Here is a 57,671-nt window from a genome sequence, read left to right as displayed (position 1 = left end):
AGCTCACCATCACCGAATACGACGAACGCACCGCGGCGGCGTACCGCGCGAAGACCTACGGCGAGCTCGATGTACTGACCGCGGATCTTGCATTGACTCCGCCCGAAACGTCCCAGTACACGGCCAGCGGACCCGGTACGGACCGAGCCATCGCGATCATGAGCGGTTTCGAGCGCAAGGGCGAGTGGACCGTCGCACCGAGGATCGACGCGTTCGCATTCTGGGGCGGCGGCGAACTCGATCTACGCCGAGCACGCTTCTCGGCCCGCGAGGTTACGATCAACTGCGTCGCCATCATGGGCGGAATCGACATCATCGTCCCACCGAACATCGGCGTCGAAGTCCGCGGCATGGGAATCATGGGCGGATTCGACCACCTCAGCCAGACGGGCGCCCCGCACGCTCCACACGTCATCATCACCGGCTTCGCATTCTGGGGCGGGGTCGGAATCAAAGCCAAACCCTAGCTTTTACGGCGCTTCAAGTAGTCGCTCACCACGGCGGCCCCGAGCCCGTCGAGATCCGGCGCAATGACACGTCCCCCGACACGCTCGGCCATTCGGTCGACCACACGGGCGAGACCCGGATCGTCGCCCAGCCTGAAAATGGTCACCTGCGCGCCGAGCTTGGCGATGGTGTCCAACTCACGGACCGTCAGTCCGAGCGTGCGCGGCGACGGCGGATAGTCGAAGTAGGCTTGCCCATTCGGTTCCAGATGTGCCGTCGGCTCCCCGTCGGTGACGATCAGCACCACCGGCTGCGAATTCGGATGCCGCCGCAGATGCCGCGCAGCCAACAGCAATGCGTGATGCAGATTGGTGCCCTGGTCGTACGCGCCATCGAGACCCGCCAGCTCCGAAGCCGTCAGCTTCCGGGCGTGACGGCCGAAGCCGATCAGCTGCAGGTCGTCGCCCCGAAACCTGGTGCTCACCAAATGGTTCAGCGCAAGCGCCGTCCGCTTCATCGGCACCCAGCGCCCGTCCATCACCATCGAGAACGACGTGTCGACCAGCAACGCCACCGCCGCCTGAGTGCGAGTTTCGGTCTCACTGATCTCGACATCGGTCACCTGCAACTGGACGGGAAACGTCTCACCCGCGGCGGCCGTACGAAGTACCGCATTGTTGACGGTACGAGTGACATCCCACGGTTCGGTATCGCCGAACTCCCAGGCACGCGAGGCCCCCGTCGGCTCCCCCATCGCACCGGCCTTGCGCGTATCACGCTCGCCGCCGCGTCGGGAAAGCTTGCCTGCAACGTCCTGCAACGCGGACTGGCCGAGTTGTCGCATCGCCTTCGGTGACAACCGCCACTGCCCGTCGGCGCCGCGGTCCATGAAACCTTGCTCCTGCAGCGCTTTTTCGAGTTCCGCGAGCATCCGCGCATCTGCCGCGGCTTCCGGGCCGAGCTGCTTCAGTAATGCGTCGGCGTCGATATCGTCGAGCGCAGCCCCGTTGTACTGCTGCGAAAGCTGATTGCCCAGGTTCTCCAAGTCGGCGATGTCCTGCAGCGCACCGGTTCCGTCGCCGAGCCCCATGCCGTTCTCACCGCGGAAGTTCTGCGAACCGTCCCAATCCTCACCGGGCCTGGCCTGCTGCAGGTTCTGGTCGAGTTGATCGAGCTGCTGCAGAAGGTTCGAGTCGCCGAAAGCCTGTTGCGCCAACGCGTCGAGCTCGGCGCGTTGCTCCGGGCTCAGACTGTTGCGGAGCCGTTGCGCCGCCGCCGCACGCTCGGCCAGGGAGTCGAGCAGCTCGTCCACATTCTGAGGATTCTCCGGGAAATGTTGCCCGTGCTTGCGCATGAACTCCGCGAAGTCATCCTCGGAGTCCTCGCCCCGATTGTGCTTGGCAAGAAGCTCGTTGAGGTCTTTCAGCATCTCGCTGATGGCCTGACGATCCTCATCCGTCGCCCCTTCGAGCGCCTTCTTCATCCCCGCGAACCGCTGATCGAGCATCTCGCGTCCGAGCAGATCCTTGATCTTCTCGTAGTTCTCGCGCCCTTCCGAGGACCGCCAGTCGTAGTCCGCCAGCTCCTGGACGGCCTGAGCAGTCGACGGCGACAGGTCACCGATCTGCATCTCCTGGAACCGCGCGTCGTCGTCGAGGGCTCTGGCGAGCGCCTTGCGTTCGGAGAGCACTGCCTTGTCGAGGAGCTCACGCACTTCCTGCAGCGTGCCGTCGAGGTTGTTCTTCTTCAACAGCTCTCGGCGACGCCTGGCAGCCTGGGCCGCCAGATCGTCGAGCCCCCTCATGTTTCGGGTGCCGCGCCGAAGCATCTCCTGCATCGCACGACGCGGCGACGCCCCCTCGAGCACGTCGTTGCCGATGGATTCGAGCGCTTCCCGCAAATCGATCGGTGGAGCCAGCGGATCAGGCCCACCGTGATAACGCCCGTATCTGCTGGCCGACATCAGCTGTACACCGTCTGACCGTCGTCATCGGGGTCCTTGGCTATCCGACGGGCCAGGTACAGCCCCTCCAACGCAAGTTCGATCGCCGACGCCCGCTCACCGTCGGAGGACGCATCCAGACGTGAGGCGATCTCACCGAGGACCTCCAGGTCGGGGAGCTCGTCGAGCAACGCCTTCGCAGTGATGCGGTCACCCGTCACCACGGGCTTGCCCTCCTCGACCGCCGTCACCAGCGGGGCCAGATCGATGCCTCCGAGTCGCTCGCGCACGGTGTCGGCGGTCGCGCGGCGCAGCAGGTGTTCGAGAACCTCCACCTCGCGGTCTTCCTCGCCGGACTCGAACTCCACCTTGCCGCGCAGGACCTCGATGATGGTGCCCAGATCCACGGGCCGAGCTACCGCATCCCCCTCACCGAGAACCGCGGCGCGATGGGTCGCCGCAGCGGCGATCGTCTCGGCAGCGGCGATCGCGAAGCGAGCGGACACACCCGAACGCTGATCCACCGACGGCGAATCCCGAAGCAACCGTGTGAACCGCGCCAGAACCTCGAGCAGGTACGACGGCACGTTTGCCTGCAAGTTCGCTTCCTGCTCGATGACCGAGATCTCGTCGTCGAGCACATGCGGGTAGTGCGTGCGGATCTCAGCACCGAAGCGGTCCTTGAGCGGCGTGATGATGCGACCACGGTTGGTGTAGTCCTCGGGATTCGCGCTGGCGACGAGGACGACATCGAGCGGCAGGCGCAGCGTGTAGCCGCGAACCTGAATGTCCCGCTCCTCCATGACGTTGAGCAGCGACACCTGGATGCGCTCGGCCAGGTCGGGCAGCTCGTTGATCGCGACGATACCGCGGTGACTGCGGGGCACGAGCCCGAAGTGAATGGTCTCCGGGTCGCCCAGACTGCGTCCCTCGGCGACCTTGACGGGATCGACATCGCCGACGAGGTCCGCCACCGACGTATCCGGTGTCGCCAACTTCTCCGCGTACCGCTCGCTGCGGTGACGCCAGGTGATCGGCAGGTCGTCTTTCAGTTCCTCGGCCTTGCGGATGCTCGCCGGGATGATGGGTTCGTATGGGTGCTCGCCGAGCTCGGAACCGGCGATGACCGGAGACCACTCGTCGAGCAGCAGGTTCAGTGTGCGCAGCAATCGCGTCTTGCCCTGGCCGCGTTCGCCGAGCAGAACAACGTCGTGACCAGCGAGAATCGCGCGTTCGAATTGTGGGAGAACAGTCTTGTCGAAGCCGAGGATCCCCGGCCACGCACTCCTGCCCTCGCGTAGAGCGTCGAGCAGATTTTCCCGGAGTTCGTCCTTGACGGAACGCTGCACGTGTCCGGACGCGCGCAACTCGCCGACTGTGGTGATGCCAGGTTGAGTAGAGGTCACCTACCCAAGCTACGAGCGTTCGCACATTTGTGCACCCCTGGCGACTCCCCCTTCGCCGAGATCGAAGTTGTGTCGCAGATCCGGCTCATTTCGCGACACAACTTCGATCTCAGCGTCAGCTAGCACACGAATTCGAGTGTCAACCCGATTTGACCGATCTGTGGACAACTTTTCGTTCATCCACAGATCGCATTTCAGTCGGGCGACGGCGCATCAATCCTGTGAAGGTTCCGGCATGGACAACGCCCCGTTCCTCGCGTCGGATGCACTTGCCGACGGCCGTGTCACCCGCGCTGAACTTCGACGAGAGCACCGCCGGATCTACCGTGATGTGTACATTCGTCGCGACTGCGAAGTCGACGCCCTGATCAGGGCCCGAGCCGCGTGGCTGTTCGCGCGGGGCAAGGCAGTCGTCGCCGGACCCAGCGCTGCCGTTCTACACGGCTCCAAGTGGATCCCTGCCGACCACACAGCAGAGCTCGTCTGGCAGGAACACCGTCAGCCGTACAGCGCGATTCGCATCCGAGCGGACGTCCTGGACGACAACGAGGTCGAGGTTCTCGACGGCATTCAGGTCACCACTGCTGCTCGGACGGCCTTCGATATCGGACGTCAGGGGCCGTTCACGCGGGCGTTGGAGCGGATCGATGCACTGTGCAACGCGACATCCCTGTCCCCCTCCACCGTGTCACTACTGGCCGAGACGCATCGAGGCTTTCGCGGGATCGTGCAACTTCGGCAGGTACTCGAGGTCGCCGACGGGGGTGCCGAATCGCCCCAGGAGTCGCGGACGAGACTCATGCTTGTCGACGCAGGCCTTCCCCGGCCAACGACCCAAATTCAGGTCCGCGACGTCACCGGCCAGGTGTTCGCCCGAATCGACATCGGCTGGGAGCAATGGAAAGTCGGGGTCGAATACGACGGGGAGCAACACTGGTCCGACGAGGCCCAGCGGGCGTGGGACATCGAACGAACGTACAGGCTGGAGCACCTCGGCTGGACCATTATCCGCGTCAGCGCCCGGCTGTTGCGCTCAAACAGCATTCGATTGGTCTCATGGGTCACAGATGCGCTGCGGGCCGCTGGCGCCCCGGTCTAGCCTCCCCGCCGAGATCGAAGTTGTGTCGCTATTTCGGAAGAAAAACGTACACAACCTCGATCTCGGCAGGAGGGGTCAGTGTGCGAAGTGCCGCGAACCGGTCAGGTAGAGCGTGACACCGGCGTCCTGAGCTGCCGCGATGACCTCGTTGTCGCGGACGGATCCGCCCGGTTGCACGACGGCTTTGACGCCGGCACTGATCAGTACCTGCAGCCCGTCCGGGAAGGGGAAGAAGGCGTCCGAGGATGCGACGGATCCCTCGACGCGATCGCCCGCGCGCTGCACAGCCAAGTGAGCGGCATCGACGCGGTTGACCTGGCCCATGCCGACACCGACCGACGCACCGTCCTTCGCCAACAGAATGGCGTTGGATTTGACGGCTCGTCCTGCCCGCCATGCGAATTCGAGATCCTTCAAGGTCTGCTCGTCGGCGGCGTCACCGGCAGCGAGAGTCCAGTTCGCAGGGTTGTCGCCTTCGGCGTCGATGGCGTCTCGTTGCTGCAGCAGTGCGCCACCCGAGACCGGCTTGAGCTCGACGCCACCGAGCGCGGGCGGCGTCGCGAGCAACACTCGAACGTTCTTCTTGCGCTGCAGGACTCCGAGAGCTCCGTCTCCGTACGACGGGGCGATGATCACCTCGGTGAAGATCTCGGCAACCTGCTCCGCCATTTCGACGGTCACCTCACGATTGGCTGCGATGACGCCGCCGTACGCGCTGACCGGGTCGCAGGCGTGAGCCTTGCGGTGCGCCTCCGCGATATCGTCTCCCACGGCGATGCCACATGGGTTGGCGTGCTTGATGATCGCGACGGTCGGCGCCTCGTGATCGAACGCGGCCCGCCAGGCAGCGTCGGCGTCGGTGAAGTTGTTGTACGACATCTCTTTGCCGTGGAGCTGCTCAGCCTGCGCGATACCACCGCCGGTGGGACTGACATACAGCGCTGCGGCCTGATGCGGGTTCTCGCCGTACCGAAGCACCGCGGACCGATCCCAGGTTCCGCCGATCCATTCGGGGAACTGCTCATCGGAGTCGACGAGCACGCTGCTCATCCACGATGCGACAGCAACATCGTATGCAGCTGTGTGCTGGAACGCCTGCGCCGCCAGCGATGTGCGCTCGGCCAGCGTGAAACCGCCCCCCGCAACGGCGGTGAGCACGTCCTCGTAGCGCGCCGGATCGACGACGACTGCGACGGATGGGTGATTCTTGGCAGCCGCGCGCACCATCGACGGGCCACCGATGTCGATCTGCTCGACGCATTCGTCCGCGGTGGCGCCGCTGGCGACGGTGTCGGTGAACGGATACAGGTTGACGACCACCAGCTCGAACGCCTCCACGCCCAGTTCTTCGAGCTGCTGGAGATGCTCGGGCCTACGGGTATCGGCGAGGACACCGGCGTGCACCCGCGGATGCAGTGTCTTGACCCGGCCGTCGAGAGTTTCGGGGAATCCGGTGAGATCCTCGACCTTGGTGACGGGAATGCCCGCGTCGGCGATCTTCGAAGCGGTCGATCCGGTGGACACCAGGGCCACGCCTGCGTTGTGCAAGCCGGTCGCCAGCTCGATCAATCCGGTCTTGTCGTAGACACTGACCAGCGCGCGGCGCACTGCTTTACGTTCGGTCATGGTTGAATCTGGGCCTTTCGTCCATCGGAGACAACACCTCGTGCGGCAACTGCAGCGATCACATCGACCAGCAATCTGCGTTCCACAATTTTGATTCGCTCGTGCAACGACTCGCGGTCGTCGTCGTCGAGCACCGGCACAGCTTCCTGCGCCAGGATCGGGCCCGTATCGACGCCTTCGTCGACCAGGTGAACTGTCGATCCCGTCAGTTTGACGCCGTACGCGAGCGCGTCGTGCACCGCATGGGCACCGGGAAACGACGGCAGCAACGCAGGATGGGTGTTGACGATGCGGCCGGCGAACGCGTCGAGGAACCGCGTGCCAAGAATCTTCATGAAGCCGGCCGTGACAACGAAATCGGGGGTGTGCGACGCAACGGCATCGGTGAGCGCGGCATCCCATGCGTCGCGGTCGGCGTAGTCGCGGAGTGCGATTCGAAAGTGTGGGATATCGGCGGTGTGTGCGTGCCGGGCTGCGTCACAGTCACGATCCACACCGACGGCCACGATGCGAGCGGGGTAGGAGTTCTCCGCTGCTGCCGCGATCAGCGACTGCAACAACGAGCCGGTCCCCGATGCGAGGACGACGACTCGTGCTGGGTGCTCACGCGAGGCAGTCAGCGCACTACTCCTGAAAAACGTCGAGGGAAACGCCCGCCGTCGCCGGGCCGTGTAAAGACTAGTCGCTCTCGCTCGGCGGCTTGTCGGGGAGGTCCTCTGTCTTCTCGACGTCCACGATCTCCGCGTCGATCGGCTGATCGTCTCCGTCCGGTTCCGGGGCCACAACCTCAGCCTCTACTGCGGCATCCACCTCCACCGGTGCCGCCTCCACCACTTCCGCCTCGACTGCAGCTTCTTCGGCAGGGCCGCCTTCGAGTTCGGCGGGCTGCGCGATCGCGGCAATCGCAGTTGTTTCGACCGGCACCGACGCACTCTCCGGTTCCGCCTGGTCCTCGCTCCTCGTTCCAGCGCGCCAAGCAGTAACGGCCGCGGCTACGGATCCGACGACCGCCACCCACGCGAACACCAGCAGACCGAACGACCACACGGTGACTTCGATCGTGCCGAACGTGCCGAGGTTTCCGCCTGCCACGAAACCGAGGACAAGTGCGGAGACGCCGATCACGGCCGCCCCGAGCCACACCGACGACAGCGCGTGGTTCACATCGACAGCGCGGCGGGCGCAGTCACGGCCGAGGAACACTCCCGCCGTCAGCGGAACGATCAACATCAGCAGCCACAGGGAGTGCGCGGCGCCTTCCGGCAGTACAGCGAGGACCGGGAGCGGCGGCACCGGCCCTCCCACACTGCGGAACATACTGACCGCGACCTCGCCGACGTGGGCGGAGGATCCGACGCTCACCGCGAGGGCACCCACCATCACATTCGGCAGATACAGAATCGACAGGACGGTCAAGCCAAGCACACCGACGAATCCATCACCGGAGTCGAGGAGCGCGTCCATCGTGGACCACGATGCAACCATCGACGCGGCGACGATGGCTCCGCTGCCCGCGACGAGGACCGAGCCGGCACGAACCGTCGGCGTCACGATTCGGCGCGACCACTGAGGACTTCTCGCAACCATGGCTTCGGAATTCCACGTGCCGACAGCCACGCCGATCGCCGCAGACACTGCGTGCACCCCGCCCACCCAGGCGAAGGCGAGAAGTGCGTGCGGACTGTCCAAACCGATGACAGCCGAGGCGTCTGCCGCGACGGCGAGCGCGAGTGCCGTCACGAAGAGCGGACCGAGTACAGCGGCACCGAAGACGAGCCCGCATTCCCGAGGGGTGGGTGCCTCGGTCACCGTCCGAGCCACGGCGCGGGCGACGACGACGGCCAGAACGAGGGTGGGCAGGAGCGGCAGGACGCCGAGTGATGTACCGGCAATGGAGAGCGGCACGTGGTGTACCGCGAACCACAATCCGGCGATCGCGCCGAACGTTCCGGTCAGATCACTGTTGGCCGATACCAGTGTCACCAGGACGACAGTCGTGCAGATCGCGATGAGCACACCCGGGGTGCGAAATGCGACCCGGATCAATGTCTTCGACTGGGCAGGTGACAACGTCGGCGGACGCTGCGGCGAACGAGGTGTACGTCCGGCGCGCTGCCTCTCTTGGTTCAGTACGGCGCTCATCGGCTACGAGCGTTGCACCAACGTCCGATCGCTTCGATCAGGCGCGCCGAGCGAGCGTCACTTCTTGTTCTCATCGGCCGCCGACGGGTCGAACGCGCGAGTCGGGGCGCTGTCGTTGGGGGATGTCTCCCCGCTTCCTGGTGCACCGTCGGTCTCGCTCGTCGGCGCATTGTCCGAGGACACAGAATCCGTCGGCACGCTTTCCGTCGGTGCGTGCTGGGAGGCACCGTAGGCACCGGATCCGACGGGTGTGTGGTTGTACGGGTACTGGCTGTACGGCGAGTCCTGGCCGGCCGGTGGGGTGAATCCACCCGACGAGTCCGGCTTGGGCGCGCCGACCGGATAGCCCAGGCCGCCGGTGGGGTTCTGACTCTGCGGCGGCTGAGCTCCCGTGTAGGCCGGCGGCACGTAGCCCGATCCCGAACCGCCGTAACCCGGCTGCTGACCGTACCCGCCATAACCCGACTGTCCCGGACTCTGCTGCCCCTGAGGCGAAGGACCCTGGTACTGCTGCTGCGAGGCCTGGCCGTAGCTGCCTGCGGGCGGCTGACCGTAGCCGGGAGCGTTGCTCTGCTGGCCGTAGGACACGGGCTTGGGCTGCGGCGCCTTGATCACACCGGAGTGCAGCAGCGTTGCCGCCACGGCGACGGCGGACTGCACGAATCCGAGCACGAGTGCCGCGACGGCACCGGCGCCGATTCCTACAGTCATTCCGGCAGGTCCTGCATCGCCGGTGTTGAACGATTGGAGGAGCAGTACCAACCATCCGCTGAGAGCCAGAGCTGCCGCGATTCCGATGGTCTTCGGCTGCTTGGGCAGCAATCCGACGCCCGCGGTGAGTCCGGCGGCGAACATCAACGCGATCGACGTGGGGTCGCCGCTGCTGATCAGATAGAAGTTGGATGTCTCACCGAATGCCTCGTACTGGCCGGCAAGACCGACGAGCAGGAGCACGACACCGAGCGCGAGCACCACCGAGGACAGAATGCGCGGCAATGACGACGCTCCATCCGTTTTCAGCGGCGGGTTGTACTGGCTGAACGACGGACTCGGCTGCGAAGGCTGACCGGGCTGCGGTTGTGGCTGCGACTGTGGGCCTTGACCGTACTGAGGAGACTGCCCCTGAGCGTAAGGCGCTTGCGGCCCTTGCGCGTACGGCGACTGCGACCCTTGCGCGGGCGTACCGAACGATTGGCCCGCGGGGCCGTAGCTGCCATAACCGCTGTAGCCGGGCCCAGACGATCGGGGGCCCTCGGGCGGATAGGTCATGACACACTCCTCGGCAAAGATGAGATCGGGTCGGCGGACCACGCCAGTCTACGGACCCGCCAGCACCGTTCGTTCGACCGATCGGCGATGCGGTGCGTGACCTGCTCGGGCGTGCAATTGGACCCGCCGCCCCGGACTCATCCGGAGATCTCGTGACACATCACGAAGAAATGTCAAGGAAAACGTAACGATGTCCAGTCGCCAGCGATTAATGTGATGTACGTAACATTTTCGCGAGCCCCCTCGCACTTTCCTAGGACGTCACATGCGTAGATCAGTTTTCGCCTCCGCCGCAGCTGCCAGCGCACTTGCAGTCGCCGTCATCGCACCCGGTGTATCGAACGCCGCAGACACAACCGTGACCTTCACAGTCACCGGTGGCGCCCTCACCATCACCGCGCCCCTCACCGCCTCGCTGACCGTCTCCGGACTCCAGGCAACAGGCGGAATCAGTGATGTTGTCGTCTCCGACCAGCGTCTGGGCGTCCTCGGTTGGATCGCAACGGCCGCCAGCTCCCCATTCAACAAGCCTGCACCCGACCCTGTATCGATCCTGCCAACCAACGTGACGTACCAGGGCACCGTCGCCGACGTGACCGGTACCGCGCTCGTGACGCGAACTCCGCTCCCAGTGATCATCGCCCTCCCCACGCCTGTCCAGACTGCAACGCTCGTCCTGGGCGCGAACACCGCTACCTGGACCGGCAACCTGGCCGTCACACTCCCTCCGGTTGGTGTCGTGGCCGGCCTGTACACGGGCACCGTCACCCATTCGGTGGCCTGATTCGTACATGCCACTACATCGGGGGTTGGCCGCCGGGGTCCTGACATTGCTGACGATTGCATCGGTGATCGTCGCTCAGGCTCCGGCAGCCGCACAAGAGAACAACGATCCGGAAGCGGTCGGCAGCGTCGGGATTCGGCTGCTCGAAGCACCTGTGTCGCTTCAAGACGATCCGCGCGCGATGGCGTACATCGTCGACAACCTTCCGCCTGGGACCACCATCACCAGACGCATCGAGGTCAGCAACGGGAGCGACCGAGAACAGACCATCACGCTCTATCCCGCGGCCGCGTCGATCGGCGAGGGAGCGGACGGATTCCAGATCGGGGACGGCCGAGCCGTCAACGAACTCACCACCTGGATGTCGGTCGCCCCCACCGACGTCGTATTGCCCCCGAATACGGCCGAGGAGGCCGTTGTCACGATCGCAGTACCCGAGGACGCGCCGGAGGGAGAGCAATACGCCGTCGTCTGGGCCCAAACCGCGGATGCGCCGACCGAGACGGGCATACAGAACGTCAGTCGAGTCGGGATCCGCACCTACCTGTCGGTCGGGCCTGGTAACGGTCCCCCGGCCGATCTCGCCATCGACGGGGTAACGGCGGCGCGCAGCGAGGACGGGACACCGCAGGTCACCACCTCGATCACCAATACCGGCGGGCGTGCACTCGATCCCAGCGGCACACTCACACTGACGGACGGTCCCGGCGGAATCTCGACGGAGCCGGTCCAGGGCTCGGGTGGCTCCATCGCGCCCGGAGGAACGGGAAATGTCACGTTCGCCCTCGATCCGGCCATCCCAGCCGGTCCATGGCAAGCATCCATCTCCATCAGCAGCGGTTTGGTGAACAAGTCGACGACCGTGGAGCTTTCTTTCCCCGAGCAAGGTTCTCGAGCGGCGACCTCGAACGAGACCGATGGCATTCCATCCTGGGTGTGGATCCTCGCGGCGGTTCTCGCCGTTGCGGCGGTTGTCGGTGGCTGGCTCGCTCTTCGACACCGAAAGGCGCCATGACATGCGTCGTATGTGGCTCGTCCCCGCACTCGCGATCGGCCTCGTCGCGGCGGGATTGTCGGTTGCCGCGGGGGAGCCTGTTGCCTACGCACAACCTGCGCCGGATTCGGGCTGCGTCGTCGTAGTTCCCACGACGACGACACCGCCTGTCCCGGCCCCCGTCACGACCACCGAGTCGGCCGTCGCCCCGATGCCGTGTCCGCCCGCGACCGCAACGACGGAGGAGTCCGCGAGCATCGAACCGACGCTCGCGGCGCCACCCGCGCCGCCGGCAAGTACGTCGCCCGTTGTCACCGCGGAGACAACGGAGGTCGCGGAGACGACGGGGACAACGGGGACAACGGGGACAACGGGGACAACGGAACTCGCGGAGGCTGCGGAGACTACGGAGGCCGTGTCGACCACGACCACACCGGCCGAGACGACTTCATCAGTGGAGACGACCACAGCCGTGGAGACGACCACACCGGTCGAGACGATCGCGGTCGACACAGAGGGTCTCGACGCGACCGAGACCACCTCCGCCGTTGCAGAAACCACCGACACCGTGCCCACCACGACCATCGCGAAGGAGGCGCCGACCACGTCGACCACCGATGAACCCCGAGCTGAGGCAGCAATGTCCAACCTGCTCGATATCGTGGTGCCCTCGTCCCTGATCGGACCGTCTACCGTCACGCCGGGCACGACGTGGACCGGGAACATGAGCATGACCGTGCTGGGCGTGGGTGTCGCTGGTTGGACCTCGTCGGTCAGTCTCTCGGACCTCCGTGGGGTCAACACCGGGCAAGTGTTGACTCCGACTTCGGCAAGCTACCTGGCACCGTCCTCTGCCTGTACGGCAGGACTAGCCGGCAGTTCGCCCTCGACCAACGTGGCTCTGACCACGCAAGCCAAACAGGCCAAGCGCGGAGGCGCACTGTGCCTGACGGGTTGGACCGCCACGGTGTCCATCGGAATCCCCGCCACCGACGTGGTCTCCGACACCTACACCGCAACGCTGACGCACTCCATCTTTTAGGACCTGCTGAGCACACGAAAAAGGCCCGCCACAACCGTGACGGGCCCTTTCGCGTATCGAATACTTACTTCACAGAAAGCGATTCGAGAATCTCGCGTGCGAGAGAAGCGGTCTCGGACGGCGTCTTGCCGACCTTGACGCCTGCAGCCTCGAGCGCGTCCTTCTTCGCCTGAGCGGTACCGAGCGAGCCGGAGACGATGGCACCGGCGTGGCCCATGGTCTTGCCCTCAGGAGCGGTGAAGCCTGCGACATAACCGACGACCGGCTTGGTCACGTTGGCCTTGATGTAATCGGCTGCGCGCTCTTCCGCGTCGCCGCCGATTTCACCGATCATGACGATGATCTTGGTGTCGGGGTCGTTCTCGAATGCCTCGATGGCATCGATGTGCGTGGTGCCGATGACGGGGTCGCCGCCGATGCCGATGGCCGTCGAGAAGCCGAAGTCACGAAGCTCGAACATCATCTGGTAGGTCAGCGTGCCACTCTTGGAGACCAGGCCGATGGGGCCGGTGCCGGAGATGTTGGCGGGGGTGATGCCGACGAGAGCTTCACCGGGAGTGATGATTCCGGGGCAGTTCGGGCCGATGATGCGGGTCTTCTTGCCCTTCTCCACGTTGTAGGCCCACGCGTACGCGGAGTCCTGCACGGGGATGCCCTCGGTGATGACGACGAGCAGCGGGATCTCGGCGTCGATGGCCTCGACGATGGCGTCCTTGGAGAATGCCGGCGGGACGAACGCGATGGAGACGTCCGCTCCGGTCTTCTCCATGGCCTCGGCGACGGACGCAAAGACCGGGAGTTCGATGTCGTTGCCGTCGGCGTCGACATGCTTGACCGTGGTGCCGGCCTTGCGTGCGTTGACGCCACCGACGACCTGGGTGCCGGCCTTGAGCATCAGTGCGGTGTGCTTGGTGCCTTCGCCGCCGGTGATGCCCTGGACGATGACCTTGTTGTCCTTGTTCAGAAAGATTGACATGGTTTCCTCTACTTCGCTGCCAGCTCGGCGGCCTTGTCGGCGCCCTCATCCATGGTTCCGGCGAGCGTCACCAGCGGGTGCGCGGCGTCGGCGAGAATCTTGCGTCCTTCTTCGACCTTGTTGCCGTCGAGACGAACCACGAGCGGCTTGTTGGCTTCGTCGCCCAGCTTCTTCAGTGCGCCGACGATGCCGTTCGCAACTGCGTCGCACGAGGTGATGCCGCCGAAGACGTTGACGAACACGCTCTTGACCTGCGAGTCGTTGAGGATGACGTCGAGGCCTGCGGCCATGACCTCGGCAGACGCGCCGCCGCCGATGTCGAGGAAGTTGGCGGGCTTGACGCCACCGTGCGCCTCGCCGGCGTAGGCGACGACGTCGAGCGTCGACATGACCAACCCGGCACCGTTGCCGATGATGCCGACCTGCCCGTCGAGCTTGACGTAGTTGAGGTCGTTCTCCTTGGCCTTGGCCTCGAGGGGATCAGCTGCATCCTTGTCCTCGAACTCGGCGTGCCCGGGCTGACGGAAGTCTGCGTTGGCGTCGAGCGTCACCTTGCCGTCGAGGGCGAGGATCTGATCGTCCGGGGTGCGAACCAGCGGGTTGACCTCGACCAGAAGGGCGTCCTCGTTGATGAAGACCTCCCACAGCTTCTGGATGGTCACCGCAGCGGCGTCGAGCACCTCGGCCGGAAGCTTGCCCTTTTCGGCGATCTCACGGGCAAAAGCAAGGTCGACGCCCTTGACGGCGTCGACCGGGATACGTGCGAGTGCGTCGGGGTTCTCCTCCGCCGTCACCTCGATTTCGACGCCACCCTCGACCGAACACATCGCGAGGTAGGTGCGGTTGGTGCGGTCGAGCAGGAAGGAGATGTAGTACTCCTCGGCGATGTCGGAGGCTTCTGCGACGAGAAGCTTCTTGACGACGTGGCCTTTGATGTCGAGTCCGAGAATTGCTTCTGCGTTCTCGGTGGCTGCTGCGACGTCCTTGGAGTACTTGACTCCGCCGGCCTTGCCGCGTCCGCCAACCTTGACCTGCGCTTTGACCATTACTGGCTTGCCGATTTCTTCGGCAATCTGTGTTGCTCCGGCGACCGTGTCCGTGACACGACCCGCGGAGGTGGGTACGCCATGCTTGGCGAACAATTCCTTCGCCTGGTATTCGAAGAGATCCATCAGCTCACCGTCTCGTCTACGTTGACGCCCGCTCCTTTGGGTGTGGGCGGGTCTGATGGTCGACTTTATCCAGGTGCCTCGCAGCCTTACCGGGCGCATGCGAGCTATGTGGTCTATCTCACCGGTCAGCAGGATGTGTCCCACGCCTCACTTCTGGGCGCGTCGGGCCGAAAGAAGTGCGGCCACAGCAAGAACCACCACCCCGATGACACCGACGACGGCACCCGCGCCGACGACGGGGTCGCTCACGCGCCCCTGAGTGAGCGGCCACCCGAGCAGATACACGATCATCGCGACCACGCACCCCACGAGCAGGGCGGTACTTCTGGCGGGGCGCGACCGAGCTGAAACGGCGGTCGCCGCGACCACCGTCACTGCCAACACTGCCTGGCCCCACGCGTCCCAACCCCACGGAAAGTCGACGAAGGACGCGGCCGATGCATCGACACCGCTGTAGAGCGGTAGACCCAGGCCGATGGCCGACATCGTTCCGCCGAGCAGTGCCACCGATCCGATTTTGCTGTCGGTTCGGATCTCGGAGGTGTCGACGTCCTCGCGTTCGGCGCTACCGGCCAGCAGCACGAGCGCACCGCACACGACGGCTGCGATCACCCCGAGCCCTGTCGCGACTCCGCCGCTTCCGACGGCAATGCCGTCGATCTCGGTTGCCATCAGCACCGCATGCAGGACGCCTGCCCCCGCCATGACCCCGGCGACGGCCACGACTCCGAGCAGCGGGCGGGTCGCTGCGGCGAACAACGAGAAGAACATCGGGACGCACGCGAGGACGAGCACGAAACCGGCGACGAGGGCGACCCGGGCGGCCAGAATGGTGGGATCGGGCAGTCCGGCCGGGACGTCCAGGACGGGGAGCAGGGCGCCGGCGCACAGGAGCACACCGGCAACGGCTCCGTCGATGCCCGCGGCGATATGCAGGTGGATCGATCGCCCTGAGGGCAGGGATGCCCGACGCCTCTCCCGCACGGCAGCGACCCGAAGGTCGCGGCGCATCGCGGAGGGAAGCGCGAGAGCGCCGACCAACACCAGCACGCTCGCCGCGACTGTGCCCAGCCACGAACCGGCGGATACCTCGATCTCGGGCCCGGAGGCCGAGCCTGCGATGACCCGGGTGGCGAAGACGCCGAGTACGGCGAGTCCGGCGCCCGCGATCGCTCCCGACGTCACCGTCGGTGAGATCGATGCCAACGCGGCGGCGACCACCACGAGGACAGCGAGGGCGATCAAGCCGGAACCGATCGAGGTTGTCAGCGCAGACTGCACCACCGCCGGAACCAGCACGATCGAGTCGGTGGAGACGTACGCGGGCGCGAACATCGCCCCGGCGGTGAGCAGCGCGGCGGCCGCTGCGAGCGCAGAAAGGGTGCCGCCAATCCTGATTGCGGCAGCCCGACCGACGAGCTCTGCCTGCGCCGAGTGGCCGTAGTTTTCGCCGAAGGACGCGCGATCGATCGCCCTGAGACCGAACAGTCCACCCACGACCGCGAAGACATGCGAGGCGATGAACAGGTAGGCGCCCGCTGCCGGGTCGAGGACCTCGGCGGTGTTCGGCCGGAACAGTTCGAGTCGGTTGGCATCGATGGGCGAGCGGAGAAGTCCGACATCGAGGACGGTGAGACCGAGAGCCACTGCGCCGTAGCCGGCTGTGAGCGCGCCGGCGAGGGCCGGGCGGGACAGGGCTGCCGCGAGTGCCAGCAGTGCCACAGCGACGAGCGGGGCCAGCGATACGGCGGCCGCGGCGGTGACGCCTGGACCCGGCGACTCTTCAGTAGCCGATCGAACCGTGTTCGAGGCGATGGCTGCGAGTCCGCACAGCGCTGCGGCCGCGGTCAGTCCCGCGGCCCACAGCCCGGCGCGGCGAGCATTGACGTCCTCGCTGGTTACCGGCTCGATTGCACGGGGCGCAGCTCTGTCGGTCCGGAATGTGGGTGCCACGGGGTCGACGTTATCGTCCGATGAGTACTTGTCCGGGCATCCCGCGCCGAGTTTCGATAACAGGGACGTGGGTAGAAACGATGAGCGTCGAGACAGTGAACTTCTCTACAAAACCCCTGCTCACATTGTGAGCCATGTCACAAACGGTCAGTTGTTGGCCGATTAACTTGCGCGCCTTGCAATCGTTTCGTTACCGTCTGCCGAGTCTTAAGTCACGAGCAGATCACGGAATCGGAGGTTGCAGGTCTTGTCGCAACACCGCGCATCGTTCACCTCCAGCCGGTTCGTAGCACCGGCAGCGGTGACCGAGAGTGCACCAACGGTGTTCTCGACGCAGACCGGCTGGGAGCCTGACAACACGGCCCTCAACTCCACTGAAATCGGTTCTGCCGACCCCAGCACGGGTGGTTACGACTACTTCGCGAGCAACTACGGTTCCGCCGAGAGCTACCACCACAGCGAACTACACACACCGGGCCCAGAGGGCGTCACCGAGGTTATCTCCACCGACGCCGTTCCCGTTACCCGACGGGGCGGCGCACACCGCATTCCGACGCCGCCCACCGCACTCAAGGGCCGCGCAGCAGTCCTCGCGGTAGCCGCCGGAGCCGTCGTTGCTGCAGGGCAAGCGGTCATCGATCACAGCCCTTCCACGGCAACCAGCTCCGAGGAAGTCGCTCTCGCTGCCGGCGCCGCACCTGCCGCACCAGGCATCCTCGCCACGACCGTTCCGCAGGCCGCACAGACCGCCGAAGACACCTCGACGGATGTCACGGCTTCTTCCGCACCTCAGATTCTCAACGTCGCGAACCCGATCGACCTGAGTCAGTTCAACGACCTTCTCGCGAAGGGACAGCGCTTCAGCGAGGAGCGTGCCGCCCGCGAGGAGGCCGCCCGTCGTCCGCTGTTCGTGCTGCCGGCCATGGGAACCTACACCTCGAACTTCGGTCAGCGGTGGGGCGTTCTGCACGCAGGTGTCGATATCGCCAACGCCATCGGCACTCCGATCCTCGCAGTCGCGGACGGCACCGTCATCGACTCCGGTCCTGCCGCAGGTTTCGGCATGTGGGTTCGCGTCGAGCATGCGGACGGCACAATCACTGTCTACGGTCACATCGACACCACCCTCGTCACGGTGGGACAGCAGGTCATGGCCGGCGATCAGATCGCCACCATGGGCAACCGCGGTTTCTCCACCGGCCCGCACCTCCACTTCGAGGTGCACTTGCCCGGCGACAGCAAGGTCGACCCCCTGCCGTGGCTGGCGTCCCGAGGCATCGGCCTCGGACCCGAACTCTCCTGATTCCTTCTCAGGCTCACTCGTCCGGCCTCACCGGCCGCAGCCGGCGACTGCAAGTCCCGTCAGAGCTTGGTCATCGGCACGCCGCCGATAAGCATCATCTTCACGCGACCCGACGTACCGAAATCCACGAGCACCATCGCCGAAGTACCTGAGCCGGTGGACTCGAGCACCGTCCCGAGGCCGTATTTGTCGTGGTTGACACGGTCGCCCACAGCCAGCACCAGGGTGTTGTTGCGTGCACGCGCGGAACCGAAACTGGGCGTCGACTGACCGCGACGGTCGCCGAAGCCACCACCCCCGCCGAAGCCGCCACCACCGAAGCCTCCCCCGCCGAATCCGGCACCGGCCCTATGATGGCCACCGCCGATCGAGCGTCCACCGACGCCGGGATCCTCACGCTTCCAGTTGATCAATGATTGTGGAATCTCCTGCAGGAAGCGGGATTCGGGGTTGTTGATGGGCTGCCCCCACGCGGACCGCATGATCGCTCGGGTGACATACAGGCGGTGGCGTGCACGCGTGATGCCGACGTAGGCGAGTCTGCGCTCCTCGGACAGCTCGTGCGGATCGCCGAGCGCACGCATGTGCGGGAACTGCCCATCCTCCCAACCGGTCACGAAGACCACCGGGAATTCGAGCCCCTTGGCCGTGTGCAAGGTCATCAGGGTCACGACGCCAGTGCCTGAGTCGGGGATCTGATCGGTGTCGGCGACGAGCGAGACCCGCTCCAGGAATGCCGCGAGCGAACCAGGTTCGGGGGTGCCCTCGGCGGGGTCCGCCTCCCCGTCATCGAGCAGACCGTCATCGATGGCGCCGTTCTCGGCTTCCAGCTCGGCCTCGACGGCGGCCAGATTTCTCGCCTCGGACGTGAACTCGCGGGCGACGCTGACGAGCTCGTTCAGGTTGTCCAGGCGTGCACCGTCCTGTGGGTCACTGCTGGCTTCGAGCTCGGCGCGGTATCCAGTGCGGTCGAGGACAGCTTCGACGACATCGCCGATATCGGTGATGTCGTTGCCGTCGTCGTCGGTGGAGTTGAGGATGCTGCGGAGTTCGTCGAGCAGCTCAAGAAACTGACCGATCAGCTTCTGGGCCCGCGAGTTGAGCAGCGCCACCTTGCCGTCCGCGGCGTCGCGCAGCGCTCTGGAGAAGCTGATGTCGCGCTGTTCGGCATGCACCGCCACGCACGCCTCCGCGCGATCGCCGATACCGCGCCGCGGGGTGTTCAGGATGCGTCGCATGCTGACGGTGTCGTCCTCGTTGGACAGCACACGCAGATACGCAACCATGTCGCGCACCTCTTTTCGCTCGTAGAACCGAACCCCGCCCACAACCTTGTACGGGAGGCCGAGCCTGATGAAGATCTCCTCGAGTGCACGGGAGGAATTGTTGGTGCGGTAGAAGACCGCCACCTCGTCGTACCGCACGTCGTGGTTGTCGACGAGACGGTCGATCTCCGAGGCGACGAACGAGGCCTCGTCGTGCTCGTTGTCGGCGACGTACCCGACGATGAGTTCGCCCTCGCCGGAATCGGTCCACAATCGCTTGTCGCGTCTGCCGGTGTTCCTGGAGATGACAGAATTGGCCGCCGAGAGGATGTTCTGCGTCGAACGGTAGTTCTGCTCGAGCAGAATGGTGCGGGCGTCGGGGTAGTCGCGCTCGAATTCCTCGATGTTGCGGATGGTCGCGCCGCGGAACGCGTAGATGGACTGATCGGCGTCACCGACCACGCACAGCTCACCCGGTGCGACGGTCCCCTCCAGGGCGCCGTCGGAATCGGCTGTTCCGACCAGCTCGCGAACCAGCATGTACTGCGCGTGGTTCGTGTCCTGGTACTCGTCGACCAGCACGTGCCGGAACCGCCGACGGTAATACTCGGCCACCTGTGGGAACGCCTGCAGCAGCCCGACCGTCTCGCCGATCAGGTCGTCGAAGTCCATCGCGTTGGCGCCGCGCAGGCGCTGCTGATAGATGCCGTAGACGCGTGCGATGAGCTTGGGCAGCTCCACGGTCTCCTTCTCGGCATCGGACGCTGCATCCTCGGGTCCGACGAGTTCGTTCTTGAGGTTCGAGATGTGTGTCGCCAACAACCGCGCCGTGAACTTCTTGGTGTCGATCTGCAGATCCTTGGAGATCATCGTCAACAGCCGGCGTGAATCGTCTGCGTCGTAGATCGAGAAGTTCGAGTTGAGCCCCGGCAGCAGTGTCGCCTGACTACGCAGAATGCGCACGCAGCTCGAGTGGAACGTCGAGACCCACATGCTGTTGGCGCGCGGGCCGACCAGGCCGACCACGCGCTCGCGCATCTCGGCGGCCGCCTTGTTGGTGAAGGTGATGGCGAGAATCTGGCCGGGCGTCACTCCTCGAGCGGCCAGCAGATACGCGATGCGACGCGTCAGAACCGCCGTCTTGCCCGACCCCGCGCCCGCCACGATGAGCAGCGGCGATCCGGTGTGCACAACAGCCTCACGCTGCTGCGGGTTGAGACCCTCCAGCAGCGCGTCGGCATCGGACTTTCCAGGCGTGGGTACAGCAGTGAGGTTCATGTTCATCGCTTGTTCAGGTTACCGGCGCGCACTGACACCGATGCACCAGAAGCGAACGCTCGCGGCCGATGTTGTGCTCCTCGACCGACTTTCCAGGAGGTGATCCGGGTGGCACACTGGATCAGTGATCGAAAAAGCCGTGTGCCGACGCCGCCTGTATCCAGGCGATCAGCACCCCGACACCCCTTCGACCGAGGAAGGCGGGAACGTCGACAGCTGATCTTGAACCCCGTCGTTCTGCGCGAAACCCGCAAACAGGATAAGAATGTGACCGAGTGCACACTCTCACATCCGGTCGGGAAGCGTTCGACGAATACACGCCGGACGTAACGGTGCCGGAGACGGCAACGATCCACACTGTGACACTAGGAGAGAAAATGGCATCCACGACCAAGATCGAGTCCGACAGCGCGTTGCCCTCGTCCGAGGCAGAAATCGATGAACTCCGTCAGGAGATCGACCGTCTGGACGCCGAGATTCTCGCCGCCATCCAGCGTCGCACCGAGATCTCCCAGCTCATCGGCCGCACCCGCATGGCTTCGGGCGGGCCACGCATGGTTCACAGTCGTGAGATGAAGGTTCTCGACCGCTTCAGCAGCCTCGGCCAGGAGGGCCACACCCTCGCCATGTTGCTCCTCCGTCTGGGTCGCGGACGGCTCGGACGCTAGAAGACGAACCTGGTTGTGCGTGTCCGTGACACGCACAACCAAAGCTCGTCAGGTCAGGGCTCGTCAGGTCAGGGCGATGTACTTGGTTTCGAGATACTCGTCGATTCCTTCCGTCCCACCTTCACGACCGAACCCGGAGGCCTTCACGCCGCCGAACGGTGCCGCCGGGTCCGAGACAACTCCGCGGTTCACCCCCACGATCCCGCTGTTCAGCGCATCCGCCACCCGTAGCGCCCGGTCGAGGCCCTTCGTGTAGATGTACGAGGCCAGCCCGAACTCGGTGTCGTTGGCGGCGTCGATGCCCTCCTCTTCGGTGTCGAACCCGACGATCGGGGCGACGGGACCGAACACTTCTTCTTTCAAGATCCGTGCGTTCGAGGGCACATCCGTCAGCACCGTGGCCGGATAGAAGTAGCCGTCGCCCCCGGCCGGCCTCCCGCCGAGCGCCACCTTCGCGCCGGCCTGCACGGCGTCGTCGACCAGTTCTTGGACCGTATCCAACTGATCCGCGTTGATCAGTGGTCCGAGCTTGGTATCGGGATCGATTCCGGGTCCGAGCTTCATCTCCTGCATTCTCGCGACGAGCTTGCTGGTGAACTCCTCCTTGACGCTGTTGGCGACATGGAAGCGGTTCGCGGCCGTGCATGCCTCGCCGCCGTTGCGCATCTTCGCGAGCATGGCGCCGTCGACTGCTGCGTCGATATCGGCGTCGTCGAACACGATGAACGGCGCATTACCCCCGAGCTCCATCGAGGTGCGGAGCAGTCCACCAGCGGACTGCTCGATGAGCTTGCGGCCCACACCGGTGGATCCAGTGAAGGTGAGCTTGCGCAACCGGGGATCCTCCAGGATCGGCGCGCTGACCGCACTCGACTTGGATGTGGTCAGCACCGAGAGCACGCCCTCCGGCAGGCCGACCTCCGAGAGAAGCTGCGCCAGGAAGAGCATGGTCAACGGCGTTTCGCTCGCAGGCTTGACGATGATGGTGCAGCCGGCCGCGAGAGCCGGTCCGATCTTTCGCGTTCCCATCGCCAGCGGGAAGTTCCAGGGGGTGATCGCCAGCACGGGCCCGACGGGCACTTTGCCGACCAGGATTCTTCCGTTGCCTGCAGGCGCCGGGGTGTAGCGGCCCTCGATGCGGACCGCTTCCTCGGCGAACCAACGGAAGAATTCTGCGCCGTACTTGACTTCGGCCTTCGACTCGGCGAGAGCCTTGCCCATCTCGGCCGTCATCAGGGCTGCGATGTCCTCGGCGCGTTCGGTGATCTTTTCGAACGCGGCACGAAGGATTTCGCTGCGCTCACGGGCGGGCGTCCTCGCCCATGATTTCTGCGCACCGGCGGCGGCGTCCATCGCCTTCTTCGCATCCCCCGGGCTCGCGTCGGCGACCTGCGCTATCGGCTTACCTGTGGCCGGATCGTTGACCGCAAAGGTGGCGCCGTTCTCGGCGTCGACTGCGTGGCCGCCGATCCACAATTTCGCTGGAATCGATTCGATGAGTGCGTTGAGCTCCATGCCTCTCAGTGTGCCCCTGCGCCCGATCCGCCAAACGGTAAGACGCGCACGAGCGAGGTGCGCACATTAGGGTTGATCATCATGAGCGGTGACATCACGGGCAGCGAAGCCTGGCAGCAGCTGAAAGCACATCACACCACGATGAGCGAGCGCAGTCTTCGCGATCTCTTCGCCGAGGATTCCGACCGCGGAAGCAGCTTCACCCTCGCAGCCGGCGACCTGCACATCGACTACAGCAAGCACATCGTCGACAGCGAGACGGTGGCGCTGCTGATCGACCTCGCACGCGCCGCCGACGTCGAAGGCCGACGCGACGCCATGTTCTCCGGTGAGCACATCAACACCTCCGAGGACCGTGCCGTTCTGCATACCGCCCTGCGACTGCCTGCCGATGCGACACTCGAAGTCGACGGTCAGAACATCGTCGGCGACGTACACGAAGTCCTCACTCGCATGGGCGAATTCACCGACCGCGTCCGTTCCGGTGATTGGCTGGGAGCGACCGGTGCGAAGATTCGTACCGTCGTCAACATCGGTATCGGCGGCAGCGACCTCGGCCCGGTCATGGTCTACAAGGCCCTGCGCCACTACGCCTCGGCCGATATGGAAGCGCGGTTCGTCTCCAACGTCGACCCGGCCGATCTGGTTGCCGCGCTCGACGGCCTGGTCCCGGAAACCACACTGTTCGTCATCGCATCGAAGACGTTCAGCACACTCGAGACACTGACCAACGCCACCGCGGCCCGACGCTGGCTGGTCGACGCCCTGGGCGAGGACGCCGTCGCCAAGCATTTCGTCGCCGTGTCCACCAACGCCGAACGAGTCTCCGATTTCGGCATCGACACCGCCAACATGTTCGGGTTCTGGGACTGGGTCGGCGGACGCTACTCGGTGGACTCCGCGATCGGCCTGGCCGTGATGGCGGTGATCGGCAAGGAGGCGTTCGGAGAATTCCTCGGCGGGTTCCATTCCATCGACGAGCACTTCCGCACGACGCCGCTCGAGGAGAACGCACCGGTGCTGCTCGGGATGATCGGGCTCTGGTACAACAACTTCTTCGGCGCGGAAACTCGTGCGGTACTGCCCTACTCGAACGATCTGTCGCGATTCCCGGCGTACCTGCAGCAGCTCACCATGGAATCGAACGGCAAGTCCGTCAAGGCCGACGGATCCCCGGTCACCACCTCGACCGGCGAAATCTTCTGGGGCGAACCCGGCACCAACGGTCAGCACGCCTTCTACCAATTGCTGCACCAGGGAACACGTCTCGTCCCCGCCGACTTCATCGGTTTCGCCGAACCCACCGACGATCTCCCCACCCGCGACGGCACCGGCAGCATGCACGACCTGCTGATGAGCAACTACTTCGCGCAGACCCAGGTCCTCGCGTTCGGTAAGACCGCGCAGGAAATCGCCGCAGAGGGCACCCCCGCCGACGTCGTCCCGCACAAGGTCATGCCGGGCAACCGTCCGTCGACCTCCATCCTCGCGCCGAAGCTGACACCCTCGGTTGTCGGCCAGCTCATTGCGCTGTACGAGCACCAGGTGTTCGTCGAGGGCGCCATCTGGGGTGTCGACCCGTTCGACCAGTGGGGCGTCGAACTCGGAAAGACCCAGGCGCTCGCGCTCACCCCGGTGCTCACCGATATCGAAGCACCCGCCGCACAGAGCGATTCGTCCACGGACGCACTCGTACGCTGGTACCGCGACCAGCGCGGGCGCGCAAAGTAACCGAGCCGCCTGCCACCGTCCCGACGCGATTTAACCTCCTATTGTTCGCCCCAAGGGCTCCAAGGCGCACAACAGGAGGTTAAATTCGCGGGCGTAGGGATCCGCAGAGACTCCCGGTGCGTCGAATCGGGTATGGACATCGACGGTTTGTTCTTCCGCGCCGAAGCGTTGACGCTCGGTTTCACCGACAGTTCGTTACGGCGCGCTCGACTCTCCGGTGAATTGATCGCTGTCCGACCGGGCGCGTACGTGACTGCTCGCTACTTCCATTCGCTGGACTCGCCGCAGCAACACCTGTTGTTGGCCCGCGCCATGTCCGACGGCACCGTGCTCAGCCACGTATCCGCAGCCATCGCTTGGGGCATGGACGTGTGGGGACTGCCGCTGGCACGAGTCCACCTCACCACCGGCCGACCCATCACGACCAGGACCACTCGTCGACGAACGGTTCACGGCACCAGGCTGGCGCCCGCGGATTTCACCACGCATGACGGTCTGACATTGACCACGCCCGCGAGGACCGTGGTCGATATCGCCCGCACCGCTACCCACACGCAGGCGGTGTGCACGGGCGACTCGGCCTTGCGACGCGGGCTGGTCACCGCGAAAGCCCTGTCCGAAGCGGTGGCCGCTGCCAAGTATCGAACAGGTACACCCGGAGCGGTTCGAGCCGTCGAGGCGATGACGAACCGTAGTGACAGCGTCGGCGAATCCCGCAGCCGATTGATACTGCAGGATCAGAACTTGCCGGTACCGTTGCTCAACCAATCCGTGTTCGACCCCGACGGAACGTTTCTGGGTCGGGTGGACTTCCTGTTCGCAGAACTCGGTGTCATCGGAGAATTCGACGGCTCCGGAAAGTACGGCGAGAGTGGAGCGGCCGTCCGCAAGAACCTCGTGGCCGAAAAGTATCGCGAGGATCGGTTACGTGATGCGGGATGGATCGTCGTTCGATGGGGGTGGGCCGATCTCGCCGATCCATCAGCTCTGCAGGACCGCGTGCGACGCGCGCTGGCCCGTGGAGCGCGTGCCCCGCAGCCAAGGACGCAACCTGGGACTCCGCCACACCGAAGAGGGATCCGATCGGCCCTCCGGTACGTCCAAGGAAGTATGGACTTCGAACTGCCCAGTATGTTCTCTCGGTCGGAAGCGTTGGCGTCCGGTTTCACCGACGATGACCTGCGGCGGGCGCGGGCGGATGGCGAGTTGTACACAGTCAGGCGGGGGTACTTCGTTCGCACCGAGGTGTACCGGACGCTCGATTCGGGTGCTCGTCACCTCGTGCTCGCGCGGGCGATTCATGCCGAGTCGAGCAGAAGTGTCGTCTTCAGCCATGTCTCCGCCGCGGTTCTGCACGGTATGCAACTGTGGGAGCTTCCGTTGGACAAGGCCACGTTCACGGTCGCGCGCACCTACGCGGGTAAACGGGGAAGGCAACGCATTCTGCGCGTGGCACCGATTCCGCCGACGGAGCTGATGGAGGTGGCCGGTTTGCCGGTGACCACTCCGGCTCGGACGGTGGTGGATCTGGCCAGGTCGCTGCCCATGGTGCCGGCGGTGTGCCTCGGCGACTGCGCGCTCCGCCTCGGTCTCACTCATCGGGACGAGCTCGGCGAATTGCTGTCCGGAGCCAGGACGCGAACGGGCATCGCGAAAGCTCGGCGGGCGGTTGGGCTCATGTCCGATGGAAGTGACAGCGCCGGTGAGTCGCGGAGCCGTCTGCACCTGCATGCTCTGCCGTTGCCGCCGCCGCTCGTCGGGCAGTGGGTGTACGACGACGATGGCGTACTCATCGGCCGCGCGTCGTTCCTCTACCCCGACCACGGGGTGATCGGTGAGTTCGAGGGCGGCGGTGAGTTCGGCGCCGAACCGGTATTGCCGAGCCTCGATGATCGACGACGCCACAATCGCATGCAGGAGCTCGACTGGACTGTCGTGCGATGGAACTGGCGGGACTTGTCCTCGCCGCGTGCGTTGACCGATCGAATCGCCCGAGCTTTCCTGCTCGCTTCCGCCAAGCGCGCTCCGGCGGGGACGTTCAGCGCGGCTCGCGGTTAGGTTCGGGCCAGCACCGCCGCTGTGTCCACGCCGGTCGGTAGGGTCCCGAAGGCTCCGCCCCAATCCTCGCCGAGCCTGCTCGCGCAGAAGGCGTCGGCGACGGCCGGATCCCCGTGCCGCACGAGCAGCGAACCCTGCAGCACGAGCGCCATCAGTTCGACGACGCGTCGGGCGCGGTATTCGATGTCGGAGCGGTCGGCGAGCTCTTTGCCCAACCGGGACACGGCGTCGTCGAGTCGTGAATCGGCGCCGGCGGCGTGCCCGACCTCGGTGAAGTACGCCTCGACACTGTCCGGTTGCTTCACCAGCGCGCGCAGCGAGTCGAGCGCGGCGACGTTGCCGGAGCCTTCCCAGATCGACATCAGGGGCGACTCACGGTAGAGGCGCGGCATGCCGGATTCCTCGGCATATCCGTTGCCGCCCAGGCATTCGAGAGCCTCGGCCGCGTGCGACGGCGCACGTTTGCACACCCAGTACTTGGTCACGGCCAACGCAATGCGCCGCAGCTCGGTCTCCTGAGCGTCGCCTCGAGCGGCCTTGTCGGTGGCGCCCGCCAGCCTCATCATGACCGTCGTTGCGGCCTCCGATTCGATGATCAAGTCCGAGAGCACGTTCCGCATCAGCGGTTGATCGACCAGGGTTGCGCCGAACGCCGACCGGTGCCTCGCATGATGGACAGCGCGCACAGTTGCGTTCCTGATCCCGGCGGCGGATCCGATGACGCAGTCGAGGCGTGTCATGTTGACCATCTCGATGATCGTCGGGACGCCGCGTCCCTCCTCGCCGACGAGCCATCCTGTCGCGCCCTGGTATTCGAGCTCACCGGAAGCATTGGACTTGTTGCCCAGCTTGTCCTTGAGGCGTTGCAGCACAATGCGATTGCGGGTGCCGTCAGGTAGCACGCGGGGCAGCAGGAAGCAGGAGAGGCCGCCGGGCGCCTGCGCCAACGTGAGGAACATATCGGACATCGGCGCGGAGGTGAACCACTTGTGCCCGACGATGGAGTAGCTGCCGTCGGCGGAGGGAGTGGCTGTCGTCGTGTTCGCCCGCACGTCCGAGCCACCCTGCTTCTCGGTCATCGACATCCCTGCGATGAGCCCGCGTTTGCTGCTCGGTACACGCAGACCGAAATCGTACTGGGTCGAGGCCAACAGAGGTTCGTACATCTGCGCCAGTGCCGAGTTGTGGCGCAGCGCAGGTACCGCCGCGTACGTCATCGAGATCGGGCACATGTGGCCCGCCTCGACCTGACCCCAGGCGTAGAACTTCGCGGCGCGGGCGACGTGCTCGCCCGGGCGATCGGACTGCCAGGGGGTCGCGTGCAGGCCGTTCTCGACGGCGACGGACATCAGGTCGTGCCAGTGTGGGTGGAACTCGACCTCGTCGATGCGGTTGCCGTATCGATCGTGAGTACGCAGAACCGGCGGGTACTCGTTGGCAAGGCGCCCCCAGTTCTGAGCCTCGACGCTACCTGCGCGGACGCCGAGCCGGCGCACATCCGCCTCGGCCCACTCCGCGCCCTCGCGCCGGAGGCCTTCCATCAACGACGCATCCTCGGAGGTGTCGTAGGGCACGAGGTCGGGCACCTGATTGGACACGGTGTGGGTGGGCGCAAAGCTAGCGGTCATGACGGACTCCTAACGAGCGAAGGGCGAAGGCGACGAGATCGGGAACGACGTCGGCTCCCGGGGTTCGCTCCGGACCGAGCGGGCCGACGAGGACTTCACCGACCGCCCCGACGAGGCCGGCGGCGGTGACATGGACGTTCTGTTCGGGTATATCGCCCGAGGCGATGCCCGCCGAGATCGCGCCGGCGATGGCGTCGGTGAACGCGCGACGAAACACGAGCCGTTCCACGTCGACGGCCGGGTCCACGGGTTCGGCAAGCAGGGCGTAGGCCAGTGTGCGATTCTTCATGGCTCTTCCGGCGAAGGTCTCCACGATGGCGGTGACGCGTTCGACGACATCACCGAAGCTCCCGGCGTCGGCGACCGCCCGGACCTCGCGGCCGCACACCTCACGGAAGATGGCGACGACCAGGTCGGACTTGCTCGCGAAGTGTGTGTAGACGCTGCCTGCGGAGACGCCGGCGGCCGCGGCCACCGTAGCGATGGACAGGCCGCGGTAGCCGCGTTGCGAGAGCACCTCGATCGCCGAGGTGAACACTCGTTCGCGGTCGGCGTCGAGTCGCGCTTGCACTGCAGAGGTGCGGCGGTACGGCATGGCAAGAAGTGAAGCACCGATTCATTGCTTCACGCAACCCCTCTCGAGTACCGTTCAGGTATGTCGGTCAGGATCGAACGCACCGGAGCAGTAACCACCGTCGTGTTGTCACGACCCGAGTCGAGAAACGCCGTCGACGGCCCCACTGCCGCCCAACTCGTCGCGGCGTTCGAGGAATTCGACGCCGACGAGGACGCGGCGGTTGCGGTGCTGTGGGGTGAAGGCGGCACGTTCTGCTCCGGGGCCGATCTCAAAGCACTCGGCACCGAACGCTCCAACCATGCGACCGAGCACGGCGACGGCCCGATGGGTCCAACGCGAATGCGATTGTCGAAACCGGTGATCGCCGCAATTTCCGGCCATGCCGTCGCGGGTGGGCTCGAACTGGCGCTCTGGTGCGACCTGCGAATCATCGAGTCGGACAGCATGTTCGGTGTATTCTGCCGACGCTGGGGCGTCCCACTGATCGACGGTGGAACCGTTCGACTGCCGCGGCTGATCGGCGCCTCCCGCGCAATGGACCTGATCCTGACGGGCCGACCGGTCGAGGCCGAGGAAGCCTTGGCCATCGGCCTCGCGAACCGGGTGGTTCCGGTCGGTCGAGCACGCTCGGAGGCCGAGGCACTCGCTGCTCAGCTTGCGTTGCTCCCACAAACCTGCCTGCGCGAGGACCGATTGTCCCTCCTGGAACAGGACGGCATGGATGAGGAAGCGGCCATCACCAACGAGTTTCGCCACGGCGCGATCTCGATTGCCGCCGATGCACTCGACGGCGCACAGCGATTCGCCTCCGGCGCCGGCCGACACGGTTCGCCGGCTCCGTGAGCGGAGCAGTGGAAAACGACCGACTGTCGGTCATCGACGAGATGTTCCTGCGTACGCATCGGGGTTTCGGAGTCCCGATCGTGCTCCAGGGCATCTGGCGCAGCGACGACCTCATCGAACGCGTGGAGTTGTCGGCGGTACACGCCAACCTTGCTCACGGCCGGCTCGGCCGACGCGTCGTGACACCCCGCATCCCCTGCGCACGTAGACGATGGACCACCTCGAGCGCGGCCCTCCCGCTCGCATTGGAGGAAAGGCCGCTGACCGAAGCCGGGCTGCTCGACTGGGCCGACAGCCAGGGCGAGATCGATATCGATCCCGAGTTCGGACCAGGCTGGCGCCTTTCCGCGGCACCGGTGGACACCGGCGGAACCGTCGTATCGCTCGTGTGTTCGCACGCCCTCGCCGACGCAGCCGGGTTGATAGCCGCGGCCGGCCGGGCCTTCGAGGGCGCCGCGCCACCGCGCATTTCAGCGCGAAAGCGATCCGATCTCGGCGACGCCGTGTCGTTGACCGCCCGTGTTACGGCGTCCTCGCTGCGCGCAACTGCCGGGCTCGCCTTCAGCCGTCGGTCGAGGCGCGAGATGAAGCACTATCTGCACGCCGCAGGCCGACTCGAACCGCACGACGTTCGCATCAGTACAGCGGTCTTCGAGATCGACGCGACCATCTCGAACCCGGAGTTCATCGCACTCGTCGCCGATATCGCCGCGGAACTCGGCGAGCCCCACCCCATCAGCGTCAACGTGCCGTTTCGTTCCAGCGCGCCGGGAGCAAACGGTATCGGCATGGCGACCATCGAAGTGTCCCAATCCGATTCACCCGCCGAGATCAAGAGCGCCTGCAAGTCCGCCTTCGCACGTCCCGCAGGCGCGCCCAGCGGATTCCCTGCCGAAATGGTGCAGCTCCTACCCGAGTCCATCGCCGCGTCGATGACACTGTCGCCAGGCACCGCCCGTGTCCTGTGCTCCAATATCGGCCCGCTCCCGAACAGCATCCGCCGCATCGGCGCTCATCCGGCGTCCGCTCTGGCGACCAGAGCGATCCACCCTCACTCCGACAGTGCACGCACAGTGACCGCGCTGTCGGCGTACATCTCGAGCATGGACGGCAGGTCCACGCTTTCACTCGTCGGTACCGACGACCACCTGATCGCCTCCTCCGAGGCGCTGCGCGATTGCACGCACGCGGTGCTCGCCCGCAGGGAGCTCGGCGCTCGATCCTGGCGCTAGCGCACCGCTCACACCATGCGGTCGGTGATCTGATGGGGAAGGAATCGGAGCGCGAGGTCGATGCCCTGCCACTTCAGGCCCGGTAGCGCTGCGCGACGCGGTTCCTTCTCGATGGCGGTGATCATGGCCGTGACGCCCTCGTCGAGGTCTGCGGTGAGCGCACTGGCGTCCCCGGCCTTCGAGGACATGTCGGTTGCGATATACCCGGGCAGCAGGGTCGTCACTACGATGTCGGTCCCGGACAGCTCCGACGCCAGGGCTTCCCCCAGCGCGGCGACGCCGGCCTTGCTGGCGGAGTAGACGGCTTTGGGGCCAGGTAGCCCGCGGTCGGCACTGATCGAAGACACGAGCACCAGGTGCCCGTACTTCTGGCCGCGGAAGATCTCGAGGGCCGCTTCGGCCTGGGACAGTGCACCGATGAAATTGGTGCGAGCGGTGGCGAGGTTGGCGTCGGCGCGGCCGCTACCGATCTTCGCGCCCTTGCCGAGTCCGGCGTTGACCACCACACGATCGAGACCGCCGAGCTCGTCCTTCAGCTCCCCGAACACCCGCACCACGGCGTCGTGATCGGTGACGTCGAGCGCGCCGATCGCCACGGAGATTCCCGGGTGGGCTGCCAGCAGTTCCTCCCGCAACGATTCGAGCCGGTCGAGGCGCCGCGCGCACAGCGCGAGATCCTTGCCCTGCGCGGCGAACCGTCTGGCCATCTCCTCCCCCAGACCGGAACTTGCGCCGGAGATCAGAATTCTGTTTCGCGTCTTCCCCATGGCCGACAACCCTATGTCACGCTGGAGTGATGACAGATCCAGCTGCCGAGGAATTCGACGTCATCGTCATCGGCGGCGGGCCCGTCGGCGAGAATGCCGCGAGCTACGCCATCGCCGGAAGTGACCGCACTGCCGTGATCGTCGAGCACGAACTCGTCGGCGGCGAGTGTTCCTACTGGGCGTGCATGCCGAGCAAGGCACTTCTTCGCCCGAGCGAGGTCCTCGAGACTGCGAGAAACATGCCCGGCGTGAAAGAGATCGTGGGCCAGCACGGCCTCGATGTCGACGCCGTGCTGGCGCGTCGGGAATCGTTCACGCATGCCCTCGACGATTCCTCACAGGTCGACTGGGCGAGAACGGCGGGCATCTCGGTGGTCCGCGGACATGGGCGGATCAGTGGCGAGAGGACAGTCGATGTCGACGGCCGCACGTTGACGGCGCGCCATGCGGTGGTTCTCGCCACCGGAACCACGGCCTCGGTTCCGAACACGCCGGGTCTGCGCGCGGCACTTCCGTGGACGTCCCGCGACGCCACCAACATTCATGAGATTCCCGGTCGGGTGGCCGTCGTCGGTGGTGGCGTCGTCGCGTGCGAGGCAGCCAGCTGGCTGCTGGCCTTCGGCGCCGAGGTGACGATGATCGTGCGTGGCTCGCGGCTGCTCGCCGCCTCCGAGCCGTTCGCGAGCGAGCTCGTCGGCACCGCGCTGACCGAGCGCGGTGCAAGGATTCTGTTCGACGCCGACCTGCGCCAAGTCTCGCGCGCCGACGCCCGGAACACCGGATACGGCCGCATTCACGGCGGCGAGGCAGAGCTGACCGTCGGGGACCGGAGAATCACCGTCGACGAAATCCTCGTGGCGGCAGGCCGCACCCCGGCAAGCGAAAACCTGGGGCTCGGGGCGATCGGTCTCGAGGACGGCGGGTACGTCGTGACCGACGACCACCTGCAGGTGCCCGGCACCTCATGGTTGTACGCGGCGGGCGACATCAACGGCCGATCCCCACTCACCCACATGGGCAAGTACCAGGCGCGCGTCGCCGGCGATGTCATCGCCGCACGCGCGGAAAGAAAACCGTTGAGTGGCAAGCGGTTCACCGCGAGCGCCGATCACGGTCAGGTACCGCAGGTGGTCTTCACTCCGCTACAGGTCGCATCCGTCGGGCTGACCGAGAAGCAGGCGAGGGACGGTGGCCTCGACGTGGACATCCTCGCCGCGGACATCGCGGTCGCCGGGTCCTCGTTGCAGCAGGACAACTTCACCGGTCGGGCGCAGTTGGTGATCGACCGCGCTGAGGACACCGTCCTCGGCGCCACTTTCGTCGGACCCGGCGTGGACGAACTCGTGCACGCCGCGACGATCGCCGTCGTCGGCAAGGTCACGCTCGATGACCTGTGGCATGCCGTGCCGTCGTACCCCACAGTCAGCGAAGTCTGGCTTCGGTTACTGGAATCTCGACGGGCATAACGAAATCACGGATCGACCGGATGCAGCGGCCGCAGTCCCGACGCCATGGCCGCGGCGTTCTCCGCGCACAGTCGCGCCATCTCCGAGCGCACCGACACCGTCGCACTGCCAACGTGCGGCAGCAACACCGTGTTGGGCAAGCCCGCCAATCCCGGAGCCAGGACAGGCTCTCTCTCGTAGACGTCCAGTCCGGCACCGGCGATGACGCGTTCGCGTAGCGCCGTGACCAGTTCGGCTTCGTCGACGATCGGGCCGCGGGCTGTATTGATCAGGATCGCCGAGTTCTTCATCGCCCGAAAAGTGCCTGCGTCGACCAGGTGGTACGTGGACTCGGTCAGCGGAACATGCAGCGACAGAAAGTCGCTCGTCGCCACCAGCTCGTCCCAGGACACGTGCGCGACGCGGCCGGCGAACTCGCCGAGTTCCGCGTCGTCGACCTCGCGGTCTCCCGGCGGTCGAGGGCAGAACTTGACGGTCATGCCGAATCCGAGTGCGCGCCGAGCCGTCGCACGAGCAATCCGGCCGAAACCAGCGAGACCGAGCACGCGACCCGATACGTCGGTGCCGAGCATCAACTCCGGTTCCCACCCCACGAATGCTCCCGAGCGCACAAAATGATCGGCCTCGATCGCACGCCTGGCCGTCGACAGGATGAGCAGCAGAGCGATATCGGCAGTCGAATCGGTCAGCACACCAGGGGTATTGGCGACGGTGATGCCTCGGGCAGCGGCAGCCGCGACGTCGATGTTGTCGTAGCCGACGGCGTAGTTGGAAATGCCTGTGATCCGAGCGGATTCGAGCAGCTCGGCGTCGAACCGGTCACGCAACTGCGATACGACGACGGAGTACTCCCCCGATGCACATCGTTCCTTCAGTCCGGCGTGATCGACAGCAAGAACCTCCACCTCCCCCGCCGCGGCCAGAATGTCCATGCCGGGAGCAGGAATCGGCGTCGTGACCAGTATTTTCACGTGACCCACTCGAATGCGGCCGCACCCGAGCGCGCACCTTGGACCGTCTTGGACCGCATGGGCTCGCCGAGCTCTGCGAGGAGTTTCTCCGATAGTTCGACCATGCTCGCGAGCGTATCTGGCACGAACCAATCCGGGCGGGTGGCGAACAGAATGTCCTCGCTCGCGGTGTTGCCGCTGGCGCCGGGAGCGAAGGGGCACCCGCCGAGCCCACCGAGCGATCCGTCGACCATGCTCGCACCGGCAGAAATGGCGGCGAGCGTGTTGGCGACGCCGAGCCCCCAGGTATCGTGACCGTGGAAGACGATGCGCCGCTTCGGTGTTTCGGCGGCGACCCTCGACACGAGCGCGGCCACCTGCGCGGGTACTGCCTGGCCGAGGGTGTCGGCGATGACGATGTCGGTTGCGCCCTCGGTGCGGTCGTCCTGGGCGATGGCGATGATCCGATCCGGGGGAACCGAGCCGGAGAAGGGGCAGGTGAACGAGGTCGCGATGCAGAGCTCGATCTGCCCGCCCACCGACCTCGCGATGTCGGTGGCATCGGGCATCGCGGCCAGCGAAGCCTCGGTGGAGCGGCCGATGTTGGCCTCGTTGTGGGCGTCCGAGGCCGAGAAGCAATACTGAAAGTTGCGCGCCCCCGCCGCTGCGGCTTTTTCGACGTGGCGGGGCGTGGCCACCCAGACCCAGCTGCTGGCGAGTTCGTCCTCGGTGAGTTCGGCGATGACCTCGAGCGTGTTCGCCATCGGCGGCACCTTGTCCGGCCTTGCCATGGAACCGATTTCGAGCTCGGGCACTCCGAGTGACAGCAGTTTCCTGATGATCTCGAGCTTGCGCTCGGTCCCGAGCAGTTTGCCGGTCAGCTGGAGTCCGTCACGCAGCGTCACATCACGCAACCGGGCCTGTGGTTCGTATCTGTACATCACTCGCCCCTTCCCAACAGGTCCCGCAGGACTTCCGCCGTGTGCTCACCGAGATCCGGGCCGACCGAGCGGATGGGCACCGACTGCCCGCCGATCACCGGAACCACACCGACGAAACCCACGTCCGCTGGTTCCGCTTCACCGATATCCACGGGGAACGTCTGAATCATGTTGCGCGCCTTGTACTGTTCATCGGCGACGACATCCGCCGCGGTGTAGATGGGCCCCGACGGCACTTCGGCTTTCTCGAGAATGCGCAGCGCCTCGTCGCGGCTGTGCAGCGCGGTCCAGGCCGAGATCGCGGCGTCGAGTTCGTCGCGCCTGTTCCATCGCCCGGCGTTGGAGGCCAGTTCCGGATCTCCGCCGAGATCGGGGCGGCCGATCGTCTCCATGTACCGCTGGAAGATCGCGTCGTTGTTGCCGGCGATGATGATCGAATAACCGTCGTTGCACGGGTAGGCGTTCGAGGGCGCGATCCCTTCCATGCGTCCCCCGACCCGCTCCCGTTCGACGCCGTAAGCGAGGTAATCCGGGATGAGCGACTCCATCATCGACAGGATCGACTCGTTGAGTGCGACGTCGATGGATCGTTGGGTGAGGGAAAGCGTCGACGTCGACGCCTGTCGCTGGAACAGCGCCATGACGCATCCGAATGCCGCGTACAGGCCGGCGATGGATACCCCGATGGATACCCCGACACGCACCGGCGGCCGATCCGGGTCGCCGACGAGATTGCGGAACCCGCCGTAGGCCTCGGCCACCGCCGCAAACCCCGGCCGCTGCGACATGGGGCCGGTCTGCCCGAACGCGGAGATCCTGGTGATGATGAGATCGGGGTTCTTCTCGCTGAGCACCTCGGGCGAGAGGCCCCACTTCTCGAGCGTGCCGGGACGGAAGTTCTCGAGCACGATGTCGCATTTGGCGGCGAGTTCGACGACGTCTGCACGGCCCTGTTCGGTGCGCAGGTCCAGCACGATCGACTTCTTGTTCCGGTTGATCGTTCGATACAGCATCGAGGTGGTTCCGGAGTAGAGGCGCCAGTTGCGTAGTTCGTCGCCGGTGCCGGGCCGTTCGACCTTGATGACCTCGGCACCGAAGTCGGCGAGCATGCGTGCGGCCGTCGGCGCGGCGATGTAGTTCCCGAGTTCGAGCACTCGCACGCCGTCGAGAGGTAGTGCATTGCCGGACATGAGGGTTCCTTTCGGTGGCCACCTCACAACCTAGTTCACACCCCACGATGGCCGAGTCCGCTTCACCGGGAGAGCAATACGCACCGAAAGCTACCCATCGGTAAGTTGCAGTTTGTACACTCGATTTCATGTCTGCCAACACCAGGGTGACCACATCGGACGGCGTCGTCCAAGGCAAGCCCGTCGGGGATCTGCTCACGTGGCGAGGAATCCCGTACGCCGCCCCACCTGTCGGTCCGCTGCGCCTGCGCGCGCCGGCTCCCGTCGAACCCTGGCAGGGGGTCCGCGACGCTACCGAGTGGGGCAACGCCTCCGTTCAGCACAAGAAGGGGACGATGCTCTCGCCCGGCAAGTATCAGCCGTCGAGCGAGGACTGCCTGACCCTCAACGTGCTCGCGCCGAGCCGCCCGAGTTCGACCCCGCGCCCGGTCATGGTGTTCATCCACGGCGGCGCCTACACCCTCGGCACCTCCGCGACCCCGCTGTACGGCGGCGGTTCGCTGGTGCGACGGTCGCTCGAGGACAGCGAGGGCATCGTCTACGTCTCCTTGAACTACCGCCTCGGCGTGCTCGGCTACCTCGACCTGTCGCAGTTCTCCACCGAGGCCAGGCAGTTCGACGCCAATCTCGGGCTGCGTGACCAGGTGGCCGCGCTCGAGTGGGTGCAGCGCAACATCGCCCAGTTCGGTGGCGATCCCGAGAACGTGACGATCTTCGGCGAATCCGCCGGCGGGAACGCTGTCACCACCCTGCTGGCGACGCCCGCAGCGCGCGGCCTCTTCCACCGCGGCATCGCGGAAAGTTCTGCCCCCGGGCTCGTCGCCACCAAGGAGCGGGCCACGGAATGGGCGCGCGAGTTCGTCGGATTTCTCGGCAATGGCGACAATGCCGCGCAGGCTCTCGATTCCGCCGACGTCACCAGCCTCGGCCGCGCCGGAACCAAGCTTGCGTTCACCGTGTTGAACCGGACGCCGGGACTGCACCCGTTCGGTCCCGTCATCGATGGGGACTTCCTGCCGGAGAACCCGCTCGATGCCTGCCATGCCGGCTCTGCCCATCAAGTTCCCCTGATCATCGGCACCAACAGCCGCGAGGGCACGCTGTTCCCCAAGATTCTCGATGCCCTGCCCACCAATCCCGAGCGGATCGACAAGATGTTCTCGCTGACGGATCCGGACGCGAGAGACCGCGTGGTCGAGGCGTACCCCGGCTATCCGGGAGAAGCGGCAGCCATCGACGTCGGCGGCGACTTCACCTTCTGGAAGCCCTCGCTCGAACTCGCCGAGGCGCACTCACGGCTGGCGCCGACGTTCAGCTACCGCTTCGACTTCGCACCCCGGGTGATGAAGTGGCTCGGCCTGCATGCAACCCACGGTTTCGAGCTCTTCGCGGTCTTCGGGATCAACGAGACAGCATTCGGCAAGCTCATGACCGTCCCCGGTGGACGCGCAGCATTCGCCCACGTCACCGAGCAGGTGCAGTCGAACTGGTTGCACTTCGCGCGCACGGGCACTCCGATGGACCACTGGCCGACATACGACGAAGCGACACGCTCAACGATGATCTTCGACGCGCGGACGCGGGTCCAGCGCGACCCCAGGCGCGACCGTCGTCAAGCGTGGGAGGGCTACCGCGGCTACGCAAGCCAGAAGACCGAGCCCTCCGCTACCTGAGCAGACGCGACATGCGGCGGTCGGCGAGGATCTTGCCGCCCGTCTGACATGTCGCGCAGTACTGAAAGGAGCGTTCGGCGTAGGACACCTCGCGCACCGGGTCTCCGCACACCGGGCAGGGCAGCCCCGTCCTGGCGTGCACACGCATCCCCGAACGCTTCTCCCCTTTCAGGCGCGCGGCGTCTTGCCCCTCGGAGCGGGAGACGGCGCCCGCGAGTACCTCGCGCATCGCCCGGTAGAGGACCGCGACGGTAGCGGCATCGAGTTTGTTCGACGCCGCGAACGGCGACAACTTCGCCACATGCAGAATCTCGTCCGAGTACGCATTGCCGATGCCGGCGATGAGAGACTGATCGACCAATGATGTCTTGAGCCGGGCGCTGGTGCCGCCGAGTATCTCCACGAACTCCGGCTCGGTGACGGCGAGCGCGTCGGGCCCGAGCTTCGCGATGCTCGGCACCTGCTGCGGATCACGCACCACCCACACCGCGAGGCGCTTCTTGGTGCCGGCTTCGGTGAGGTCGACGGCCGGCGTGAGCCCCTCCGGCGTGAAGAAATGAATGCGGAGCGCCAGCGGGCCCTTGCTCGGTTTCGGTGGCGTGGGCGACGGCGCGTCGACCCAACGCAACCATCCTGCGCGCGAGAGATGCGTGACGAGCCACAGCTCACCGGCCTGCAGCGCCAAATGCTTGCCGAAACGCGCGGCCCCGGTGACGTCGCGGCCCTGCAACTCGGTCAACGGCGGGTCGAAAGTCTTGAGCACGCTCAGTGCAGCGATGTCGATCCGGCCGATCACAGCGCCGACGGCGTGCTCACGCAGGAACCCCGCGAGCGCTTCGACCTCGGGTAGCTCGGGCATAAGCCCATTATGCGGCCTCTGTGCGCCGTAAACCGAGACCAACGCATAGACTCGTCGGATGGTTTCAACCCCGTACGAGGACCTGCTCCGTCACGTTCTCGACACCGGTACCGCGAAATCGGACCGTACTGGCACGGGAACGACCAGCATCTTCGGCCACCAGATGCGCTTCGACCTCGCCGACGGCTTTCCGCTGATCACCACCAAGAAGGTGCATCTCAAGTCCATCGTCTACGAGTTGCTGTGGTTTCTCCGGGGCGAATCGAACGCGAAGTGGCTGCAGGAGCGCGGCGTCAGTATCTGGGACGAGTGGGCGGCGCCCGACGGTGAACTCGGACCCGTGTACGGCGTCCAGTGGCGGTCGTGGCCGACACCCTCCGGCGAGCACATCGATCAGATCTCGCAGGTCATCGATACCATCCGCACCAACCCCGATTCCCGACGAATGATCGTCTCGTCGTGGAACGTCGGTGAGATTCCGCAGATGGCGCTGCCGCCCTGCCATGCGTTCTTCCAGTTCTACGTCGCCGACGGGAAACTGTCCTGCCAGCTGTATCAGCGCAGCGCAGACCTGTTCCTCGGGGTGCCGTTCAACATCGCGAGCTACGCACTGCTCACGCATATGGTCGCCGCGCAGACCGGTCTGGGTGTCGGAGATTTCATCTGGACCGGCGGGGATTGCCACATCTACGACAATCACCGTGAGCAGGTGAGCGAGCAGCTCAGCCGGGAACCGTATCCGTATCCCGAGTTGAAGTTGGGTCGTCGAGATTCGATCTTCGACTACGAGTTCGAGGACATCGAGATCGTCGACTACCGACACCACCCGGCGATCAAGGCCCCGGTCGCCGTATGAGCCCCACCCGCATCGCGTTGATCTGGGCGCAGGCTTCGGGCGGAGTGATCGGTGACGGCAACGCCATCCCGTGGCACGTCCCCGAGGACATGGCGCATTTCAAGAGCATCACTGCCGACCACCCGGTCATCATGGGTCGCAGGACGTGGGACTCGCTGCCGGCGAGGTTTCGGCCGCTGCCCGGTCGGTTCAACATCGTCGTGACGCGGGACCCGAATTGGCAGGCAGCGGGCGCCGTCGCCGCGGCCGGTATCGAGGAGGCCCTCGAGCTGGTCGACGGTGATACGGCCTGGGTGATGGGTGGTGGTGAAATCTACCGCGCAGCAATGCCGTTGGCCACCGAGCTGCACGTGAGCGAGATCGACATCGTGGTCGACGGCGACACGCTCGCCCCGGAGATTCCCGACGGCTGGCACGCGTCGACCGGCGAGTGGCAGAGCAGCCGCAAGGACGGTACGCGCTACCGCTTCACCGTGTACGGCAAGGCTTACCAACCTAGTTGATGTACACGAACTTTCGGTAAGACTGCGCTGCGCGGACGGCCCGGTAAGTCATACTGATCACATGGACAAGAAGTCACTCACCGCCCTTGCCCGACAACAGCTCAAGCTTGCCGTGGGCGCGTCCAGTGGCCGAAGCTCACAGACCGTTTACGGGGGCCATCAACGTCACCTCCGCCAGACCGTCGTCGCGTTGGCCGAGGGCAACAGCCTGGCCGAGCACGACCTGAACGGCGAGTCGACCGTCCTCGTCATCAGCGGGCAGCTCAAGCTCATCAGTGGCGAGAAGTCCTGGAAGGGCTCCGCGGGTGACCTGCTGGTCATACCGGACGCCCGACACAGCGTCGAAGCAGTCGAGGACGTCGCGTTTCTGCTGACGGTCTCGGTCTAGCGCCGCACCACGAGCACGGGGCAGTCTGCCGTGTGGACGAGAGCGTAACTCGTCGAACCGAGCAGCATCCCTTTGAACCCGCCCCGCCCGCGGTTACCGACGACGATCAGCGAGGCCTGCTCGGACAGCTGCGCGATGACGCGCACCGGGCGGTCCTGCGCGACGACGCGTCGTACCTCGACATCGGGGTACTTCTCCTGCCAGCCGGCGAGGCATTCAGCGAGCACTGCCTCCTCCGCCGAGGCGATGTCCTCCCATTGATCCGGCACCGCCGGTAGCTGGGTCAGCGACACGTCCGACCACACGTGCACCGCGACGAGTGGATTGCCGCGTTGCGAAGCCTCCTCGAAGGCCGTAGCGACGGCAGGCTGATTGGCCTCGGAGCCGTCGATCCCGACGACGACGGGCCCCAGCATGGGTGGGCGACCGTCGATGCTGCGGCCTCGGACCACAGCCACCGGCGAGTTCGCATGGGCGCACAACGCGTTGGCGACCGAACCCAGCATGCCGGACACCGTGTCTCCCAAGCCACTCTCACCCACCACGATCATGGCGGCATTCGCTGACTCGGCGATGAGTACGTCGATGGCGTTGCCTTCGGGCGCGTCGGTGGTGACGGAAATCGGCGGTTCGGTCACCACTTCGCGGGCAAGCGTTTCGGCGGCAGCCAGGCGTGAACCGGCGATCGCTCTGGATTCTGCGATCTGATCGTCTTTCAGGTGCGTCGGCAGTTCGACGGCGGTGACGATGCGCAACGGGCGAGATCGACTGGCGGCAGTCTGCGCGGCCCAGACGACAGCGCGGTCCGCCGACTCCGAGCCGTCGATCCCGACGACGATGGTGTTGTCAGAAATCGTGTTGTCAGACATCGATGCTGAACTTCGTCACGTTTCGTGCCTCCGACCGTGGGTTACGCCCAGGATAGACGAGAGCGTGGTTGGCCGGGTGCCGCATGAGCAAGGCGGCTGAATCCGGAGATGAACAGTGCAAGTTCCTTCTCTCCGGTTCCGTTGAGGAAACCGGAGAGAAGGAGACTTTCCCACAGACCCCCCGGGGGATTGTGTTCGAGCGTCGTCAGGACGCTCGAAGTGTTTCGGCTTCGCGCGCACGGGCGCGGAGCCGGAGTTGCTCGGCGGCGGTGGCCTGGTTCTCGAGGTCATCGAGGAAGTCAGCCAGCACCGATCGGCTCGCTTCGCCGACGCCGAGGTCGGTGCGCTCGAAAATCCGCCACTGACGCAGCGCCGGTAGTAGGACCTCGTCGAGATGGCACCGAAGATCGTAGATTCCGTCGCGCGCGATCAGCATCGCGCTTCGCTCGAAGCCGGCGAGGCCGGTGCCGGGCATCCGGAAGTTCATGACGACCTCGGTGATGGCCTTGACGGTCCGGGCGGGAGCGATCTCGAGTGCAGCAGCTGCGATATCGCGATAGAACGAGACGTGCCGCTCCTGGTCTGCGAGGATGCGGCCGAGCAGCGCTTCTGCAACAGGATCGGCGCATTCGACTGCGGTGTTGCGGTGGCTGGCCATCGTCGCCATGACGTCGATGGTGGCGTGGGCGATGGAGCGCAGTAGGTGATCACCCTCCATGGGAGATTCGATACCTATTGTCATGCACTGGAATCGAGCGCGGTCGAGGGCAACGGGATCCACACTTGCACTGGCCACGAGGTATTGCTGAATCGCGTCGGCGTGCAGTTCTTTCTCGGCGGTCCACTGCTCCGACCAGCCCCACCACGAGCCCCGCGACGGAGTACGGATGGCATGGAGCGATCGCACGGTGTTGTTGTGGGTGAGCAGCGTGGTGACGAGTGCGGCCTTCGCGGTTTCCGACAGTGCCGGTCGACGTTGACCCCGGTGCAGCTCCGAATCGAGAAAATCGGACGGCGCCCACGGTTGCATGGAGCTTCGGTGGCGAGCGAGCAGAGACTCGATAGCGGGTTCTAGTTCATGAAGCAGAGCGAGCCTTGTCGAGCTGTTCACCGTCTCACCCCCATCGTTTGATCGTGTGCAGTTCTGAAAGGTAGGCGCCCGAGGAGAGCAACGAGAACAAACGGGAGATGTTTAGGCAATGTCGCAACCTGCCGATGGCTCTGATTGAGAGGCTTCACAATCTGATTGCACCAAAACCTGGATAACGCGTTGATAACACCCTATGATCGAGTTCGTTAGAGGGCGTGAAACAAACTTGAAGTATTTTAAACTGGTATTTTCGCTCGGTTTTCCTCGCAGATGTACGAGGATCCGCAACAATACGCATCAGTAACTTGTTTCCTCGCCGGAGCCGAAGTTCTTACACGAAGGGCTGATCTGTGAGCGTTCACAACACCGCGAGCCTCGGAATCATGGTTGCTGGCCAGCCTGCGTCCGCTCCACTTCGCGACTTTCGCGCCGTGGCACGGTTGCTGGTGGGCCATTTCGCTGCCAACACTCCGTGTGGATCTCTACCCGGCGAGCAGCTGCACGGCGACGTCACCGAGTTCACCGTCAAGTGCATCAGCATCGCCGTCCAGATGCTGGACGAGCGTCGCGCCCCGAACGAGAGCGACCTGGCCGAGCTGCGCGCCAAGGCCAGCCAGTGGGCACGCGAGGGAGTCCCCCTCGAATCGGTGCTCACCGTCTACCACGAGGGCATCCAGATCGGCTGGAATCTCGTGTCGAAGCGGGCCGGCGCAGGCGACACCAACGACCTGATCGAAGCCGCCCGGATGTTCGTGCTGTTGTCGGAGAAGGTCTCGATCGCAGCATCGAAGAGCTACGTCGAAGAACTCCAAGCCGTGGCAAGCGAGCATCACACTGCGGCACACACTTTGGTCTCCGCGCTCCTCAGCGGACACAACGCAGTGTCGGTCGCGCGGCAATCCGGAATCGAGCTCTCGGACAGCTATCTGGTGCTGGCGCTGTCGGTGCCCTCGCACCCTGACGAGAACGACCCAGCGATTCAGAGCACTGTCGCGGCCCGCCGCAAGCTTCGTCGCGTGCAGGCCGAACTTGCGACGGTCTGCGGCCGATCACCGCTGTCGATGCTCAGCACCGAGGGTGGCACCGTGCTCATCCCAGGCGTCCACGACGAGGAGTGGATCGAGGCGCTCGTGCACCGCCTCACCACCGCCGCCGAGGTCCCGCTGACCGTCACCGCCGAGCAGGCCGACATCGCGGACATTCCCACCACTGCGGACCAGGTCCACGAGCTACTCTCGCTGGCGCATCAGCTGCACCGCCCGGCCGGGCTCTACCGCATGGACGACCTCGTACTCGAGTATCAGTTGACGCGTCCGGGGCCTGGCCGCCGTCACCTTCGACAGATTCTCGAGCCGCTCGACGCCTCGCCCGAGCTGTTGGAAACACTCGAAATCCACATCTCCCACGACCTCAACCGTCAGCGTTCGGCCAGGCAGCTGCACCTGCACACCAACACCGTCGACTACCGCCTCAAGCGCATCGCCCAGCTCACCGGCTTCGATCCGACGAGACCGTCGGGCATCCGGCATCTCCAGGCCGCGCTCGTGGCGCGGAGGCTCGAGGCGCAGGGCGTGGCATAAGGGGATACACGGGTAGGGAATACAATCGCCGGGGCAGGCGGTTACACCTATCGACAGTGTTCGATCCATGCCCCGGGTACCAACACATCTGCCGCTGCGAGCGGCCACTTGCCGAGAGGCGCACTGGCGGACACTGTCGCTACGAGAACCGCCCACATTCTGTGTGGGCGGTTCTCTCTATGAACTGGAGCCACATTCCATGGCAGCTCTGTCGTTGAATCTGACTGGTGTCGTCAAGGAGTACCACACCGGTGATCAGCCGGTTCGAGCACTCGACGGCGTGGACCTCACCATCTCGGGAGGTCAGTTCGTCTCGCTCGTCGCACCGTCCGGGGCGGGCAAGAGCACGCTGCTGCACATGCTCGGCGCGCTCGACGTACCGGATTCGGGGACCATCGAGTTCAACGGTGTGGACATCACCCACCTGACCGACAACGAACAGTCCGACTTCCGCCGTCACGAAGTCGGCTTCGTGTTCCAATTCTTCAATCTGCTGCCGACGATGTCCGCCTGGGAGAACGTCGCCGTTCCCAGACTGCTCGACGGAACCCCGATGTCCAAAGCCAAGTCCGACGCGATGCGCCTGCTCGACATGGTCGGCCTCGCGCACCGTTCTGAGCACCGGCCCGCGCAGCTGTCCGGCGGACAGATTCAGCGCATCGCGATCGCGCGAGCGCTGATCATGGACCCGGCACTGCTCATCGCCGACGAGCCGACGGGCAACCTCGACTCCAAGACCTCGCACACCGTCCTCGACATCCTCGCCGATATCGCGCACGCAGCCGGGGACCAACGAGCCGTCGTCATGGCGACGCACGACCTCGACGCCGCCCGCAGCACCGATCGAATCGTCAGCATGCAGGATGGCCGCATAGACACCGACGTGCTGTCCGGGTCGCAGAGTTGATACGCACCGCGCTCAGTCGCTTTCGCGTTCTCGGGTTGCGGGATCTGCGAGCTCACTGGGTGCGCTCGCTCGTCTCGTCCGCAGTGGTGGCCGTGGCGGCGGCCCTGCTGGTCGCGGTGCTCGGTACGTACGGTTCACTCACCGGATCGGTCGAGCGACTCGCGGTGACCATTGCCGGCAATGCCGACATCGAGATCGTCGGCGTCACCGACAGTGGTTTCGCGGCAACCGAACTCGACATCGTCCGTGGCGTGCCCGGGGTCGACGCCGCTGTTCCGCTACTGCGCAGCGACATCATCACCGATCTCGGAAGACTCACCGTTCTCGGCGTCGACGCCTCCATCACCGCGCTCGATTCCGATCTGCAGGGCGCCATCTCGGGGTCCGTCACCGACCTCGCGCAACCCGACACCGTGCTCGCCGGTCCCGCGACCGGGCTCACCGAGGGAGCCGAGCTGGACGCCGGGAACCGCACGGTCACCGTCGCCGGGGTGGTGAGCGGCCCGGGAGCGGAACGCATCGGTGGCGGCAACTTCATCGTCGCCCCGCTGCCGCTGGCACAGGCGATCACCGACAGAGCGGGACAGCTCGATTCGATCTTCGTCGTCGGCGACGCGAAGGATGCGGTCACTGCAGCCGTGGCCGGACGGGTCGCCGTCATGAATCCCGATTTCCGGGCCGACCGTGCCGACGTCGCCGTCAGCCTCACCCGCAACGCCACGCTGATGGTCTCGCTCATCGCGTTCGTCGTCGCCGGGTTCCTGGTGTTCAACGTGATGAACATGGCCATTGCCAAACGCAGGCCGATCATTTCGGTGCTGCGGTCCATCGGTGGTCGACGCGGAACAATCGTCCGCGATCTGCTGGCCGAGGCTGCACTCGTCGGACTGATCGGTGGGGCCATCGGGGCGCCGCTCGGCATTGCCATGGGGCGCATCGCGATCGACAGCCTCCCGCCCTTTCTGCTCGAATCTTTCGACGCTCGCATCGAGTACGTGCTGCCTTCCTATGCCATCCCGACGGCCATCGTTCTGTGCGTACTGGCGTGCGTCGCGGCCTCCGCACTCGCGGCCGTACAGGTGTACCGCATCTCCCCCGTCGAAGCCCTGGCGGTCGGCGGCTCGGAGACGAACGCCCGGCCCAAACGTGCTCTGACGGTGCCAGCGACGCTCGTCGGAATCGTGGCGATCGTCGGTGCCGTCGTACTCGCGGCGACCATCGAGGGCCAGGCGAGCCTCGCGGCGGGTGCACTGTTCCTGCTGGGAGTGGTCGCGTTGTGCATCGGCGGGACCTCGATGATCGTCGACTCCGTCGCTGTGCTGCCGAAACGTTGGGGTGGGGCCGGACGGCTCGCCACCGCAACCATCGAGCGTGCGCCCGGAAGAATTTGGGCGACGGTGATGACGATCGTGGTGGCCGTCGGAGTCAGCGTCGGGGTGTCCGGTGCGCTGGACAACCTCACGGCCTCGGCGACCGATTCGCTGTCCTCACTGGGCCGCACCGACATCTACGTTTCGTTGACCTCCAGCAACGCCGTCCCCGCCGGGGCAACCCTGAGTCCGGAAGTGCTGGAACAGGTTCGACGTACACCCGGGGTGTCCGGTGTGGTCGAGGGGCAGTGGGCCTACACGACGCTCGGCGATGAGCTCGTCGCGATCCAGGGCGTCGCCGAAGGTAGCAATGCGGTGACTCTCGCGGTGCTCGACGACAATGTGAAAGCTGCCGTGCTCCGCGGTGACGGCATCGCGGTCTCCCGCAATCTCGGTGCCGCCCTGGGCTTGTCGGTAGGCAGCTTCATCGATCTACCCACCCCGACGGGGACGAAACGCGTCGAGGTGCTGCAGGTGGTCGACTACCTCAATGCAGCCGGCGGCACCATGGCCATCTCGCTCGAATCGATGCAGCAGTGGTACGACCGGCCCGGTGCCACCTACCTCGAACTAGCCACCGACGGCGACGCTGCCGCCGTGCAGTCCGAACTCGATGACACCCTTCCACCGGAGGTGTACGTGCGCTCGGGGCAGCAAGCTCTGGACGGTGCGAGCGGGTCGATCGCGCAGGCCGGGTCGCTGGCTGTGGCCCTGCAGTGGATCGTCTCACTCGTCGCCGCCGTCGCACTGCTGAACACCTTGACGCTGTCGGTCCTCGAACGCCGACGAGAACTCGGCGTGCTGCGCGCCATGGGTGCCAGACGCGGAACCCTGAGCCGAACCATCCTCAGCGAGGCCATCGCCGTCGGCATCGTCGGCGGGATACTGGGCCTCGTCATCGGCGCAGCCCTGCAATACCTCAGCACGCTCATCCTCGGAGCAAGCACCGGCATCGCCATCGCATTCGACCCCAGTCCGTCGATCCTGCTCTACGGACTGGTCGCACTCGCCCTCGCACTCGTCGGATCCGCCGCACCAGCGCTCCACGCTGCACGTTCGACCATCGTCGACGCGATTGCCGCCGACTGAAAGCACAGCCGGTACACTCGCACGTGCACAACTCGCCTTCGTAGCTCAGGGGATAGAGCAACCCTCTCCTAAAGGGTAGGTCGCAGGTTCGAATCCTGCCGAGGGCACGCTCTGACCAGCGAATGGGCTGGTTTCGGGAAGATCACCGCGCCATTCGTAGAGTTCTACGTGCTGCGCTGGCTGAAGGGCAACGTCTGACGCACTCAATCGAAATTGCGCATCAACCCGGTAATGGGATCGAATTGCGGTTCACGATCCCACGAGGACGAGGGCGCGCCTGTGTCTTGCATCGCCGAGTCCGGCAGCACGGGATCCGGTAGCCTTCGCCAGCGCGTCCTAGGGTCGTTCGCAGCTTCCGGTGTCGAACCCTCCGCGTCGTCCATGCTGCCAAGCTACGCCCGTAGCAACAGCAATGCCCCGGATCATGGAACCCGGCGCCCACCGAATCCAGATCCGAAATCGACAACTTCGGAGAACTCAGGCCGTACTGTTGCGCGACGTAGCCGAGTGGTCGCCCGTAACGGATGAGGACTGGCAAGTCCGCGCCGTCTACGGTGCGTATGAGGGCGAATGGCGACGGCGCCGCCGAGACGAGGAGCGATGGACGATCAGACGGCGATCCTCCTGTTAGTGCTGGGCGCGGTGCTCGTCTACTCGATCACGGCAACCCGGTTGGCTCGGTCGAACGTCACCGCGCCGATGGTGTTCGTGGCGGTCGGTGTACTTGCCGGCGACACCGGTTTCGGACTCGTCCCGCTGACCCCGGACGTCCACTGGCTGCTCCCCATCGCGGAGGTCACCCTGGTCTTGGTGCTCTTCTCCGACGCCTCACACCTGCATATGCGACAAGTCGGCGTCGATCGCGGCCCCGCCTTGCGTCTGCTTCTGATCGGGATGCCACTCACCATTGCCTCGGGGACCCTGCTCGCGTACTGGATGTTTCCCGAACACGGCTGGGCGGCAGCCGCATTGATCGCGGCACTGCTCGCCCCGACGGACGCTGCGCTGGGTGCCACCGTCTTCACCGACACCCGGGTACCGTCCCGGGTGCGCCGGTTACTGAATGTGGAAAGCGGCCTCAACGACGGTCTGTCCACCCCTGTGGTGACCGTGCTCATTGTGGTTGTTGCCTCCGAAGCGGGACAGCTGGGAGATCAGAACTGGGTGATCGACTCCATTCGGTCTCTGTCGATCGCCCTCGCGGTCGCGGTCGCCGTCGGTGGCGGCGGCGGCGCGGTGGTGCGGTGGTGCCGCAGCCACGATTGGACATCACGACTTTCCGAACAGGTCGCCGTCTTCGCGCTGGCGCTGCTCTGCTATTTCGCGGCCGTCGCGATCGAGGGGAACGGATTCGTCGCAGCCTTCGTCGGCGGTATGATCTTCGGCTACATCGCGAACGCCGAATTGCGCGCACAGACCGAGTTCACCGAAACCACCGGGCTTCTCGCGTCCTACCTGGTGTGGATCGCTTTCGGCGCCGCACTGGTGAGACCGGCACTCGCCGACGCTACTTTCCGCACATTCGTGATCGCGCTCGGGGCGTTGACCGTGGTCCGGATGGTTCCCGTCGCCGTGGCAATGGCCGGCCGAGGCTCGAGACTACCGACGGTGTTGTTCGTCGGGTGGTTCGGCCCGCGCGGGCTGGCCACCGTGATCTTCGCGCTCGTCGCACTCGAGGAACTGGGCTCGACCGCGGTCACCGATCACCTGATGGACGTCGCCTCGGTGACAGTGCTGCTGTCCATCGTGGCGCACGGATTCAGCGCCTCGCCACTTGCCGCCCGGTACGGCCGTTGGGCGGCAACCCTTCCCGAGGGCGCACCCGAAAACTTGGAGGTGGCGCCGCACTCGCGAAGAAGGATCGAACTGCACGCCGAGCGTCGAAAGCCATAGCGGTATGGGGCGACATCGATCGGGCTACTGCCGCGAAATCGCGACCCTGGCAACCTCCGCGGGGTCGATGAGATGGGAGTGATCGTCATCGCCGACGTCGATTTGGACCACGTCGATACGACCGGTGAATTTGCTGATGCCGCTGTAGGCGGCACTGACGGGCAGGCCGTAGTCCTCGCCGATATCGGTTGTCTCGTCGGCCGAGAAGATCAGCGGTTGAGTCTGTTCGATGCGGCCTGCACCGACCGGATCACCGTCATAGAACAGAGTCACGTCGCCACCCTTGGCCAGCCCACCTCCGTCATAGGCGAACTCAGCGCGAACCTGGTGGCTGCCCGCAAGGATAGCTTCGGTTGCGGTGGTGGTGAACTCGGTCATGCCGAGAAGGTTGTAGACGAATGCCGCGTATCCGTCTTTGAAATACAGTGCCCAGCCACCGAATCGGCCGCCCTGGGCGATGATCACGCCATTGGTGGTGTGTTCGTGAGGTACTTCGATCGAGGCGGTCACGCTGAAGGACCTGTTCTTGATATCGATGACGCTGTGCTCGCTGAGCCGCTTCATCCCGGGAAACAGCACTTGTTTGGTGCCCTTGATCAGCTGCGGGCGTCCGGCGATGGTCGGGTTCAACCGTTCGAACCGGCGGTCATCGATCGGCAGAACATTGAATTTGACGGCCTCGATCAGCCATAATCGCTGTAGGACAGCGAGTTTTTCCGGGAATTCGGCGGCCAGATCCCTCGCCTGGGTCCAATCGGTGCGCCCGTCGTAGAGCTCCCATAGATCATCGTCGAGGGCCGGGAGCACTTCGTTGGGCAGCCATGGCGTGCTGTGCCGGGTAACTGCGCTCCAACCCCGGAAGTAGATGCCCCGGTTGCCTGCCATCTCGAAGTACTGCAGGTCATGCCGTTCAGGAGCGTCGGCGGAGTCGAACGTGTAGGCCATACTCGTGCCCTCGATCGGCGATTGCTGAACACCCATGACGAACGTCGGCGCCGGAATACCGGCGGCTTCGAGAATCGTGGGTGCCACGTCGATCACATGGGTGAACTGAGAGCGGATCTCGCCTTTGCTACTGATGCCCTCGGGCCAGTGCACGATGGTGCCGTTGCGGGTGCCGCCCCAGTGTGAAGCCACCTGTTTGGTCCACTGGAAGGGTGTGCACATAGCCCATGCCCAACCCACCGAATAGTGGTTGTAGGCGTCGATGCCGCCGAGCTTGTTCTTGACTTCTGCCATGAACTCCGGCGTCTCGATGGCAGCGAGCCCGTTGAAGTTGGCCATTTCGTTGAAGGCGCCGTTGACGGTGCCTTCCGCCGAAGCGCCGTTGTCGCCGATGATGTAGTAGATCAACGTGTTATCGAGTGCACCAATGGATTCCACTGCATCAATGAGACGTCCGACGTGGAAGTCGGTGTGCTCGAGAAATCCAGCGTAGACCTCCATCTGCCGTTCCAGTACAGGTTTGAGCTCGTCGCTCATCTCATCCCACGACGGAATCACATCTGGTCGGAGCGTCAACTCGGCATCAGCCGGCACCACCCCGAGTTCCTTCTGCCGGGCAATGATCGCTTCGCGCTGGGCATCCCAGCCATCGGCGAACTTGCCCGCATACTTGTCGGCCCACTCGGGAGGTACGTGGTGTGGCGCGTGAGTGGCACCGGGAGCGAAGTAGACGAAGAACGGCTTCTCCGGGGCCAGCGCTTTCTGGGTGCGCACCCAGTCGATGGCGCGATCGGCGAGATCCTCGGTGAGGTGGTAGCCCTCTTCCGGCGTCCTATCGGCTTCCACCGGAGCGATACCCTCGTAGAGGGCGGGATAGTACTGGTTGTTCTCGCCGCCGATGAAGCCGTAGAAGTACTCGAAACCGCCGCCGCCGGTCGGCCACGAGTCGAAGGGCCCTACCGGTGACGTCTGCCATGGAGGCACCTCGTGGCATTTGCCGAACTGGGCGGTCGCGTACCCGTTGAGCTTCAACGTCATCGGTAGCGCGGCCTTGGTGTTCGGTCGCAGCCCCGACGAACCAGGTGCAGCCGTCGCCGTCTCGGTGATCATCCCCATACCGACCGAATGATGGTTACGGCCGCTGAGCAGGGCCGCGCGGGTCGGGGCACACAGCGCTGTCGTGTGGAAGCGGTTGTAGGTAAGCCCACCGCCCTGCAGCCGTTCGGCGGTCGGTGTCGCCACGGGCCCGCCGAAGGCGCTGCTGGCGCCATAGCCAACATCGTCAAGCAGGATCACCAGCACATTCGGTGCACCTTCCGGCGGCAACAGCGGCTCGATAGGCGGAAAGGTCGTGTCGGGATCCTTGGCGTCGTAGGTCACCAAACCCAGGTATTGGCGATCGGGTATCGGGAGGTTTCCTCGTTCTACGCTCGACTTCTCTGCCATGGTCGACTCCTAGTGCTTCCCAGTCGGGCCCGTGGGTCCAACCCGACCGCGATGTGGTGGTACCTGAGACTCAGCAGCGGACACCGTGGACAGCCCGCGTATACGACGGCTCGATCGAACATAGGCCCCGCCCGCGTATAACGGATCACCCGATGCGGGTGAACTCGACGGACTCATTTCGACTACAGACCACCGATACCCCTGCCGACTACTACGGAACCCATCACCACCAGCACGATCGCCATCACTGCGTGGGTGTTGGCCTGCAACCAATCCCGCAGGCTGGTCAGCACTGGCCGTAGCCGGTCGGCGGCGACCAGGTAGCCGATCACCACCGCGAGAACCGTCGTCGAGGCCAGCAGGGTGAACACGAGAATCGCGGTGACCGAACCACCCGTGCCCAGACCCCCGGCACCGATCACGACGCCGGCCGATGCACACAGCAGAAGGTTCTTCGGATTCACCCCTGACAGCAGTGCGCCGAGCCCGGTCGCCTTGACCACCGTGAGGGTGTCGATCGCCTGCATCCAGCCCTGAGCCGAGGTGTCCGAGCGCGCCCGCCACTGCCGCCCCGCCAGCGCCAGCAGCGCGAGACCGAGCACGATTTTGACCCACGACGTCGACGACGCCGTGGGGTCTTCGTCGCCAGAATCGCTCAGTGAGCCCGCGAGAAGGGTCACCACTGTGGTGACGATCAGAATTCCCGCGACCCACCCGACCGCGAACCCTTTCGCCGCACCGCCGGCATTCTTGGACATGATCATCAGAATCGCGGCGATGATCGGGACCGGCGACAGTGCCACACCGATAGCCAGCGGAAGCAGGTCGCCGATGACAGAGCGCATTCCACGAGGCTAGGCGCCGCCCGGAGGTCGCGATTCACCTCGTACGGGTGAAGCGCGCGGCTCGGGTACGGCGCACCATGTCACCCATGGGATCAACACCAGTTCTGGGACCGGTCGAATTCCTCGTACTCACCTTTCCCGGCAACTCGATCGACGCGGGGATCACCGACGCGCTGACCGAGGTGGTCAGTGACGGCCGAGTGACGCTACTCGACCTGATAGTGCTGTCGATGGACACATCCGGGGCGATCACCGAACGTGAGATCGACGACGACCTCGAGACGGTGGGTCTGACCGGACTCACCGCCGCAGACATCGACCTGGTCAGCGACACCGACCTCGACATGGTCAGAGCATCGATGGAACCGGAGACAACGACGGTGGTGCTGGTCTTCGAACAGAGCTGGGCCAACAAGTTGGCCGCGGCGGTGCGTGATGCGAAAGGTGTAGTGACCCTGCATGTTCGGGTTCCGCGCGACGCCGTCGAGGCCGCTGTGGCCGCAGCGAGCAAAACCTAGAGAGGAAACGACATGCCACTTCGGATGGGCCGTGGCGGGCGACCGGGATTGCTGGGCACTGTGGCACGGACCGCGGTCGTCGCTGGAACGGCGACCGCCACCTCCAATGCCGTCAACAACCGTGCGCGCAGAAAGTCGGCCGAACAGCAGCCCCAAGCTGAACAGCAGGCGCCTGTCTACACTCCCCCTCCCCCACCTCCTCAGCAGCCCTCCGGTGGCAACGATGTAGTCGCCGAATTGACGAAGCTGAGCGAATTGCATCAGTCGGGAGCGCTGTCGGACGCGGAGTTCGCCGCTGCGAAGGCGAAGCTGCTCGGCTGAGGTGGTCGAACGGGATCACCCGCGGTGGTCATCGCTCCTGTTGCAGTCGAGCTCCGACGGTGTGGACGATGACGATGTTCGGGTTCCACGGCATGAGATCGTCGACGCTGCTTTGCAATTGCTGCACTGAGGGTAGTGGGTCGGGCCCGAGCACAGCGACCGTGGCGGTATCGCCGTGCAAGGTGACGTCGACGACCTGTGCACCCGGCTCGTCGCGGAGCCAGTCGCGGGCCGCATCGGCGATCTGCCCGGCCCACAGGCTCGAGAGCGAGTTGATCACCAACGGCACCACGACGAGCACCATCGCCGCGCCGAGCACGAGGTAGGCGCGACCGCGCCGAGCAGTCGAGGCGTCAGCGTCGCCCGCGTAGCCAGCGATGAGCAACACCGTCGTCACCATGATGATCATGGCGAGCACGTTCGAAGCGAACAGGACGAATGCGCCGAACGCGAGAGAGGGAACCTCTGAGCCGAGGCAGACGCCGACCACTCCCAGCGGCGGCACCAGCGAGATCGCGATCGCGACGCCGGGGAGCACGTCACCGACGTCACGTCGGGTGACCGCAACTGCCGCGACCAGGCCGGTGGCCAGCGCGGCGGTCAGGTCCATCAGTGTCGGCGACGTGCGACCGAGGACCTGAGCATTGGACAAGACGTTGCCCGGATTCGGAAGCAGTTGCGCAAAAAGGAACCCCAGCACGACGACCACCACAACGCCGCCCGTCACCAGCAACAGACTGCGGCCTATCAGCGAGGAACGGCCGGTCACCACGCCCAGCGCGACGCCGAGGATCGGCGTCGACAACGGCGCCACGATCATTGCGCCGATCACCGTGGCAGAGGAATCACCGATGACACCGGAGATTGCGATGACACCGGACAGCACCAACATGATCCAGAACGCCGACCGCTTCGCGGTGACCTGGCCGACCGACAGATCGAGTTTGTCGGTCAGCTCGTCCAACGTTCGACGCTGATCGGTCGGCACCAGATGTTCCAGCATCGCGATCCTTTCGAACCTCGCCTATCCACCATCCGTCCGACATCCTGTCGATCATCGTCGGCGACATCACTGTCCTTGCGCATCATCCCAATGGGATGAGTCCCAGCCGACTTGCCGCTCGAGTTCACCCGTATCGGGGGATCCGGTCGGTCGCCGGTAGTCCTTATCGTCAACTCGCACGGGGCAATCCCTCGACCAAGGAGCAGCGATGCGGGCACCGAGCCCAGCAACAGCAGGGCCAGTCGGGCAAGATTGGGCGATTCCCCGCGGCCTTGTCGTGCTGTTGTCGCTCGCCGCCGTGGTTGTCACCGTTGCCGGCATCACTCTGTTTTCCAGTGTCATCGGGCCGACTTTCCTGGCCTTGATACTGACCGTGACCGTGCAGCCGATCCAGGATTGGGCGCGCAAACGCGGCTGGCCAGGTTGGCTGGGCATGCTCGCTGCCTTCAGCGCGGTAATGCTCATCCTCGTAGCACTCGTCGGCGCGCTTGCCCTGTCGGTTGCGCAACTGGCTTCACAGCTACCGGTCTACTCCGACCAGCTCGACCACGCGCGCGGCTGGCTCGCATACTCGGGCGTCAGCATCGACCAGATCAACAGGGCACTGCAGGGCATCGACGTCGGCAGAGCCGTCGGACTGCTCGAGACGCTACTCGGCGGAGTCGTCGATTTGTTCTCCAACCTCGCCTTCGTCGTCGTCCTCCTGCTGTTCATGGCGGTCGACGGGATGAGTATCCGTGAGCGACTGGCCGTGGTCGCGTCACACCGCCCCGCCGCCGTCCAGGCGCTGGCCAATTTCGCCCATGGCACCCGCAAGTACCTGGTGGTCTCCACGGTGTTCGGTGCGATCGTCGCAGTTATCGACGGCGGCGCACTGTGGCTGATGGGCGTTCCGCTGCCGGTGTTGTGGGCGCTACTGGCGTTCGTCACCAACTACATCCCCAATATCGGCTTCGTCATCGGCGTGATCCCGCCCGCGCTGATGGCGCTGCTCGACAGCGGACCGATGCTGATGGTGTGGGTGATCGTCGTCTACAGCGTGATCAACTTCGTCATCCAGTCGATCATCCAACCGAAAATCGTCGGTGACGCAGTCGGATTGAGTGTCACCATCACCTTCTTGTCGCTGGTCTTCTGGACTTGGGTCCTCGGCGGCCTCGGTGCCATTCTCGCTATTCCGCTGACCCTGTTCGTCAAGGCCCTGCTGTTGGATATCGACCCATCGACACGTTGGGTCGATGTGCTGATCGGCGGCCCACTTCCCGAGAAAGACCCATCCCAGTCAGATACCGACACCGACGAAAAGGACACACCATGACAACCACGTCGCATCCAGTCCGCCAGGGCTTTGCCGCAGGCATCACCATGTTCGCAGCGATCCTGCTACTTGTGGCAGGCATGCTGAGCATCCTGCGCGGTATCGCCGGCGTCTCCAAAGACGAAATATTCGTGATGCCGGGTGACTACATCTACAAGTTGGACCTCACCACATGGGGTTGGATCTATATCGTCCTCGGCGTGCTCGCAGTAGCAGTCGCGATCGGCATGATGATGACCGCGACCTGGGCCCGAGTCGTCGCCTTATCACTGGCGGCCCTCTCGCTCATCGCGAACTTCCTATCGCTGCCGTACTACCCGTGGTGGTCGATCATCCTCATCGTCTTGAACGTCATCGTCATCTGGGCCATCTCGTCCTGGCATCCCAATCGAGCCTGATCCATCGACGGCTCGTACGCGGGGAGTGTCAGGTTAACGGTGGATCCGACCTCGGTGTCGGTTAGTTTCCGTTCGGGGTGATGCGTCCTTCGAAGGTGATCGCGAACGCATTGAGCGCTGGCTTCCACCTGATTGCCCATCGTGCCTTACCTTTCCCGGTCGGGTCCAGTGCACGCGTGGCGAGGTACAGACATTTGAGTGCTGCCTGCTCGGTCGGGAAGTGCCCACGCGCCCGCACAGCACGTCTGTATCGGGCGTTGACGGACTCGATGGCATTGGTCGAGCAGATCACCCGCCTGATCTCGACGTCGTAGTCCAGGAACGGCACGAATTCGCTCCACGCGGCGTTCCACATCTTGATGATCGCCGGGTACTGCTGTCCCCATTTCTTTGTGAATTCGGCGAACCGTTCCTTCGCCGCAGACTCCGACGGAGCGGTGTAGACGGGCTTGAGATCACGCGACATCTCATCCCAAAACTTCCGGGACGCGAACCGAAAGGTGTTGCGTATCAGATGAATGATGCATGTCTGCACCACTGCCAGTTCCCAGACGGTGTTGATCGCCTCGGGCAGACCCTTCAGGCCGTCACACACCACGATGCACACATCGGCGACACCTCGGTTCTTGATTTCCGTCAGGACCGAGAGCCAGAATTTCGCACCTTCACCGCCCTCGCCGGCCCAGATTCCCAAGATGTCGCGTTCGCCATTCACGGTGACACCGATCGCGACGTACATCGGCCGGTTGGTGACCTGACCGTCCCGGACTTTCACGTGCACGGCGTCGATGAACATCACCGGATACACCCGGTCCAGTGGCCGGTTCTGCCACTCGGTCATCTCGCCGACGACCTTGTCCGTGATCCGGGAGATGGTGTCCTTCGAGACCGTCGCGCCGTAGATGTCCTGGAAGTGCGCGGACACCTCACCGGTCGTCAAACCCTTTGCAGTAAGCGATAATACGACCTCGTCGATGCCCGTCAGACGCCGCTGTCGCTTCTTGACGATCTGCGGCGCGAACGACGAATCGAGGTCACGTGGAACCTCGATCTCCACCGGTCCGATCTCGGTGAGCACTGTCTTCGAGCGGGTTCCGTTTCGGGAGTTGCCGCTACCGCGGCCGGCGGCATCGTGTTTCTCGTAGCCGAGGTGCTCGGTCATCTCCGCATCCAACGCCGTTTCGAGGACGTTCTTGGTGAGCTGATTCAACAGCCCGTTCGGGCCCATCAACTCGATGCCCTGCTCCTTGGCCTGAGCCAGGAGCTGTTCGGCCAACTGCTTCTGATCCACCTCGGTCGCTGCCATGGGATCCAGTGTTTCGGTCATCATCGATCCTTCCCGCCAAGCTGGGCTCGGCGTGTCGAACCAAGGACCGGATCAACCGTTATTCAGACAGTCCCCGAGGCTAAGCCCAATACCGTTTACTTAGAATGACAAGGGTGTTATTCTTGAGTCATGCCGCGTGTGGGATGGGTGAAACCGGATGATTCTCAGCGGTTGACGGACCATATTTCGTTGGGTGTGTTGACGCGGGT

General features: G+C 65.0%; 49 protein-coding genes and 1 tRNA gene (1 of these 50 running past the window's edge). 25 read left to right on the top strand and 25 right to left on the bottom strand.

Going from position 1 to position 57,671, the window contains the following annotated elements; translation table 11 throughout:
• Positions 1-467 carry the 3' portion of a DUF1707 domain-containing protein gene (locus KVY23_RS17095; RefSeq protein ID WP_075837283.1) on the top strand. Its footprint begins 103 nt before the window's first position, so the window shows 467 of its 570 coding nt (coding positions 104-570); its start codon lies beyond the left edge, outside the window; its stop codon occupies positions 465-467.
• Here the strand turns inward: KVY23_RS17095 and KVY23_RS17090 are convergent.
• Entirely contained in the window at positions 464-2,410 is a 1,947-nt protein-coding gene (locus KVY23_RS17090; RefSeq protein WP_230557560.1) for a VWA domain-containing protein, read from the bottom strand. The two genes, KVY23_RS17095 and KVY23_RS17090, sit on opposite strands and share 4 nt — an antisense overlap.
• Entirely contained in the window at positions 2,410-3,795 is a 1,386-nt protein-coding gene (locus KVY23_RS17085) for a sigma 54-interacting transcriptional regulator (protein WP_230557559.1), read from the bottom strand. Before KVY23_RS17085 ends, KVY23_RS17090 begins: the two co-directional genes overlap by 1 nt.
• A 235-nt stretch (positions 3,796-4,030) precedes the next feature.
• On the opposite strand from KVY23_RS17085, the gene KVY23_RS17080 reads away from it, so the two are divergent.
• On the top strand, positions 4,031-4,894 hold the full coding sequence (locus KVY23_RS17080; protein ID WP_230557558.1) for a DUF559 domain-containing protein: 864 nt from the start codon (positions 4,031-4,033) through the stop codon (positions 4,892-4,894).
• 75 nt (positions 4,895-4,969) lie between these two features.
• On the opposite strand, the gene purH is transcribed toward KVY23_RS17080, so the two are convergent.
• Genes purH through KVY23_RS17060 form a run of 4 tightly spaced genes read right to left on the bottom strand, consistent with a single transcriptional unit; the run spans position 4,970 to position 9,931 of the window.
• A complete protein-coding gene (purH, locus tag KVY23_RS17075) occupies positions 4,970-6,520 on the bottom strand; it encodes a bifunctional phosphoribosylaminoimidazolecarboxamide formyltransferase/IMP cyclohydrolase (protein ID WP_230557557.1) in 1,551 nt (516 codons plus the stop codon).
• Positions 6,517-7,140 carry a phosphoribosylglycinamide formyltransferase gene (purN, locus tag KVY23_RS17070; protein WP_075837379.1) on the bottom strand — a complete coding sequence of 208 codons (624 nt, stop codon included), beginning with the start codon at positions 7,138-7,140 and terminating at the stop codon, positions 6,517-6,519. The genes purH and purN overlap by 4 nt, the downstream gene beginning before the upstream one ends.
• Before the next feature lie 58 nt (positions 7,141-7,198).
• Complete coding sequence (locus tag KVY23_RS17065; protein WP_230557556.1) at positions 7,199-8,662, bottom strand: DUF6350 family protein; 1,464 nt, start codon at positions 8,660-8,662, stop codon at positions 7,199-7,201.
• A 57-nt stretch (positions 8,663-8,719) separates the two neighbouring features.
• Positions 8,720-9,931 carry a DUF5336 domain-containing protein gene (locus KVY23_RS17060; protein WP_206510140.1) on the bottom strand — a complete coding sequence of 404 codons (1,212 nt, stop codon included), beginning with the start codon at positions 9,929-9,931 and terminating at the stop codon, positions 8,720-8,722.
• A gap of 265 nt (positions 9,932-10,196) precedes the next feature.
• On the opposite strand from KVY23_RS17060, the gene KVY23_RS17055 reads away from it, so the two are divergent.
• Both KVY23_RS17055 and KVY23_RS17050 read left to right on the top strand, forming a co-directional pair.
• Positions 10,197-10,715 carry a hypothetical protein gene (locus KVY23_RS17055; protein ID WP_206510139.1) on the top strand — a complete coding sequence of 173 codons (519 nt, stop codon included), beginning with the start codon at positions 10,197-10,199 and terminating at the stop codon, positions 10,713-10,715.
• A gap of 7 nt (positions 10,716-10,722) precedes the next feature.
• Complete coding sequence (locus KVY23_RS17050; RefSeq protein WP_230557555.1) at positions 10,723-11,730, top strand: DUF916 domain-containing protein; 1,008 nt, start codon at positions 10,723-10,725, stop codon at positions 11,728-11,730.
• Between the two features lie 84 nt (positions 11,731-11,814).
• Here the strand turns inward: KVY23_RS17050 and KVY23_RS17045 are convergent, their stop codons facing one another.
• Positions 11,815-12,195: a hypothetical protein gene (locus KVY23_RS17045; RefSeq protein ID WP_230557554.1), complete on the bottom strand. Its 381-nt coding sequence runs from the start codon at positions 12,193-12,195 to the stop codon at positions 11,815-11,817.
• Here KVY23_RS17045 and KVY23_RS17040 point away from each other — a divergent pair.
• Positions 12,182-12,751, top strand: coding sequence for a hypothetical protein (locus KVY23_RS17040; protein ID WP_230557553.1), 570 nt, complete (start codon positions 12,182-12,184; stop codon positions 12,749-12,751). The genes KVY23_RS17045 and KVY23_RS17040 overlap by 14 nt on opposite strands.
• A 64-nt stretch (positions 12,752-12,815) precedes the next feature.
• Here KVY23_RS17040 and sucD read toward each other — a convergent pair whose 3' ends face one another.
• From sucD to KVY23_RS17025, 3 genes are all read right to left on the bottom strand, one after another.
• The gene (gene sucD, locus KVY23_RS17035) at positions 12,816-13,727 is read right to left on the bottom strand and encodes a succinate--CoA ligase subunit alpha (RefSeq protein WP_206510135.1); all 912 of its coding nucleotides are present in this window, start codon (positions 13,725-13,727) and stop codon (positions 12,816-12,818) included.
• An 8-nt stretch (positions 13,728-13,735) separates the two neighbouring features.
• Positions 13,736-14,899: an ADP-forming succinate--CoA ligase subunit beta gene (gene sucC / locus KVY23_RS17030; RefSeq protein WP_075837290.1), complete on the bottom strand. Its 1,164-nt coding sequence runs from the start codon at positions 14,897-14,899 to the stop codon at positions 13,736-13,738.
• A 147-nt stretch (positions 14,900-15,046) separates the two neighbouring features.
• A complete protein-coding gene (locus KVY23_RS17025) occupies positions 15,047-16,852 on the bottom strand; it encodes a hypothetical protein (protein ID WP_230557552.1) in 1,806 nt (601 codons plus the stop codon).
• A 301-nt stretch (positions 16,853-17,153) separates the two neighbouring features.
• Here KVY23_RS17025 and KVY23_RS17020 point away from each other — a divergent pair, with 301 nt between their 5' ends.
• Positions 17,154-18,155: a M23 family metallopeptidase gene (locus KVY23_RS17020; RefSeq protein ID WP_374108737.1), complete on the top strand. Its 1,002-nt coding sequence runs from the start codon at positions 17,154-17,156 to the stop codon at positions 18,153-18,155.
• Between the two features lie 59 nt (positions 18,156-18,214).
• Here the strand turns inward: KVY23_RS17020 and KVY23_RS17015 are convergent, their stop codons facing one another.
• The gene (locus tag KVY23_RS17015; RefSeq protein WP_230557550.1) at positions 18,215-20,704 is read right to left on the bottom strand and encodes a UvrD-helicase domain-containing protein; all 2,490 of its coding nucleotides are present in this window, start codon (positions 20,702-20,704) and stop codon (positions 18,215-18,217) included.
• 371 nt (positions 20,705-21,075) lie between these two features.
• Between KVY23_RS17015 and KVY23_RS17010 the strand changes: the two genes are divergently transcribed.
• Positions 21,076-21,366, top strand: a complete 291-nt coding sequence (locus KVY23_RS17010) for a chorismate mutase (RefSeq protein ID WP_075837383.1) — start codon at positions 21,076-21,078, stop codon at positions 21,364-21,366.
• Positions 21,367-21,429: 63 nt separating this feature from the next.
• On the opposite strand, the gene KVY23_RS17005 is transcribed toward KVY23_RS17010, so the two are convergent.
• Positions 21,430-22,881, bottom strand: a complete 1,452-nt coding sequence (locus tag KVY23_RS17005) for an NAD-dependent succinate-semialdehyde dehydrogenase (protein ID WP_230557549.1) — start codon at positions 22,879-22,881, stop codon at positions 21,430-21,432.
• An 81-nt stretch (positions 22,882-22,962) separates the two neighbouring features.
• Here KVY23_RS17005 and pgi point away from each other — a divergent pair, with 81 nt between their 5' ends.
• On the top strand, positions 22,963-24,612 hold the full coding sequence (gene pgi, locus KVY23_RS17000) for a glucose-6-phosphate isomerase (protein WP_230557548.1): 1,650 nt from the start codon (positions 22,963-22,965) through the stop codon (positions 24,610-24,612).
• A gap of 132 nt (positions 24,613-24,744) precedes the next feature.
• On the top strand, positions 24,745-26,670 hold the full coding sequence (locus KVY23_RS16995; RefSeq protein WP_230557547.1) for a hypothetical protein: 1,926 nt from the start codon (positions 24,745-24,747) through the stop codon (positions 26,668-26,670).
• Here the strand turns inward: KVY23_RS16995 and KVY23_RS16990 are convergent.
• The gene (locus KVY23_RS16990) at positions 26,667-28,298 is read right to left on the bottom strand and encodes an acyl-CoA dehydrogenase family protein (protein ID WP_230557546.1); all 1,632 of its coding nucleotides are present in this window, start codon (positions 28,296-28,298) and stop codon (positions 26,667-26,669) included. The two genes, KVY23_RS16995 and KVY23_RS16990, sit on opposite strands and share 4 nt — an antisense overlap.
• A complete protein-coding gene (locus tag KVY23_RS16985; RefSeq protein ID WP_230557545.1) occupies positions 28,288-28,893 on the bottom strand; it encodes a TetR/AcrR family transcriptional regulator in 606 nt (201 codons plus the stop codon). Before KVY23_RS16985 ends, KVY23_RS16990 begins: the two co-directional genes overlap by 11 nt.
• A gap of 60 nt (positions 28,894-28,953) precedes the next feature.
• Between KVY23_RS16985 and KVY23_RS16980 the strand changes: the two genes are divergently transcribed.
• Together KVY23_RS16980 and KVY23_RS16975 are read left to right on the top strand one after the other, a co-directional pair.
• On the top strand, positions 28,954-29,718 hold the full coding sequence (locus KVY23_RS16980; RefSeq protein ID WP_075837295.1) for a crotonase/enoyl-CoA hydratase family protein: 765 nt from the start codon (positions 28,954-28,956) through the stop codon (positions 29,716-29,718).
• Positions 29,715-30,950 carry a hypothetical protein gene (locus KVY23_RS16975; protein WP_230557544.1) on the top strand — a complete coding sequence of 412 codons (1,236 nt, stop codon included), beginning with the start codon at positions 29,715-29,717 and terminating at the stop codon, positions 30,948-30,950. Before KVY23_RS16980 ends, KVY23_RS16975 begins: the two co-directional genes overlap by 4 nt.
• 8 nt (positions 30,951-30,958) lie before the next feature.
• On the opposite strand, the gene KVY23_RS16970 is transcribed toward KVY23_RS16975, so the two are convergent.
• On the bottom strand, positions 30,959-31,717 hold the full coding sequence (locus KVY23_RS16970) for an SDR family oxidoreductase (protein ID WP_075837299.1): 759 nt from the start codon (positions 31,715-31,717) through the stop codon (positions 30,959-30,961).
• A gap of 29 nt (positions 31,718-31,746) precedes the next feature.
• Between KVY23_RS16970 and KVY23_RS16965 the strand changes: the two genes are divergently transcribed.
• Positions 31,747-33,183 carry an NAD(P)/FAD-dependent oxidoreductase gene (locus tag KVY23_RS16965; RefSeq protein WP_230557543.1) on the top strand — a complete coding sequence of 479 codons (1,437 nt, stop codon included), beginning with the start codon at positions 31,747-31,749 and terminating at the stop codon, positions 33,181-33,183.
• 5 nt (positions 33,184-33,188) lie between these two features.
• Here the strand turns inward: KVY23_RS16965 and KVY23_RS16960 are convergent, their stop codons facing one another.
• The 3 genes from KVY23_RS16960 to KVY23_RS16950 are packed head-to-tail and all read right to left on the bottom strand — an operon-like array spanning position 33,189 to position 36,264.
• Positions 33,189-34,163, bottom strand: a complete 975-nt coding sequence (locus KVY23_RS16960; RefSeq protein ID WP_075837300.1) for a D-glycerate dehydrogenase — start codon at positions 34,161-34,163, stop codon at positions 33,189-33,191.
• Positions 34,151-35,074 carry a hydroxymethylglutaryl-CoA lyase gene (locus tag KVY23_RS16955; protein ID WP_268995211.1) on the bottom strand — a complete coding sequence of 308 codons (924 nt, stop codon included), beginning with the start codon at positions 35,072-35,074 and terminating at the stop codon, positions 34,151-34,153. Before KVY23_RS16955 ends, KVY23_RS16960 begins: the two co-directional genes overlap by 13 nt.
• Positions 35,074-36,264 (bottom strand): CaiB/BaiF CoA-transferase family protein, encoded by a 1,191-nt coding sequence (locus KVY23_RS16950; RefSeq protein WP_230557541.1) that lies wholly within the window; start codon positions 36,262-36,264, stop codon positions 35,074-35,076. The genes KVY23_RS16955 and KVY23_RS16950 overlap by 1 nt, the downstream gene beginning before the upstream one ends.
• Positions 36,265-36,392: 128 nt before the next feature.
• Between KVY23_RS16950 and KVY23_RS16945 the strand changes: the two genes are divergently transcribed.
• The gene (locus KVY23_RS16945; protein WP_230557540.1) at positions 36,393-37,937 is read left to right on the top strand and encodes a carboxylesterase/lipase family protein; all 1,545 of its coding nucleotides are present in this window, start codon (positions 36,393-36,395) and stop codon (positions 37,935-37,937) included.
• On the opposite strand, the gene KVY23_RS16940 is transcribed toward KVY23_RS16945, so the two are convergent.
• Positions 37,930-38,796, bottom strand: a complete 867-nt coding sequence (locus KVY23_RS16940) for a DNA-formamidopyrimidine glycosylase family protein (protein WP_230557539.1) — start codon at positions 38,794-38,796, stop codon at positions 37,930-37,932. The two genes, KVY23_RS16945 and KVY23_RS16940, sit on opposite strands and share 8 nt — an antisense overlap.
• A 58-nt stretch (positions 38,797-38,854) precedes the next feature.
• Between KVY23_RS16940 and KVY23_RS16935 the strand changes: the two genes are divergently transcribed.
• From KVY23_RS16935 to KVY23_RS16925, 3 genes are all read left to right on the top strand, one after another.
• Positions 38,855-39,652: a thymidylate synthase gene (locus tag KVY23_RS16935; protein ID WP_075837302.1), complete on the top strand. Its 798-nt coding sequence runs from the start codon at positions 38,855-38,857 to the stop codon at positions 39,650-39,652.
• Positions 39,649-40,155: a dihydrofolate reductase gene (locus KVY23_RS16930; RefSeq protein WP_230557538.1), complete on the top strand. Its 507-nt coding sequence runs from the start codon at positions 39,649-39,651 to the stop codon at positions 40,153-40,155. Before KVY23_RS16935 ends, KVY23_RS16930 begins: the two co-directional genes overlap by 4 nt.
• 61 nt (positions 40,156-40,216) lie before the next feature.
• A complete protein-coding gene (locus KVY23_RS16925; RefSeq protein WP_075837304.1) occupies positions 40,217-40,543 on the top strand; it encodes a cupin domain-containing protein in 327 nt (108 codons plus the stop codon).
• Here the strand turns inward: KVY23_RS16925 and KVY23_RS16920 are convergent.
• On the bottom strand, positions 40,540-41,412 hold the full coding sequence (locus tag KVY23_RS16920; protein ID WP_230557537.1) for a universal stress protein: 873 nt from the start codon (positions 41,410-41,412) through the stop codon (positions 40,540-40,542). The two genes, KVY23_RS16925 and KVY23_RS16920, sit on opposite strands and share 4 nt — an antisense overlap.
• Before the next feature lie 205 nt (positions 41,413-41,617).
• Positions 41,618-42,523: an acyl-ACP desaturase gene (locus tag KVY23_RS16915; RefSeq protein WP_230557536.1), complete on the bottom strand. Its 906-nt coding sequence runs from the start codon at positions 42,521-42,523 to the stop codon at positions 41,618-41,620.
• A 329-nt stretch (positions 42,524-42,852) separates the two neighbouring features.
• Between KVY23_RS16915 and KVY23_RS16910 the strand changes: the two genes are divergently transcribed.
• From KVY23_RS16910 to KVY23_RS16890, 5 genes are all read left to right on the top strand, one after another.
• On the top strand, positions 42,853-44,082 hold the full coding sequence (locus KVY23_RS16910) for a CdaR family transcriptional regulator (protein WP_075837306.1): 1,230 nt from the start codon (positions 42,853-42,855) through the stop codon (positions 44,080-44,082).
• 208 nt (positions 44,083-44,290) lie between these two features.
• Positions 44,291-44,989: an ABC transporter ATP-binding protein gene (locus tag KVY23_RS16905; protein ID WP_075837388.1), complete on the top strand. Its 699-nt coding sequence runs from the start codon at positions 44,291-44,293 to the stop codon at positions 44,987-44,989.
• A gap of 59 nt (positions 44,990-45,048) precedes the next feature.
• Complete coding sequence (locus KVY23_RS16900) at positions 45,049-47,448, top strand: FtsX-like permease family protein (RefSeq protein ID WP_230557535.1); 2,400 nt, start codon at positions 45,049-45,051, stop codon at positions 47,446-47,448.
• 34 nt (positions 47,449-47,482) lie between these two features.
• Positions 47,483-47,555 (top strand) — tRNA-Arg (locus tag KVY23_RS16895).
• Positions 47,556-48,048: 493 nt separating this feature from the next.
• Positions 48,049-49,341 (top strand): sodium:proton antiporter, encoded by a 1,293-nt coding sequence (locus KVY23_RS16890; protein ID WP_230557534.1) that lies wholly within the window; start codon positions 48,049-48,051, stop codon positions 49,339-49,341.
• Positions 49,342-49,365: 24 nt separating this feature from the next.
• On the opposite strand, the gene KVY23_RS16885 is transcribed toward KVY23_RS16890, so the two are convergent.
• Complete coding sequence (locus KVY23_RS16885) at positions 49,366-51,732, bottom strand: arylsulfatase (protein WP_230557533.1); 2,367 nt, start codon at positions 51,730-51,732, stop codon at positions 49,366-49,368.
• 182 nt (positions 51,733-51,914) lie between these two features.
• Positions 51,915-52,577 (bottom strand): GAP family protein, encoded by a 663-nt coding sequence (locus tag KVY23_RS16880; RefSeq protein ID WP_230557532.1) that lies wholly within the window; start codon positions 52,575-52,577, stop codon positions 51,915-51,917.
• Between the two features lie 86 nt (positions 52,578-52,663).
• Between KVY23_RS16880 and KVY23_RS16875 the strand changes: the two genes are divergently transcribed.
• A complete protein-coding gene (locus KVY23_RS16875; protein WP_230557531.1) occupies positions 52,664-53,095 on the top strand; it encodes a DUF6325 family protein in 432 nt (143 codons plus the stop codon).
• 12 nt (positions 53,096-53,107) lie between these two features.
• A complete protein-coding gene (locus tag KVY23_RS16870) occupies positions 53,108-53,416 on the top strand; it encodes an SHOCT domain-containing protein (protein WP_230557530.1) in 309 nt (102 codons plus the stop codon).
• A 28-nt stretch (positions 53,417-53,444) separates the two neighbouring features.
• Here KVY23_RS16870 and KVY23_RS16865 read toward each other — a convergent pair whose 3' ends face one another.
• On the bottom strand, positions 53,445-54,419 hold the full coding sequence (locus tag KVY23_RS16865; protein WP_230557529.1) for a DUF389 domain-containing protein: 975 nt from the start codon (positions 54,417-54,419) through the stop codon (positions 53,445-53,447).
• 208 nt (positions 54,420-54,627) lie between these two features.
• Between KVY23_RS16865 and KVY23_RS16860 the strand changes: the two genes are divergently transcribed.
• Positions 54,628-55,737: an AI-2E family transporter gene (locus tag KVY23_RS16860; protein WP_230557528.1), complete on the top strand. Its 1,110-nt coding sequence runs from the start codon at positions 54,628-54,630 to the stop codon at positions 55,735-55,737.
• On the top strand, positions 55,734-56,135 hold the full coding sequence (locus KVY23_RS16855) for a hypothetical protein (RefSeq protein WP_230557527.1): 402 nt from the start codon (positions 55,734-55,736) through the stop codon (positions 56,133-56,135). Before KVY23_RS16860 ends, KVY23_RS16855 begins: the two co-directional genes overlap by 4 nt.
• A gap of 61 nt (positions 56,136-56,196) precedes the next feature.
• Here KVY23_RS16855 and KVY23_RS16850 read toward each other — a convergent pair whose 3' ends face one another.
• Positions 56,197-57,462, bottom strand: coding sequence for an IS256 family transposase (locus KVY23_RS16850; protein WP_374108736.1), 1,266 nt, complete (start codon positions 57,460-57,462; stop codon positions 56,197-56,199).
• Positions 57,463-57,671: the final 209 nt, after the last annotated feature.

It is taken from the genome of Rhodococcus sp. I2R (assembly GCF_020889545.1).
In the GTDB taxonomy this organism is placed as follows: Bacteria; Actinomycetota; Actinomycetes; order Mycobacteriales; family Mycobacteriaceae; genus Rhodococcoides.
Note: the sequence above shows the minus strand (reverse complement) of the source record. Positions and strands in the feature narration are given on the sequence as shown.

Coding starts and splice junctions, on each gene's coding strand:
- KVY23_RS17080 (WP_230557558.1), top strand. CDS start 4,031: ATGGACAACGCCCCGTTCCTCGCGTCGGATGCACTTGCCGACGGCCGT.
- KVY23_RS16990 (WP_230557546.1), bottom strand. CDS start 28,298: ATGACCGCTAGCTTTGCGCCCACCCACACCGTGTCCAATCAGGTGCCC.
- KVY23_RS17015 (WP_230557550.1), bottom strand. CDS start 20,704: ATGAACATGAACCTCACTGCTGTACCCACGCCTGGAAAGTCCGATGCC.
- KVY23_RS16930 (WP_230557538.1), top strand. CDS start 39,649: ATGAGCCCCACCCGCATCGCGTTGATCTGGGCGCAGGCTTCGGGCGGA.
- KVY23_RS16945 (WP_230557540.1), top strand. CDS start 36,393: ATGTCTGCCAACACCAGGGTGACCACATCGGACGGCGTCGTCCAAGGC.
- KVY23_RS17010 (WP_075837383.1), top strand. CDS start 21,076: ATGGCATCCACGACCAAGATCGAGTCCGACAGCGCGTTGCCCTCGTCC.
- KVY23_RS16860 (WP_230557528.1), top strand. CDS start 54,628: ATGCGGGCACCGAGCCCAGCAACAGCAGGGCCAGTCGGGCAAGATTGG.
- KVY23_RS16980 (WP_075837295.1), top strand. CDS start 28,954: ATGTCGGTCAGGATCGAACGCACCGGAGCAGTAACCACCGTCGTGTTG.
- pgi (WP_230557548.1), top strand. CDS start 22,963: ATGAGCGGTGACATCACGGGCAGCGAAGCCTGGCAGCAGCTGAAAGCA.
- KVY23_RS17065 (WP_230557556.1), bottom strand. CDS start 8,662: ATGAGCGCCGTACTGAACCAAGAGAGGCAGCGCGCCGGACGTACACCT.
- KVY23_RS16920 (WP_230557537.1), bottom strand. CDS start 41,412: ATGTCTGACAACACGATTTCTGACAACACCATCGTCGTCGGGATCGAC.
- KVY23_RS16875 (WP_230557531.1), top strand. CDS start 52,664: ATGGGATCAACACCAGTTCTGGGACCGGTCGAATTCCTCGTACTCACC.
- KVY23_RS16970 (WP_075837299.1), bottom strand. CDS start 31,717: ATGGGGAAGACGCGAAACAGAATTCTGATCTCCGGCGCAAGTTCCGGT.
- KVY23_RS16940 (WP_230557539.1), bottom strand. CDS start 38,796: ATGCCCGAGCTACCCGAGGTCGAAGCGCTCGCGGGGTTCCTGCGTGAG.
- KVY23_RS17050 (WP_230557555.1), top strand. CDS start 10,723: ATGCCACTACATCGGGGGTTGGCCGCCGGGGTCCTGACATTGCTGACG.
- KVY23_RS17090 (WP_230557560.1), bottom strand. CDS start 2,410: ATGTCGGCCAGCAGATACGGGCGTTATCACGGTGGGCCTGATCCGCTG.
- KVY23_RS16925 (WP_075837304.1), top strand. CDS start 40,217: ATGGACAAGAAGTCACTCACCGCCCTTGCCCGACAACAGCTCAAGCTT.
- KVY23_RS16935 (WP_075837302.1), top strand. CDS start 38,855: ATGGTTTCAACCCCGTACGAGGACCTGCTCCGTCACGTTCTCGACACC.
- purH (WP_230557557.1), bottom strand. CDS start 6,520: ATGACCGAACGTAAAGCAGTGCGCCGCGCGCTGGTCAGTGTCTACGAC.
- KVY23_RS16995 (WP_230557547.1), top strand. CDS start 24,745: ATGGACATCGACGGTTTGTTCTTCCGCGCCGAAGCGTTGACGCTCGGT.
- KVY23_RS16885 (WP_230557533.1), bottom strand. CDS start 51,732: ATGGCAGAGAAGTCGAGCGTAGAACGAGGAAACCTCCCGATACCCGAT.
- sucD (WP_206510135.1), bottom strand. CDS start 13,727: ATGTCAATCTTTCTGAACAAGGACAACAAGGTCATCGTCCAGGGCATC.
- KVY23_RS16950 (WP_230557541.1), bottom strand. CDS start 36,264: ATGTCCGGCAATGCACTACCTCTCGACGGCGTGCGAGTGCTCGAACTC.
- KVY23_RS16955 (WP_268995211.1), bottom strand. CDS start 35,074: ATGTACAGATACGAACCACAGGCCCGGTTGCGTGATGTGACGCTGCGT.
- KVY23_RS16870 (WP_230557530.1), top strand. CDS start 53,108: ATGCCACTTCGGATGGGCCGTGGCGGGCGACCGGGATTGCTGGGCACT.
- KVY23_RS16855 (WP_230557527.1), top strand. CDS start 55,734: ATGACAACCACGTCGCATCCAGTCCGCCAGGGCTTTGCCGCAGGCATC.
- KVY23_RS16865 (WP_230557529.1), bottom strand. CDS start 54,419: ATGCTGGAACATCTGGTGCCGACCGATCAGCGTCGAACGTTGGACGAG.
- KVY23_RS16965 (WP_230557543.1), top strand. CDS start 31,747: ATGACAGATCCAGCTGCCGAGGAATTCGACGTCATCGTCATCGGCGGC.
- sucC (WP_075837290.1), bottom strand. CDS start 14,899: ATGGATCTCTTCGAATACCAGGCGAAGGAATTGTTCGCCAAGCATGGC.
- KVY23_RS17005 (WP_230557549.1), bottom strand. CDS start 22,881: ATGGAGCTCAACGCACTCATCGAATCGATTCCAGCGAAATTGTGGATC.
- KVY23_RS16985 (WP_230557545.1), bottom strand. CDS start 28,893: ATGCCGTACCGCCGCACCTCTGCAGTGCAAGCGCGACTCGACGCCGAC.
- KVY23_RS17055 (WP_206510139.1), top strand. CDS start 10,197: ATGCGTAGATCAGTTTTCGCCTCCGCCGCAGCTGCCAGCGCACTTGCA.
- KVY23_RS16850 (WP_374108736.1), bottom strand. CDS start 57,462: ATGACCGAAACACTGGATCCCATGGCAGCGACCGAGGTGGATCAGAAG.
- KVY23_RS17060 (WP_206510140.1), bottom strand. CDS start 9,931: ATGACCTATCCGCCCGAGGGCCCCCGATCGTCTGGGCCCGGCTACAGC.
- KVY23_RS16880 (WP_230557532.1), bottom strand. CDS start 52,577: ATGCGCTCTGTCATCGGCGACCTGCTTCCGCTGGCTATCGGTGTGGCA.
- KVY23_RS16890 (WP_230557534.1), top strand. CDS start 48,049: ATGGACGATCAGACGGCGATCCTCCTGTTAGTGCTGGGCGCGGTGCTC.